The organism is Tenacibaculum ascidiaceicola (assembly GCF_047470925.1).
Classification (GTDB): domain Bacteria; phylum Bacteroidota; class Bacteroidia; order Flavobacteriales; family Flavobacteriaceae; genus Polaribacter; species Polaribacter discolor.
Genome location: NZ_JAZKJP010000008.1, coordinates 1 through 57,671 on the forward strand (window position 1 = coordinate 1; position 57,671 = coordinate 57,671).

Here is a 57,671-nt window from a genome sequence, read left to right on the forward strand (position 1 = left end):
ATCGCAATGGGGCTCACCTCTTACCATTCCGAACAGAGAAGTTAAGCCCATTAGCGCCGATGGTACTGCCACTGGTGGGAGAGTAGGTCGTTGCCTTTCTTTTAAACCTCAATCTTTTATTAGATTGAGGTTTTTTTTTGATCTTATTTTAAATTCAATATTCTATATACATATACCGTAGGTTTTAATTCTTTTCTCGTTATTTTTATAATGTTAAAAGAAGTAATTTTGCTTTAAAAGCAAGAATATGAATAAATCAATTTATATAGCTGCAAGTGATGCTAACTCAGGAAAGTCTATGTTGAGTTTAGGTTTAATGCAACTGTTACTTCGAAAAAAACCTAAAGTTGGATATTTTAGGCCTATAATTGACAACCCAGTAGGTAATAAGAGAGATAACCATATAAACACTGTTCTTAATTACTTCAACTTAAAAAGTAGCTATGAAGATTGTTATGCTTTTACAAGGTCAGAATTAATTACAATGTTGAATAATGACCAAGAAGATGAAATCATTAGTAAAATTATTGAAAAGTATAAGAGATTAGAAGAAGAGAATGATTTTATCATTATTGAAGGAACTGATTTTTCTGATCATGGAGCTGTGATTGAAATGGACTTGAATGTTCTTATAGCTAAAAATATTGGAACACCAGTAATCATAGTATCAGGGGGGATGAATAAATCTCTTGAAGATTTTACTCAAAGCTTACGATTAACTTATGACTCTTTTGTTAATAAAGATGTACAAGTTATTGCAGTTGTTGCAAATAAAGTTCAAGAAAATAACATTCCAATTATTGTTAAAGAGGTTGGAGGTAACCTACCTAAGTCAGTTTCTATAAATGCCATCCCAATAGATCAAAAATTAAATAACCCAACAATTAAGGAGTTTTTAATGGAGATTGAAGGAAAAGTTTTATTTGGAGAAGAGTTCTTAAATAACACTACAGGAGATATTAAAGTAGGAGCAATGCAATTATCTCATTTTTTACATCATTTAGGAGATGATAGTGTTGTGGTGACACCAGCAGATAGATCAGATATACTATTAGGGACTTTACAGGCGAATATTTCTAGTAATTATCCTTCTATAGCAGGTATTATTCTTACAGGGGGGATGGAATTAAATTCTTCTATAATAAAACTAATAGAAGGGTTAGAAAAAATTGTGCCTATTCTTTGGGTAAAAGACGGGACATTTAGCGTTGCTTCAAGATTAGGAGCTGTTCGTTCTCATATTTATGCTGAGAATGTTGACAAAATAAAAATGTCTATCAGTATGTTTGAAAAACATGTTGATGTTGCAAGCTTGAACGAAAAGCTTGTTAGTTATAAAGGGTCGGAAGTATTAACGCCTAGAATGTTTCAATATAATTTATTAAAAAAGGCAAAAGAAGTACGTAAACATATTGTATTACCAGAAGGAAACGATGATCGAATATTAACAGCAGCATCTTTATTACAAAAAATAGATGTTGTTAAATTAACGATATTAGGAAAAAGAGTAAATATAGAAGCTTCAGTTAAACGATTAAATATTCCTTTTGATTTTGATAAAACAGAAATTATCAACCCTATAGAATCTGAATATTTTACAGATTTTTCTAATACATTATATGAGCTAAGAAAGCATAAAGGTTTAAGTCTAACAATGGCGGAAGATTTGATGGGTGATGTTTCTTATTTTGGAACGATGATGGTATATAAAGGAATTGCTGATGGAATGGTTTCAGGAGCAGCACATACCACACAGCACACTATAAAACCTGCGTTACAATTTGTAAAAACAAAGCCAGGTTTTTCAGTAGTTTCTTCAATTTTCTTTATGTGTTTAGAAGATAGAGTTTCTGTGTTTGGTGATTGTGCCATTAACCCAAACCCTACGGCAGAAGAACTGGCTGAGATCGCAATTTCTTCGGCAGATTCAAGCATTGCTTTTGGTATAGATCCTAAAATAGCCATGTTATCTTACTCGTCAGGTACTTCAGGAAAAGGAGAAGATGTAGATATTGTTAGAAGAGCTACTGAAATAGTAAAAGAAAAACGACCTGATTTAAAAGTTGAAGGACCTATTCAATACGACGCAGCGGTTGATCCATCTGTTGGTAAAAAGAAATTACCAGATTCAGAAGTTGCAGGTCAAGCAAATGTGTTAATTTTCCCTGATTTAAATACAGGAAATAATACCTATAAAGCTGTACAACGTGAAACAGGAGCTTTGGCTATTGGACCTATGTTGCAAGGATTAAATAAACCAGTAAATGATTTAAGTAGAGGTTGTACTGTAGATGATATTTTTAACACTGTAATTTTAACTGCAATTCAAGCGCAAGAATAGCTTATTAATATAAAATCATGAAAGTTTTAGTAATAAACTCAGGAAGTTCTTCAATAAAATATCAGTTGTTTGAAATGCCTCAACAAGAAGTGCTTTGTTCAGGAATGATAGAAAGAATTGGTTTAGAAAAAGGAAAAGTTCACTATAAATCAAGTAAAGATAAAATAGAAGAAGTAGTAGTAATTAAAGATCATAAATCTGGCTTAGAAAAAGTAGTTAATTTATTGTTGGATGATAAAACAGGGGTAATTTCTTCCAGAAACGATATTAAAGTTGTTAGTCACCGAGTAGTTCACGGTGGTAGTACATTTACAAAAACAACTATAGTTACAAAAGAAGTTAAAAAGAAGATTAAGTCGTTATTTTCATTAGCTCCTTTACATAATCCAGCAAATCTAGAGGGAATTATAGTATCTGAATCTATTTTTAAAAATGCACAACAAGTAGCCGTTTTTGACACTGCATTTCATCAAACCATACCTGTTGAAGCTTATAAGTATGCTATTCCTAATAAATTTTTAGATGAACATAGAATTCGTTTGTATGGATTTCATGGAACTAGCCATAAATATGTATCAGAAAAAGCAAATAAATATCTTCAAACGGAGCATTCAAAAATTATAACAATTCATTTGGGTAATGGGTGCAGTATTACTGCGATTAAGAACGGAAAAAGTATTGATCATAGTTTAGGTTTTAGTCCCGTTACAGGTTTAATTATGGGATCACGCTCTGGGGATATTGATCATTCTTTAATTTTTTATCTAATAAATAATTTAGGGTATGACGTTGATTATGTAAATAACATGTTACAAAAAGAAAGTGGAATGTTAGGTTTAACAGGTTTTAGTGATTTACGAGATATTGAAGCAGCAGCTGCAAAAGGAGATAAAAACTGCCAGTTAGCACTAGACATGAATGCGTATAGAATTAAAAAATATATAGGTTCATATGTTGCAGCGATGAATGGTTTGGATGCAATTGTATTTACTGCAGGTATTGGTGAAAATTCTGATGTGATTAGAAAACTAGTTTGCACAGATATGGAATATTTGGGTATTGAATTGGATACAGAAAAGAATGCTATTCGTGCGAAAGAATTAACTGAAATACATAGTGATGCTTCCAAAGTAAAAGTGTTGGTAATTCCAACAAATGAAGAGTTAGAAATAGCAAAACAATCATACGAGTTATTATAGTATGAATTATAACTACGCGTATTTAGTTCGGTTTCAATATTTGGGGTTTCGTTTACATGGTTGGCAGAAACAACCCAATTTAAAAACGGTTCATTTTTTTGTAGATAAAACATTAAAGTTTGTTTGTAAAGGTATCCGCTGTAAATCGGTAGGTGTAGGAAGAACAGATGCTAAAGTATCATCGACTGATTATTACTTTCAATTATTTATTGATGAAAAACTAGAAGAGTCTTTTTTTATTGAAGATTTTAATCGCAATTCGCCTTCTGATATTCGTGTGGTATCTGTTGAACAATTACACGATGAATCATTTAATATTATTCAGCATCCAAAAATTAAAGAGTACCGTTATTATTTTTCTTTTGGAGAGAAAAATCATCCGTATTGCGCTCCTTTTTTAACAGGGTATTTAGATGAATTGGATGTAAGGCTAATGAAAGAAGGTGCAAAACTTTTTGAAGGTTTTCATAATTTCAGACATTATTGTACAAAACCTTCACCAGAAACGAAAGTTGAACGTACTATTGATTTATGTAGAATTGAAGAGAATACTGACTTATCGGCTTCTTTTTTTCCAAAGAAAAGCCATGTGCTAATCATTAGAGGAAGTGGTTTTTTACGTAATCAAATCCGTTTAATTATGGGAGCTTTAGCTGAATTAGGTAAAGGTAACTACGACTTGGAGTTCATCAAGAAAAGTTTAAGTCCTGAAAATAGCGATATAGACTTTATGAAAACTATAGCACCAGCTTCTGGTTTGCATTTACATGGGATTGAATTTAAAAATGAAGAGTAAATTTCACTAAGATTTTTTTGAAGCTATTTTTAATAAGTACGCATCACCTAACTTAGAATCTCTCGTTTTAGGATTTAGAAATTTTAAGCTAAGTCTAGTTACTCTAAAATGATCAACTCTGTGTTTTTCTTTAATGATAAAACCATCTTCTTCAACTTTTTCAAGAGGAATATTTCGAATAACAATCCAAACGTCTTTATTAATGTTTTTTAGTTCTTCCTTTGTAATATGCGGAGTATTTCTTCCTGTATAAAAATCTAAAGGCCAAGAATAATCATTTTCATAAAAATATACGTCTTTAATGTTTATGGAATCGTTTTGGTTAACAATGGTAGCTAGTTTTATTCCTCCTTGATATTGTAGCAATTCAGGATAGAAGTAAGTATTAAGTACTACATTGATAAATACCATTAAAAGAACAGAATTAATAACTATTTTTTTACTGAAATCCTTTTTCTGAATCAAAGAGAATAGTAATACTAAAAATAAAACACAACTAATTATAAAAGTTAAAATAGAAGGAGTATTAAAAGTAAAACATAAAATTAAAATAACAGCAATTGTTAATACAGTTATCATAAAATAAATGAAGCCCAAAAATACTTTTAATGTTTTTTGCTGATTGTCTTTTTGAAGATTATATAAAACTCCAGCAGTAAACACAGAAAGTAGAGCTAATAACGGATTTAAATAATGAGGCAATTTAAATTTTGAAAAGCTAATAATTAAGAGTGTAATTAAAACACCTCCAATAGTTAATAGTTCAACACCTTTTATAGATTTGAATTTGTTTTTTATTAACTTTTTGATTTGATAAAATAAACCGTAGTACATTAAAAAAGCCCAAGGTAAAAAAGTCCAAAGTAGAGAATGAAAAAAGAAAAAGTAATCAGGACTGTTTTTGGTAAAACCTTTAGCTGTAATTCTTTCCACATTTTGATTCCATAATATAAAGTTAACTCCATCTATACCAAACTGAACATAGTAAGCATACAAAACAGGTGTAATGGAAAGGAAGAACATGGCTAAACCTATAAGAACTTTGTAGGAAAATATTACATTAAACTTTTTAGTGTAAATTATATGAGAAAATATAGCAAAACAAATAATCCCTACTCCATAAAATCCTTTAGTAGAAAATGATATCCCCATACCAATGGCTCCTAGAATAATTGAAACTAGTTTTCTTGTTGAGACATATTCAAACAATTGCCAAATGGCAAAGATTGTAGCTCCAGTTAATACAGCATCTGTACGAACATCGTGATTAGCTAAAATGATAGATTGGCTAGTTAAAAAGATAAGTGAACCAAAATGAGCTACACTTTCACTATATAGTTTTTTTGTTAATTGATAAACAGAATAAGCTCCTAAAGCAGTAAATAATAAGGCAGGAATTCGGTAAGCCCATTCATGTAAACCAAAAATTTTAAATGAAATAGCTGATAACCAAAAATGCATATGTGGTTTATCTAAATAAGGGTTAGGACCTTTCAATAGCTCAAAAAAATTATCACTCAAATACATACGCATTGCCATGGTAGCATGTTGCGCAGAATCATTGGCCATTAAAGGAATAAACAATCCTATAATATAAACCACTGCAACTAAAAAATAGAGATATTTAATGTTTTTTTGTTGGTAAAAAAAGTCCATAAATTATTTATTGTATGAAACAGTTGTTAGCTGTACTTTGTTTATAATAAAAACTAATCCAATTAATGAAATTAAAGCAGTAATAATATTAAATGAAAGTCCAATACTTGTGGCAATAGTGTCTTGTGTGTTTAAAAAAGTGGATGCTTTTAAAAAGGTATATTCTCTAGCTCCAAATCCAGCAAAAGATACTACAGAAAGTACTGAAGATATTAGAAAAACAAAACAGTAACTAATAATTGCAGTTACTTTTAACTGAAAGGCTTTAATAATACAAACAATAACACCAACTTGTAATAATTGAATAACTATTGAATAACCAAAGCTATAAGTATAGTAAGTATCATTATTTTTAAAAATTCTCGCTAATACAAATTTTGCTACAAAAAAAGTAAAAAATGCAATAATAATACTTATCAAAAGTAATATTGAGCTAGAAAAAAATAAATAACCTCCCATTAAAATTAGTAGGGAGAAAATAGCTAATAAGCCAATAAGTCTATCTATAAACACACATTTAGTTAGTTGCTTTGGCTTCCATCCAAATTGCTTATTTAATATATATACTTTATAAGCGTCTCCTCCAACGCCACCTGGTATAAAGAAGTTATAAAACATTCCAATAAAATACAACTTTAGATTACTTACTTGATTTAGTGGAAATTGATTTTTATGAAAAATATAATTTAATCGTAAGGATGAAACAAACTGTGAAATAATAAATAGAACAATAGCCAATACTAAGTAAAAAGGATTGGAGGTCTCATATAATTTAATGACTTGGTTAAAGTCAATTTTTGTAAAAACAAGGTATAAGAGTAAGATACTTACACCTATTTTGGCGAGTGTTTTAACAATTTTATTATTCACTTACATGAATTTTTCTAATAGTATAAGGACGTTTTTTTTGTGACTCGTAATAAGTTCTCATCAATAAATCTGTAATAATCCCAACAGTAAAGAATTGTAAACTAATAATAACTAGCATTACACCTACAATTAATAAAGGTCTGCCCCAAATATCTTGTCCTAATAATTTTAAAATTAGTAGATAAAAATTGATAGCTAATCCGAAGAACATAAAAAATAACCCGAAGTTACCAAAAAGATGAACTGGACGCTGCATATACTTTCTTTGGAAGATTATTAAAATAATATCATTAATAACCTTTACAGTTCTACCTAAACCATATTTTGATTGCCCATGTATTCTAGGGTGGTGTTTTACTGGTATTTGCGTAATTCTAGCACCATTTAAATGCGCCAAAAGATTAATAAATCGGTGCATTTCACCATATAAATTTAAATCTTTAGCTATATCTTTTTTAAATACTTTTATAGCACACCCTTGATCTTTTAAATCTAAACGAGTAGCTCTTCTAATTAAAAAATTGGCAATTTTAGAAGGAATAGTACGAATAAAAGAGTCTTTTCTTTTAGCTCTAATTCCAGTAACAACATCCCAATCTTCTGTTTCTGCTTTTTCAATCATGTGTGGGATATCTGACGGGTCATTCTGCATGTCTCCATCAAGCGTAACTATATAATCACCTTTTGCCTGATCAAACCCAGCAGCTAATGCTAAACTCTGACCATAATTTTTACGTAGCTCAACCAAAATAACTCTAGGGTTATTCATATTAACAACATTTTTCTTTGTGTTATCGGTTGAAAAATCATCAACATAAATGATTTCGTAATCAAATCCTTCTAAACTATCATCAATTTGTTGAGTTAACGGAACTACATTGTCTTCTTCATTATAAACAGGAACAATTACAGATATAAATCCGTAGGATTTTTTATTTGACATAAGTGATTATTTATTGGGCAAAGTTACTATAAAGAATTTAAAAAAGTAAAAGCTCATTTTTAAAATGAGCTTTTACTTATATATAGATATGAAAGAGAAATAATTAATCTCTTAATACACTTCTTGAAATTACAATTTTTTGAATTTCAGAAGTTCCTTCGTAAATTTGAGTAATTTTTGCATCACGCATTAAACGTTCAACGTGGTATTCTTTAACGAAACCATTACCTCCATGAATTTGAACTGCTTCAACAGTTTGTTCCATCGCTACTTTAGAAGCATATAACTTAGCCATAGCACCTTCACGATCGTAGTTTTCACCAGCATCTTTCTTGCATGCAGCAGCCATTACTAAATGACGAGCAGCAGCAATCTCAGTATACATATCAGCTAATTTGAAAGCAATTGCTTGGTGGTTACAGATTTCTGTACCAAAAGCTTTACGTTCTTTAGAGTATTTTAAAGCTAATTCGTAAGCTCCAGCAGCAATACCTAAAGCTTGAGCAGCAATACCAATACGACCACCAGATAAAGTTTTCATAGCAAACTTAAATCCGAAACCATCTTCACCAATGCGGTTTTCTTTAGGAACTTTTACGTCGTTAAACTGTAATGTATGTGTGTCAGAACCACGGATTCCTAATTTATCTTCTTTAGGTCCAACGTGGAAACCTTCCATACCTTTTTCAACAATAAAAGCATTGATTCCTCTATGTCCCTTACTTCTGTCAGTTTGTGCAATTACTAAATAAGTATCTGCACGACCACCATTAGTAATCCAGTTTTTAGTACCATTTAATAAGTAGTAATCACCTTTGTCTTCTGCAGTAGTTGCCTGTGAGGTAGCATCAGATCCCGCTTCTGGTTCACTTAAACAAAAAGCTCCTATTTGTTCACCAGTAGCTAATTTTGTTAAATATTTTTGTTTTTGTTCCTCAGTACCATAAGCTTCTAAACCATAACATACTAATGAATTGTTTACAGAAACCATTACTGAAGCAGAAGCATCAATTTTAGATAATTCTTCCATAATTAATACGTAAGAAACAGCATCCATTCCACTTCCTCCATATTTAGGATCTACCATTACTCCCATAAACCCTAATTCACCCATTTTGCGAACCAGTTCATTAGGAAACTCTTGTTTTTCATCTCTTTCTATAACTCCAGGTAATAATTCGGTTTTAGCAAAATCACGTGCAGCATCACGAATCATTAAATGCTCTTCTGTAAGGTTAAAATCCATTATCTATTTTTATATTTTGTTAAATTCGTAAAAAATGTGCTCAAAGATACTTTTTTAATAGCAATTTTTCAATAGACTTACTATTTTTACTTTATGCAAGACAACTATATTTATTGTATTGGGTTAATGTCTGGAACTTCTTTAGATGGAATAGATTTAGCATACATTAAAATACACAAAAAATTATACAAGGATTTTAAAATTTTAAAAGCAGATACAATATCATACTCTAATGAATGGAAAAGTAAACTGCAAGAGGCAATTAATTATGATGAGAAAGATTTACAGGTTTTAGACGTTGAATATGGTAAACTTCTAGGAAAGGTATTAAGTAATTTTATAGTTGAACATCACATTTTAAAATTAGATTTTATAGCTTCTCATGGACATACTATTTTACATAAACCAGAAGTAGGAATAACTTTACAAATAGGTAATGGCCAAGAAATAGCAAATATTACTAAAAAAGAAGTTATTTGTGACTTCAGGACTCAAGATGTAGAACTTGGAGGACAAGGAGCTCCTTTGGTGCCTATAGGAGATAAGTTATTATTTGTAGATTATGACTATTGTCTAAACCTAGGTGGGTTTGCAAATATTTCCTATGAAAAAAATAAAGAAAGAATAGCTTTTGATATTTGCCCTGTAAATATTGTATTGAATCATTATACTAGAAAATTGGGATTTGATTTTGACGATAAAGGAATTGTAGCTTCAAAAGGAGAAATAAATATAAAATTATTAGAAAATCTAAATAGTCTTCCTTTTTATACTCAATTACCACCAAAATCTTTAGGTTTAGAATGGGTACAATCAACTATTTTTCCTTTAATAGATGAAGAAGAAACAGAAATACCTACTATTTTAAGAACTTTTGTAGAACATTCAGCAATACAAATAGGTAAAGTAATAGGGGATAAAAATGAAGCAACGGTTTTAGTAACTGGAGGAGGAACTTTCAATAGTTTTCTTATAAATAGAATAGAGTTTTATATAAAAAAAACAGTACCAATGGTTGATGATGGATTAATCAACTACAAAGAAGCATTAGTTTTTGCGTTTTTAGGGTTGTTGAAAAAACAAGAAAAAGTAAATTGTTTACAATCAGTAACTGGAGCAAAAAAAGACCATTCTTCAGGTAATTTTTTTTATCCACAGAAATAATTTAAACTATTTGAGTAATGTTGTTTTTTATAATAAATTTGTTCGGTAACAACTACACACTAAAACCTATATTATAATGAATCAACTTTAGCTCCCCTTAGGGGAATAATTACAACGAATTTTTGAATATGAAAAAGAAACAGGTAAAGTTGAAAATCATCTATTATAACATTAAACAATGAAAGAATTATTAAAGCAATACGAAGAAAAACAACCAGAAATAGTATTTAATTGGAAAGATTCTGAAACAGAAGCTGAAGGTTGGACTGTAATAAACTCATTAAGAGGAGGTGCTGCCGGAGGTGGTACTCGTATGCGTAAGGGATTAGATAAATATGAAGTAATGTCACTTGCTAAAACGATGGAAGTGAAGTTTACAGTATCTGGACCTGCAATTGGAGGAGCAAAATCAGGAATTAATTTTGATCCACATGACCCCCGTAAAAAAGGAGTTTTAGAACGTTGGTATAAAGCTGTTGCTCCATTATTAAAAAACTATTATGGAACAGGAGGAGACTTAAATGTTGATGAAATACATGAAGTAATTCCAATCACAGAAGATAGTGGTGTTTGGCACCCGCAAGAAGGGGTTTTTAATGGACATTTTAAGCCTACTGAAGCAGACAAAATTAATCGTATTGGTCAGTTACGTCATGGAGTTATCAAGGTATTAGAAGATGAAAACCTATCACCAGATATTTCCAGAAAATATACAGTAGCTGATATGATTACAGGGTATGGTGTTGCTGAAGCAGTTCGTCATTACTATGATATTTATGGAGGAACAGTAGAAGGAAAGCGAGCAGTAGTACAAGGTTTTGGAAACGTAGGTTCAGCAGCAGCTTATTATTTAGCGCAAATGGGAGCTAAAGTTGTGGGTATAATTGATCGTGCTGGGGGAGTCATTAAAGAAGAAGGATTCTCTTTTGAAGAAATTCAAGAAATGTTCTTAAACAAAGACGGTAATACTTTAGTTTCTGAAAACATGATTCCTTTTGAAGAAATTAACGAACGTATTTGGGACTTGCCATGTGAAATTTTTGCACCATGTGCAGCTTCAAGACTAGTTACTCAAGACCAAATTAACAGCATGATAAGCTCAGGGTTAGAAGTTATTTCATGTGGAGCAAATGTTCCGTTTGCAGATAAAGAAATTTTCTTCGGTTCTATTATGGAGGACACAGATAAGAAAGTAAGTTTAATTCCAGACTTTATTTCAAACTGTGGTATGGCAAGAGTGTTTGCATATTTTATGGAGCGTAGAGTAGAAATGACAGATCAAGCAATTTTTGAAGACACTTCAAATACTATTAAAAAAGCATTACAAAGAACACACGCTAAAAGTGCAGCAAAAACTAAAATAAGTGAAACAGCTTTTGAAATTGCATTAAAAGAACTAGTATAAAATTATTAGTTTTTATGATTGCAAAAGTGCTATTTTTGATTAATCAAGTATAATAAAAGTAAAAGTCTTCCTTCATTGTTAAAAGTAAGGAAGACTTTTTATATCAAACAATTTTAAATAAAAGAAATCGTTAGTTAAATAGCGAAAACATAATATAAATCCTAATTTAGTATTCATGCTATTATTTCAAGAAACTCAGGAGTTGGTAGAGGAAGTACCTCAAGAAAAAACTTTATCAATATATAATTTAATTATAGATGGAGGTGTAGGTGGTCAAATCATTATTGCTTTGTTATTCGTTTTATTAGCCGTAGCTCTATATATTTATTTTGAACGTTTTTTTGCTATTAAAGAAGCATCAAAAGTTGATGTTAATTTTATGGACCAAATTAGAGATCATGTAACTAACGGAAGAATAGATAGTGCTCAATCACTTTGTGATAATACAGTAACACCAACGGCAAGGTTAATTGGAAAAGGGATTTCTAGAATAGGAAAACCTTTAGAAGATATTAATACAGCAATAGAAAATGCAGGGAAACTTGAAGTGTATAAGTTAGAAAGAAATGTTTCAGTTTTAGCAACAATTGCAGGTGCTGCTCCAATGATAGGGTTTTTAGGAACAGTAATTGGAATGATTGTTGCGATTCATGAAATAGCAAATTCAGGAGGGCAAATTGATATTAAGATGTTATCAGACGGTTTGTATACAGCTATGACAACTACTGTTGCAGGGTTAATAGTAGGAATTATCGCATATATTGCTTACAACCATTTAGTAGTACGTACAGATAAGATTGTTTATCAAATGGAAGCAAAGTCTGTTGAGTTTTTAGACTTATTAAATGAGCCAGTATAATGAATTTACGAGGAAGAAATAAAGTCAATCCAAATTTCAATATGTCATCAATGACTGATATTGTTTTTTTGTTATTGATATTTTTTATGTTAACATCTACACTTGTTACAGTAAGTGCAATTGATGTGTTGTTGCCAAAAGCTGGAGGTAAAACAGAAAACAATACATCAGTAGCAGTAACTATTACAAAAGAAGCATCATTTTACATAGATAAAACAAAAGTAAGCAACGTAAATTTAGAAAGGGAGTTGTTAACTAAAGTAGGTGTTGATAAAAAGAAAACAGTGGTTATTCGTGGTGATCAAAATGTGCAATATAAAAATGTAATGCAGGTAATTGATATTGCGAATAGAAACAAGTTAAAAATGATTTTGGCTGTTAAAGGTAAATAAATGACAGTTTTAGATACACAACATAAACGCAAATCAGCTGTAATAACAGCAATTATTCTGATATTATTAATAATCGGGATATTCAATTACGGAATGAAATATCTCGATCCGCCTATTGAATATGGTTTAGCGATTAATTTTGGTACTTCTGAAGTAGGAAGTGGTGAGCCTGTTGAAAAAACAAAATCGAAAGCTACTCCAAAGCAAGAAGAAATTGTTGAAGAGTTGGTAGAAGAAACTCCAGAGGAAACCATCAAAGAAGAAATTATTACAGATGATACAGCGGAAGAGGTTCCAGTGGTTGAAAAAGAAGTAGAAAAGAAAGAAGCTGTAAAAGAAACTCCAAAAGAAGTAAAGCCTAAAGAGAAGCCAAAGCCAAAACCATCAAAAGAAACGACTGATGCTTTAAATAGTTTGTTAAATGGAACATCAAAAGATGGAGCAAACTCTGGTGAAGGAGATGATAAACAATCGGGAGTTAAAGGAAATGAAAATGGAGACCCAAATTCAGATAAATATTACGGGAATTCAGGAAGTGGTTCAGGAGGTAATTATAACCTTGCAGGAAGAAAAGCTTTATCAAAACCTATTCAAAAACCAGATTGTCAAGAAGAAGGTACAGTTGTGGTAAGTATTGAAGTAAATCAAAGTGGACAAGTAACTAAAGCAACTCCAGGAGCTCGAGGAACTACAAATTCAGCATCATGTTTATACGATGCGGCAAAAAAGGCAGCATTGAAAACAAAATGGAATGCAGATGGAAATGCACCATCAAAACAACGAGGAACAATTATCTACAAGTTTTCTCTTTCAAAGTAAATATACCTATTTTTTAGACTAAGATATAAAAATGACCTATCAAGAAGTATTAGACTGGATGTTTGCTCAGTTGCCAATGTATCAGCGTCAGGGACAAGCAGCATTTAAAAAAGATCTAACTAATATCACAGCACTTTGTGATGAACTTGGTGATCCACAAAAAAAGTTTAAAACCATTCATGTGGGCGGAACTAACGGAAAAGGTTCTACGAGTCATATGATAGCTTCTATATTGCAAGAAGCGGGGTGTAAAGTAGGTTTGTATACGTCACCACATTTAAAAAACTTTACAGAGCGTATTCGAATTAATGGAGAAGAAATTTCAAGAGAAGCTGTAATTGAGTTTATAGAAAAAAATAAAAACTTTCTAGAAAAACAAGGATTGTCTTTTTTTGAAATGACTGTTGGTATGGCGTTTGAAGAATTTGCAAATCAAAAAGTAGATGTTGCCGTTATAGAAGTTGGTTTGGGAGGAAGATTAGATTCGACAAATATTATTATACCAGAAGTTTCGGTAATAACCAATATAGGATTAGATCATACACAGTTTTTAGGAGAGACTTTACCAGAAATAGCTTTTGAAAAAGCAGGGATTATTAAAAAAGGTGTTCCTGTGGTTATTGGTGAACGTCAAAAAGAAATAGAAAACGTTTTTATTGCTAAAGCGGAAGAATGTAGCTCTTCAATTATTTTCGCTTCGGATGAAGAGCAATATTATACAACTGATTTATTGGGTGATTATCAAAAAAATAATGTAAAAACAGCAGTAAAAGCCATTCAGCAACTAAAAGGAGTTACTATCTCTGAAGAAAATATAAAAAACGGATTATCGAAGGTGGTAAAAAACACTAATTTGAAAGGGCGTTGGCAGGTGTTACAAGAACATCCGAAAGTAATTTGTGATACTGCACATAATAAAGAAGGATTGTTTTATACATTACAACAGTTAAAAAAGGAAAAATATAAGCGGTTGCATATTGTTTTAGGAGTTGTTTCAGATAAGAATTTGAGTGAAATTTTACCAATGTTTCCTCAAAAAGCAAAATATTATTTCTGTAAACCAAATATTCCTCGCGGATTATCTGCAAGCGAATTACTAGAGGAAGCAAGTGTGTTTAGTTTAAAAGGAGAGGTATTTAGTTCTGTAAATCAAGCTTTTGAAAAATCAAAGGTAAACGCTTCAAAAGAAGATGTGATTTATGTAGGTGGAAGTACATTTGTGGTTGCAGAAATTTTATAGAAAAAAATAAAAAAAAGTTATTGTTAATTTATAAAACTGTTATATATTTGCACCCGCAATTAACAAGTAAGGGCGCGTAGCTCAGTTGGTTCAGAGCACTTGGTTTACACCCAAGGGGTCAGGGGTTCGAATCCCTTCGCGCCCACAACTCTTACAAAGGTTTAATTGCAAACGGGCGCGTAGCTCAGTTGGTTCAGAGCACTTGGTTTACACCCAAGGGGTCAGGGGTTCGAATCCCTTCGCGCCCACTAAAAGTCTCATCTTTTTAGATGAGACTTTTTTGTTTTATAAGCTTTTGTTCATACTATTTTTTGTAGTTTTGTGAACTTGAAAAATCTTTAAAGGACTACGTATTGGATAAGAAAATAGCAATAATAGGGTTAGGGTATGTAGGGTTACCATTAGCGAGGTTGTTTGCTACAAAATATTCTGTAGTTGGATTTGATATAAATAAAAAAAGAGTACAAGAACTTAATAAAAGCATAGATGTTACCAAGGAGATAGATTCCGAAATGTTGTTGTCTGTAATGCGAAGCAAAAAAGCTAAAGAGAAAGGTTTGTTTTGTACTTCAGAGATAGGTGATATTAAAGATTGTAATGTCTTTATAGTAACTGTCCCAACCCCTGTAGATAAAAATAATAGAGCAGTACTAACACCTTTGATAAATGCTAGTAAAACAGTAGGTGAAGTATTGAAGAAGAAAGATGTTGTTGTTTATGAATCAACAGTATATCCTGGGGTAACAGAAGAAGTTTGTGTTCCAGTATTGACGAAAACTTCTGGGTTAGAATTTAATAAAGACTTTTTTGCAGGGTATTCTCCTGAAAGGATTAACCCCGGAGATAAAAAAAACACCATTGAAAATATTTTAAAAGTAACTTCTGGTTCAACTCCTGAGGTAGCTAAGTTTGTTGATGAATTATATAGTTCAGTTGTTGCAGCAGGAACTCATTTGGTTTCTAGTATAAAAGTAGCAGAAGCTTCAAAAGTAATTGAAAATTCGCAACGAGATATTAATATAGCTTTTGTGAATGAATTAGCGAAGATTTTTGGGTTTATGAATATCAATACTCAAGAAGTATTAGAGGCGGCAGGAACCAAATGGAACTTTTTACCTTTCAAACCAGGTTTAGTAGGAGGGCATTGTATAGGAGTAGATCCATATTATTTAGTGCAGAGGGCGGAAGAATTAGGCTACCACCCTGGGATTATCCTTGCTGGTAGAAGAATGAATGATGGAATGGGAGAGTATGTGGCTTCTCAAGTAATCAAGTTAATGATAAGTCGTGATATCAAAATAAAAAATGCTGATGTCTTAGTTTTAGGTATTACGTTTAAAGAGAATTGCCCAGATGTTCGTAATACCAAAGTGGTGGATGTCATTCGTTCATTAAAAGAGTATGGAGCAAATGTGATAATTTATGATCCATGGGCAAATGTTGATGAGGTTGAAAAAGAATATGGATTGCAATCAACAAAGGAATTACCAGCAGAAAAGTATGATGCTATTGTATTAACAGTAGCACATAATGAATATAAAGAGTTAGATATTATTTCTTTAAAAAAGGAAGAGTCTGTGGTGTATGATGTGAAAGGAGTATTGTCAAAAAAAATAGTAGATAAAAGTTTATAGTGAAAAATTTTGCACTCATAGGGGCAGCGGGTTATATAGCTCCCCGTCATTTAAAAGCGATTAAGGATACAAATAATGTTCTAATAGCTGCTTTGGATAAAAATGATAGCGTCGGTATTATGGATAGTTACTTTCCTAAAGCTGATTTTTTTGTGGAATTTGAACGTTTCGATCGTCATATAGAGAAACTAAAAAGACAACAAAATATTCAACTAGATTATGTGAGTATATGTACTCCAAATTACCTGCATGATTCTCATATTCGAATGGCACTCCGTAGAGGAGCTGATGCGATTTGCGAAAAACCGTTGGTTTTAAACCCATGGAATGTAGACGCTTTAGAAGCGATAGAGAAAGAATCAGGAAATCAAATTCATACAATACTTCAGTTACGATTACACCCAAGTATTATTGCGCTTAAAAATAAAATAGATAAAGAAAATAAGAAGGAGAAATATGAGGTGGATTTAACCTATATTACTTCACGAGGAAATTGGTATGATATTTCTTGGAAAGGAGACGAAAGTAAATCAGGAGGGATTGCAACAAACATTGGAGTACATTTTTTTGATATGCTTTCCTGGATTTTTGGAAGAGTTCAAGAGAATATAGTACATCTCAGAGAAAAACATAAAGCGTCAGGCTATTTAGAGTTTGAAAATGCACGTGTACGTTGGTTTTTGTCAATTGATGAAGCTACCTTACCAAAACAAATTAAAGAAAAAGGGCAACGTACCTACCGTTCTATAACTGTAAATGGAGAAGAAATTGAATTTAGTTCAGGTTTTACAGATCTTCATACTATAAGTTATCAAGAGATATTAAAAGGAAATGGTTTTGGTTTGCGAGAGGCAAGGCAATCAATAGAAATAGTGCATGATATTCGTAATTCTAAATTAATAAATACAGGAGAGAAGCATTATCTTTTGTAATATATATATTTGTATAAAAAATAGAAAGAAATGAAAGTAACTGTTATTGGGACAGGATATGTAGGATTAGTATCGGGGACCTGTTTTTCAGAGATGGGGAACAAGGTGGTTTGTGTTGATATTGATCAAGAAAAAATAAATAAACTTCATCAAGGAATTATTCCTATTTATGAACCGGGCTTAGAAAAAATGGTATTGAAGAATGTAGAGAAGCAGAATTTATTCTTTACTACTAAATTAGAAGAAGCTATCAACGAATCTGAAATTGTTTTTATAGCAGTTGGAACTCCAATGGGGGAAGACGGATCTGCAGATTTACAATATGTATTAGCTGTAGCTAAAGAGATTGGTCAGAAGATGAATGACAGATTGATTGTTGTTGATAAATCTACTGTGCCAGTAGGAACAGCAGATAAAGTAAAAGCAACAATACAAGCAGAATTAGATAAAAGAAACGCAACAATTAAATTCGATGTAGTGTCAAATCCTGAGTTTTTAAAAGAGGGAGATGCTATCAACGATTTTATGAAGCCTGATAGAGTGGTAATAGGAGCAGAATCTGATTACGCTTTTGATAAAATGCGTCAATTATATACGCCTTTTACTATGTCGCATGAACGTTTTATAGCTATGGATGTTCGCTCAGCGGAAATGACTAAGTATGCAGCAAATGCAATGCTAGCAACAAAAATATCTTTCATGAATGAAATGGCAAATATTTGTGAGCGAGTAGGAGCTGATGTAAATAATGTTAGAGCAGGAATTGGCTCAGATTCAAGGATTGGTTATAGTTTTATTTACCCTGGAGCAGGGTATGGAGGGTCTTGTTTCCCTAAGGATGTAAAAGCACTGAAGAAAATAGCGGAAGAAAACGGATATGATGCACAGTTAATTAAGTCGGTAGAAGACGTGAACAACCGTCAGAAGTTTGTGATAGCTAATAAAATTATCAATAAATTTGGAGAAGATTTATCAGGAAAAACTTTTGGCCTTTGGGGGTTAGCATTTAAGCCAGGAACGGATGATATGCGTGAAGCACCAGCAATTTATGTGGTAAAAGAACTAGTAAAAAGAGGGGCTAAAGTACAAGCATATGATCCTAAGGCTATGGAAGAAGCACAACACTTTTATTTAAAAGATGTAGAGAACATCAATTATAAAAACACAAAGTACGAGGTACTAGATAATGCAGATGCGTTGATTTTATTGACAGAATGGAAGGAGTTCCGCTCTCCTGATTTCTCTGAGATTGAAAAACAACTGAAAGCACCAGTTATTTTTGATGGAAGAAATCAATATACTACTTACGGCTTGGAAGAAAAAGGATTTGAATATTATCAAATAGGAAAAAACTAATGAAAATTTTAGTTACAGGGGCAGCAGGCTTTATTGGATTTCATTTAAGTCAAAAACTATTAGAGCTAGGACACACAATTGTAGGAATAGATAATATCAACGATTATTACGATGTCAATTTAAAGTATGCTCGATTAAAAGAGTTAGGTATTGATAGAGAAAACGCTGAAGTATTTTATCAAGAAATAACTAGTAATACTAATGCGAATTTTAAGTTTATTAGGCTGAACTTAGAAGATAAAAAAGAATTGTTTCAGCTATTTACAACTGAAAGTTTTGAAGTTGTCTGTAATCTAGCTGCTCAAGCTGGAGTTCGTTATAGTATTGAAAAACCTGATGTTTACATTCAAAGTAATATTGTTGGTTTTCTGAATATTTTAGAATGCTGTAGACATCATGAGATTAAGCATTTGGTATATGCAAGTAGCTCAAGTGTATACGGAGCAAATAAAAAAGTACCCTTTTCAGAAGAGGATAATGTAGATACACCAGTTAGTTTATATGCTGCGACCAAAAAGAGCAATGAACTAATGGCACATACGTATAGTCATTTGTATAAGATTCCAACAACAGGACTGCGATTTTTTACAGTGTACGGACCATGGGGAAGACCCGATATGGCACCAATACTATTTGCCGATGCCATTTCAAATGATCGTCCAATCAAAGTGTTTAATAATGGAGATATGGAACGTGATTTCACTTATATAGATGATATTGTAGAAGGAGTAAAAAGAGTAATTGAAAAGTCTATTGAAGAAAGAGACTTGTATAAAGTCTATAATATAGGAAATAATGATTCTGTAAAATTGCTGGATTTTATCACCCAGATAGAAAAGAGTTTAGGAAAAGAAGCAACAAAAGAAATGTTACCCATGCAGATGGGAGATGTGAAAAAAACTTGGGCAAATGTTGATGGATTAATTAAAGATTATAATTACAGTCCTAATACAAGTTTAAGTACAGGAATAAAAGAGTTTATTAATTGGTTTAAAGATTTTTACATTGAAAGTTAAAATGTTATTTAAAAGAGTTTTACTGCAAATATTTCTAACCACTTTTTTGGTGTTAGCCAGTACTGAGGGACAAGCCCAAAATATTCAGAATCAAATGAGTCAAATTGAAGTTGATGATTTATCTGATGAGCAAGTAGCTAAATATTGGGAAAAAATAAAACAAGAAGGATACACTTTAGATCAAGCTTTAGCAATAGCAAAAACTAGAGGAATGTCCGAATTACAAGCTCTAAAGCTTAAAGAAAGAATTGAGACGCTTAAAAGTAAACCATTAAATAAAGAGGAAGAGAGTGAAGAGGATAGTCTAGAAGAAGGTGATAGTACCCAATTACTTTTTGGATTGACAGGAGAAGAAAAAAAGGAAGAAAAAAAGGAAGAACTCTTCGGATATGGATTTTTTAATAACCCAAATATTTCGTTTACACCAAATTTAAATATAGCTACACCAGAGAATTACATAATAGGAGCGGGAGATGTAATTTCAATTGATCTTTGGGGAGCAGCAGAGGTAAATTATGAGAAAAAAGTAAACAAACAAGGAGCTATAAATGTAGAAGGTGTTGGCTATATTCAATTAATAGGGTTGCCTGTTAGTGCTGCAAAATCTAAAATAAAGAATTATTTGAAAAGAATTTATGCAGGAATAGGAGCGTCTTCTAATAGTTACAATAAAGTTAATATAGCTGTTTCTATAAAGGAAGTGAGAAATGTTCAAGTAAATATTGTAGGAGAAGTAAAGGTGCCAGGTTCATATTCAGTTAGTGCTTTGTCTACTGTATTAAATGCCTTGTATGCGGCAGGAGGACCAACAAAGAATGGTACTTTTAGAAGAATTCAACTTTTTAGGAGAGGAGTGAAGGAAGCTGATTTTGACTTTTATCAGTTTCTAGTTAATGGTTCAGAAGAAGGAAATATAACGGTTCAAGATCAGGATGTAATAATAGTAAGACCTTATGAAAGTAAAATTACTATTGAAGGTGCTATTAAAAGACCAGGTATTTTTGAGATGAAATCCGAAGAAAGTGTAAAAGACTTATTAAATTATTGTAGTGGCTTCACCTCAAATGCATATAGACAAAAAATTGTTATAGAGAGAATTAAAGGGGTTCAAAAAGAGATTGTGGAGGTCTCACAAGATAATTTTGATTCAGAGAAAATAAAAGATGGAGATTATATCAAAGTAAATGAAATAGTAGATGAGTTCTTGAATAGAGTAAGTGTTGGAGGAGCTGTTTTTCAGCCTGGTAACTACGAATATAAAGAAGGAATGACAGCCTCTAACTTGTTGCTAAAAGCTGAAGGGGTAACCAAAGAAGCCTTTTTAGATAGAGGGATTATTGTAAGAACATATGATAAGAGTGATAAGGAAACATTATCTTTCTCTCCGAGAAAAGCAATGGAAAATAGAGAGCATATACTATTAAAAGAAAGTGATAGTATTTATATTTTTACAAAAGAAGAATTAAAAGAGAAAGAGTTTATTACTATTAATGGAGCAGTGAATAAAGAAGGAGAGTTTGATTTTATGAAAGGAATGCGTGTTGAGGATTTAATAGTGTTGGCAGGAGGATTGAAAGATGGAGCGGATGCAAGTATGATTGATGTATCTAGAAGATTGAAAGACGGAAGTTTTGAAACTGTTAGTGAAAACTTTGATTTAAGTACAAGTAAGAATTTAGGTACTGATCATTTAAATGACTTTGTGTTAAAACCATTTGATATTGTTTCTGTAAGGTATTTAAAAGGTTATACAGAACAAAAAACAGTAACTATTACTGGAGAAGTTAATTTTGAAGGAGAATATTCAATTGGTCAAAAAAATCAAAGAATTTCTGATTTAATTGAGCAGGCTGGAGGTTTAACAAAATATGCTTATGAAGAAGGTGCCTTTTTAACTAGAAAGAATAACGAAGAAGAAGATGAAAAGCAATCAAATTTTATAGCTGACTTTGCCCAAAGAGATTCTTTATCTGGGAATGTTGAAGAACGTATAAAAAAGAAGAAAGATTTTAAGATTGGAATAGAATTACAAAAAATATTAGCTTCAGGAGGAAAAAAATCAAAGTATGATATAATTTTAGAAGAAGGAGATGAATTGTTTATTCCTTCTGAGAGACAAACGGTGAAGGTTGAAGGAGAAGTGTTGTCACCATCATTGGTAAGGTATGAAAAAGGGAAATCATTTAAACATTATATTGAAAATTCTGGAGGTTTTTCAGAAAGTGCAAAAAAGAGCAGAGCATATATAGTGTATGCAAATGGAGATATTAGAACAACAAAAAAGTTTTTGTTCTTTAAATCATATCCAGATGTAAAACCTGGAGCGGTTATTTTAGTACCCAAAAAACCAGAGATAACAAATAAAGTTACGACGCAACAAGTGATAGCTATAACTACTGGCTTAGCAACTTTAGGGGTACTGGTTAAAACGTTAACAGAAAAATAACTTTAACAAACTATGGAAAGTAAAACTAAATATACTTCTAATGATGAAATAAATTTATTTGAGATATTTAAAACTATCTGGGAGGGAAGAAAAACAGTTGTCAAATTTCTTATAGTTTTTGCGGTAATAGGTTTGTTTATAGCCATTTTTTCAGCTAAGGAATATACAGCTTCTAGCACTTTAGTACCACAAACTAGTGACTCAAAAGTTGGGGGGAATTTAGGGGGATTAGCTGCCATGGCAGGAATTAATTTAGGTGGAGGAGCTACTGAAAGTATCCCTCCTACTTTATATCCAAAAATAGCGCAAAGTGTACCTTTTCAAAAAGAACTTTTACAGACACCCTTAAAATTTTCGAATGTAGAAAAGGAAGTAACCTATCAAGAATACTACGACAAACACACAAAGTTTAATTTACTTGCCTTTATTAAAGAGTATACCATAGGTTTACCAGGGAAAATTATCGCATCTATAAAAAGTGATAGTGAAGTCATCTCAGAAGTTAACAACGATTCAATTTATCGAATTACTAAAAAAGAAAGTAAATTATTTAAGAAGATACAAGAACAATTAGTAATTGAAAATAATAAAAAGGATGGGTTTGTTAAAATATCGTTTTCTATGCCAGAAGCATTAGCAGCTGCTCAAATGACTAAAAAAGCTCAAATGATTTTGCAAGAAGCCATTACAAGTTTTAAAATAGAAAAAGCAGAGCAAGAGCTTTATTTTATACAGCAACGGTATAATGAGGTTAAGTTAGACTTTGAAAAAAAGCAAGCTACATTAGCTAGTTATAAAGATAGGAACCAAGGGTTAATTACTTCACGTTCTCAATCGTATCTTAGAAGGATAGAATCGGAGTATAATTTAGCGTTTAACTTGTATTCGGAATTAGCAAAACAACTAGAAACGCAGAAAATTAAAGTAAAAGAAAACACCCCAGTATTTACGGTGATAGAGCCTGTGAGTGTACCTGTTGAAAAGTCAAAACCAAAAAGAGGATTGATAATTGTACTGTTTACATTTCTTGGTGGATTTATGGGGATAATTTATGTATTACGAAAAAGTTTATTGAATTTTTTAAAAAAATAATAAGCATGGTATTTTTAGAAAGACTCATTTTAAAGTTCCATAGAATTAGATTTAAACTAATTTATTTCAAAATTCATAAGAAAGGAGCCGTTCATGGGCTTTTTCAATAATACATCCGAATAAATTACATTTTGGTGAAAGATTTTCTTTAAATCAACACAATTACTTTAAGTAAAGAAATTAAAGAGTTTCTTGATTGGTTTAAGAAGTTTTATAAAATTAATAGGAACTAAAGTAATAATTATTTTGAATATACCTAGTTTTAAAAATATTTTAAAAAATCAAAAAGTTTTAATAGCTAATTATTCTTACTTAGGTCTTTTACAAATTATTAATTTGTTAATTCCCTTAGCAACCTATCCATACTTAATTCAAACTTTAGGAAAGCAACTCTACGGTAAAGTAATATATTCACAAGCTATTATAGGGTATTTAGTTATCCTTGTTAATTTTGGGTTTAATATTTCAGCAACAAAAGAAGTTAGTATACACAGAGAAAATAAGCACAAAATAACCGAAATAGTAAGTAGTGTTTTTCAGATTAAATTTGCTTTTTTAATACTAACTATTATAATACTAACACTTGCATTATTTTTTTTGAATTTAGATAAAGAATTCCATCTTTTATTGTATTTAACCATGTGGTTATGTTTATATGAGTTTATTTTTCCTGTATGGTATTTTCAAGGGCTAGAAGAAATGAAATATATAACCCTTATTACCTTAAGTACTAGGTTGCTGTTTTTGGGGTTAATATTTGTTTTTATCAATTCAAAAGAAGATTATTTGTTATTACCTATAATTAGTGGAATAGGTGCAGTTTTGGCAGGATTAATATCTATTTATATTGTTTTTATAAAACATAAAGTGGGGTTTAAAATTCAAAAATTAGATGTATTATTATATCACATTAAAGAAGCATTGCCTATTTTTATATCTAATGTTTCAATAAGGCTTTATGTAAGTTCAAATAAAGTGATATTAGGTTCTTTTTTAGGAATGACAGAAGTAGCATATTATGATTTAGCTGAAAAAATTGTATCAATATTAAAAATGCCTCAAAGTATTTTGAGTCGAGTTTTGTTTCCTAAGATTAGTAGAGAAAAAAATATGTCTTTTGTCAAAAAAGTATTTAAATTCTCTATAGGATTAAATTTGTTTTTATACTTGTGTTTGTTTTTTTTAGCTGAATTTTTAATTTTACTTTTAGGGGGGGAAGAGATGTCACCTTCTTTACATATTCTTTTAATTTTAGGGATAACAATTCCTTTGGTAGGAATTGGGAATACACTAGGTGTACAAGTGTTAATACCGTTAGGGTATAGCAAAATTTTTTCTAAAGTAATTGTTTCATCAGGAGTGTTATATTCGGTTCTTGTTACTACACTAATAATTTCAAACAATATAACGATCTTAAACCTTACAATATTAACTGTACTAATAGAAGTTTTTGTTGTTTTTTATATGTTTTTATTCAGTATAAGAAAAAAGCTATGGACTTTGTAAAATGATATTAAATAAAAAATTTATAAGTATGTCGCAACCCAAAATAAGTGTTATTGTACCTGTATATAACACACCAGATTATTTAGAAAAATGTTTTGATAGCATTTTAAATCAATCTCTAAAAGAAATAGAATTAATTATTGTTAATGATGCATCACCCAACATACTAGACCATGAAATTTGTGAAAAGTATAAGCATAAAGATACAAGGGTAAAATATATAAAGCACGTTAAAAATAAAAGGCAGGGTGGAGCAAGAAACACTGCTTTAAATGAAGCTTCAGGAGAATATATTGCTTACGTAGATAGTGATGATTTTTTAGATGAAAATATGTACGAAGTAATGTACAAAAAAATAACTGAAGAAGGGGTAGATGTTTTACAGTGTAACACCAAATATATAGATAAAGATTACAACCTAAAAAGAACGTTGGTTTCTAGTGATGTTGATATAATTTTAGATGGTAAAATTAATATAATAAAAGAATTTTATAAAGGAAAAAGAATTAATGCAGCTCCAACAAATAAGTTATTTAATAGAAAGTTTTTATTAGATAATAAGGTAAACTTTCCTGAAAATATTTTTCATGAGGATTATTACTTTCAGTTAAAGTGTTTAGTTAAAGTAGATAAATATATTATTTTGAAAGATGGATTTTATAATCAATATGATAGAGAAGGCTCTTCTTCTAGAGTTTTTAATAGTTTTTCAATAAAAAGCTGGTTTGAGTTAATTGATTTAATGTATAATGAAGTTAAATTAGATAACTCACTTAAAGTATACAATGAAGTCTTTTCTTCTAAACATCTTTTGCTAATAGCTTATAAAGCTTGTGAAAATAATTTAATACCTAACTTTAAAAAAGCGATGTTAACTAGTCAATTTTTAAAGAATCACAAAAAAACAACTAATTATATAAATATTTTAATTTTTTTTAAAAAAACAGGAATGTTTCCGTTGATTAATTTATTGATTATAGTTAGGAGAAGAGTGAGGGTGTTAATTACTAAAAAATAAAAATTTAAATAAAGTTTTAATAATTTAAAAAAACAATAATGGTTAAAGTTTCAGTTATTATGTCGGTTTATGCTGAACCTATTGAATGGATAAAAGAAGCTATAAACTCTATTTTAAACCAAACATTTAAAGATTTTGAGTTTATTATAGTTAATGACAACCCCATAAGAAAAGAAAATATCATGTTGTTAAATAACTTTAAATCACTAGATTATAGAGTTGTTATATTGAAAAATGATAAAAATATAGGTTTAACAAAATCATTAAACAAAGCAATTGAAATATCAAAAGGGAAGTATATAGCAAGAATGGATGCAGATGATATTTCGTTGCCTACAAGATTTGAAAAACAAGTTGATTTTTTAGAAATGAATGAAGATCATATAGTATGTGGTACTAATATCAAATGTTTTGAGTATAAAGATACAACTGTAGTTTATCCAGAAGATAAATTTATGTTTCTTTTCTTAAAATCTCCTTTTGCACATCCTACAGTCATGTTTAGAAATCTTCAAAAAGAAAAAGGAGGAAAAATTAAATATAATGAGGACTTTAAATATGCACAAGATTATGAATTATGGAGCAGGCTTTATAAATTAGGTAGGTTTTATAATCTTCAAGAAGTATTATTAAAATATAGGGTAAGTGAACAACAAATAAGTAAAGAAAAATTATCAGAACAGCAATTTTATGCAGGAAAAACAAGAAGAAAAGCATTTAATAATTTTTGCAAAAAAGAGAAGCTAAATTTTGTTTTATCAAAAAGAATAAATACCCAAGAACTTAAACGTTATGAGTTAAATATTTTGTCTTTAGAGAGATGGAGTAAGATTGAAAAAGATACACTTTTAAATTATAAATATTACCTTTATAGATCAATAACAGAAGATTACTTATCTGCATTACTTTACTTTATTAAATCGCTAGATTTTTTAAAAATGACAGGTAAAAACTCTCTAAAAATATTGTTTTTTTTGTTAACAAGAAAACCTAATAGATTAATAAATTAAAAAATGTTTTTTTATCAAAAAATAGTATTAATTTTATTATTCTTCTTAATTATTTTTTCTCCATCAATACCAGTAGTTTATAATGGAGCAATTTTAGCAGGATTAATATCATTTTTTTTACTACTTTCAAAAAAAAGAATAAAAGGTTTGTCAACATGTTGGTCTAAAAACCAATTTATTATTGGTATATTCATTTTTTTGTACTTAATAGTTTCAGTATCTCTTTTTGTTTGTGTTTTACATGGAACTTATGATTACTCTATTATAAAACCATTTATAAATCAGGGAGTATCAATTTTTTGCCTTATCATAGTAATTAGATATGCATTTTCTGTAACTACAAAAAAAGAGGAATTATTAAAAATACTTTTTTACACTTTTGCTTTACAAAGTATAAGTATTTTATGTGCTATGTTTTTTCCTTCATACCATGAATTTGTCATAAGTGTAAGTAGGTTCAGCGAAGAGATGCTTAATTTTAGAGGAGGTATTAGAACTTATTCATTAGCAAGTTCTAACTTTTTTGGTTTGGGAGCAGTATATGGATTGGTTTATATTTTATTTCTAGATAGTGTTTTTCGTTATAAATGGTTTAATATTAAGGCATTTTTTGTTTTTGTATTATTAGTTATAGGTACTTTCTTTATTGCTAGAACAGGTTTTATTGGATTAGGGATCGGGATTTTTGGAGTTTTAATTAACCATTTTAGAATAGTCTTAAATCCTAAATTATTAATTAAGTTTTTATTATTAATATCTTTATTAGGTTTTAGTGTGTATTCAACATTGTCTGATGATGTAATATTACTAATTAATAACAGGGTTTTACCGTTTGCTTTTGAAATATTTATGCAAGAAGAAGGGGTGTCAAGTTCATCAACTAATGCACTAATTAGTATGTGGAATATACCAATGGATGGAAAGAGATTGTTGTTTGGAGATGGAGAATATACAACTGTAAGTGGGGGGTATTATATGGCAACTGATGTGGGGTATTTAAGGAACTTATTGTTTGGTGGTTTAGGCTATTTTATTCTATTATTATTATATCAACTGTACTTAATGAAGTTTTTGTTTAAAAGATATAAGGTTTTATTCTTTATAACTTTAGTATATATATTAATTTTACATATGAAAGGAGAGGTAGTAGGATTTTTAATAATGTTTCAAATTGTTCTATTATCATATATAGGAATTTTAAATGAGGGAATACCCCGTAGATAAGAAAAATGAATAATAATATTTTAGTATTTGGCTATTTTGGGTATTATAAAAATAAATTAGATGGACAGACAGTTAAAACAAGAGCTATTTATGAATTAATAAAAGAGGAAGATAAAGAAGTGATGTTTATTGATTCACCTGAAATAAGGAAATCTTTAACCTATTGTTTGAGTTCTTTTCTTAAAATTATTAAGTCCAAAAAACTTGTTTATATACCTGCACATAATAGTTTAAAATACCTACTACCTTTGCTTTTTATGTTGAGTTTGCTATTTAATTTCAGAATTTATTATTTTGTTGTTGGAGGTTGGCTTGTTGACTTTTTAAAAAACAAAAAACTTCATAGGATTATACTTAGACGGATTGAATTGGTTTTACCAGAAACACAAATAGTTTGTCAGGAGTTAAAAATGAAGTATGATATTAATAATGTTGTCAAATTTTCAAATTTTAGAAAAAGGACGGATTATGCACCAATTTTTAAGGAGAACAATGGTTTAATAAAGTTGGTTTATTTAGGAAGGGTGCAAAAACCTAAAGGAATTGAAACATTATTTAAGTTAGCAGAAACTATTAAAAGGTATAACATTAATTCTAATATTGATATATACGGACAAGTAGAAGAAGCTTATAAAGAAGAATTTTTCACAAAAGAAAAAAAATATACGAACCTAAATTATCGAGGAGTGGTTTTGCCTCAAAATATATATAAAGTATTAGGTAAATACGATTTAATGCTTTTTGCAACCAATTATTATACAGAAGGTTTACCTGGAACTGTATTAGATGCATATATGTCTGGAGTTCCCGTTGTAGTAACAAACTGGAAGCATGCAAAAGAGTTTATTGTTGAAGGAATGACAGGGAGTATATCAAGATTTGGAGATGAAGAAGATTTTATTAATTCGGTTATTAAGCTTTTAAATAACAAAGAAGATATATTGAAAATGAAAATAAAAGCTTATGAAAAGTCTTTTGAATTTTCTGACATTAAATCTAAGGTATTAATTAATAATATTTTATTAAATGAGAACTAATAAAGTTTCAATTATCACCCCAACATACAATTCAGAAAAATTTATTTCTGAAACAATAGAAGCAATTCAAAAACAAACGTATAACAATTGGGAGCTTTTAATTACAGATGACTGCTCTACAGATAATACATTAAAAGTTATTAAAAAATATACTGATAAGGATAGTAGAGTTAAAGTTTTTCAACTAGAAGCTAATTCGGGGGCGGGTGTAGCAAGAAACAATTCCATAAAGTTAGCCTCAGGTCGTTTCATTGCCTTTTGTGATAGTGATGATGTTTGGAGAGAAGATAAATTAGAAAGGCAAGTTACTTTTATGTTAAAAAATGATTTGTCTTTTACATATTCAGCTTATCAAAAAATGAATGAAAAAGGAGATAAAGGATCTGTTATTTACCCACCTAAAAAAACAACTTTTAAAAGTTTATTAAAAACATGTACCATAGGGTGTTTAACAGCAGTTTATGATACAGAAAAGCTAGGTAAAAGATATATGCCTATTATAAGAAAAAGACAAGATTATGGTTTGTGGCTTACTATATTTAAAGATATAAAGTACACTGAAGGTATTCATGATGAGGCTTTAGCTTATTATAGAGTAAGAGCTAACTCTGTATCTAGTAATAAACTTAAAGCAGCAAAGTATCATTATAGAGTTTTGAGAGAGTGTGGAGAGGTAAGTTTTATTAAGTCAATGTATTATTTTTTTTATTATTCTGTTAAGGGTGTTGTTAAATACTTAAAGTAATAGATTGTTAAAGTTAAAATATAGTAGTTTCTTAAAAAATTCTTAATATTGCGTAGTGAATTGAAAAGGTGATTATATATTAGAGGTTTAATACCTCTCTTCTTAGGAGTTCACTTGTTAAGATGAAATAATGATAAAAAGAAAAAAGGAAAAATGTCTGTTTGTTAATGTTAGCAAGTCACTAGATAAGCTGTTGTCTAGCAGTAAAATTGCAGATAAATATGATATTGTTTTTTATAAAGAGTTAGAGCCATCTGAAATAACATTCACAAGCTATATAAAAGAAAATAATATAAAAGTTGTAGTTTTTGAAAATTCACAATTAAATGAACTTTCTAAGAAACAAGTTAATGAATTAATTAAATTGAGGTTATCAGGTGTTGAAATTCACGATTCAGAAGACTTTTATGAATGTATAAATAAAAGAGTACCAATTATAAAAACACAGGATAATCAATATTTTTCTGACGAGATTTTTAGTTTAAAACGTAAACGTAGATTATTGTTTTTTAAAAGAGGTTTTGATATTTTATTTTTCCTATTGCTCTTTCCTATTGCCTTACCATTAACAATAATTGGTTGTTTTTTTACTAAGTTTACCTCAAGAGGAACGATGTTTTACTCTCAAATACGAGTAGGTAGAGGGGGTAAGCCTTTCAAAATTTATAAAATACGAACCATGAAGACAAACAATGGAGGGTATACGGTGGCTAACGATAATAGAATTACTCCAGTGGGTAAGTTTTTACGATTCTCTAAAATAGATGAGTTACCTCAATTATATAATATTTTAAAAGGTGACATGAGTTTGATAGGGCCAAGACCAGAACAACCTAAATATGTTGAAGAATATAGTGAAGAAAATCCTTTTTTTAACTTAAGGCATATGATACGACCTGGTGTTTCGGGTTGGGCTCAAATACATTTACCTAAAGCAACACCCGAAGAAAACCTTAAAAAATTAGAGTATGACTTGTATTATATAAAGAAGTATTCTTGGAGGTTGGATATTCAAATTTTAATAAAAACAATAAAGATTGTTTTAACTATGAATAGTCATTAGTAATATTATATAATTAAAAATTTGTGTTTGTTTAGGTATGTAGTTAAACAAACGGCAAAAATGTAAAATAAGTAAACAAAACTATATAGTAGTTTAAATAATATTAATGAAAAAAATACTAGTCACAGGAGGTTTAGGGTTTATCGGTTCACATGTAGTGGTAGAACTGCAAAATGCAGGTTTAGAGGTGGTAATTATTGATGATTTATCTAATTCTAAAATAGAAGTATTAGAGCAAATTACCGAGATTACTGAAATTAAACCTGAATTCCATCAAATAGATCTACGAGATAAGAAAAAAGTACATAATTTTTTCAATGAAAATGTAATTGAAGGAGTGATACACTTTGCGGCTTTTAAAGCGGTTGGGGAAAGTGTTCAAAAACCTCTAGACTATTACGAGAACAACATTAATGCCTTAGTGTACTTGTTACAAGAAATGAAAGGTCGAAACATCGACCATTTTATATTTAGTTCGTCATGTACGGTGTATGGTCAAGCAGATGAACTGCCTATCACAGAAGATGCACCAGTAAAGATTGCTGAATCTCCTTATGGGAATACCAAACAAATTGGAGAAGAAATTATAAAAGATAGTTGTAAAGCGTACGACATGAATGCTATAGCTTTACGATACTTCAACCCAATAGGAGCACATAAATCTGTAAAAATTGGAGAGTTACCATTAGGTGTTCCGCAAAATTTAATTCCGTTTATTACACAAACAGCTGCTGGTATCCGAGAAGAACTAGCTGTTTTTGGAGATGATTACCCAACACCAGATGGTACCGCCATTCGTGATTATATTCATGTAGTAGACCTTGCAAAAGCACATGTGAAAGCTTTACAACGTTTGCTAGACAAACAAAATAAAGAAAATTTTGAATTTTTCAATGTAGGAACAGGTAAAGGAAGTTCTGTAATGGAGATTATAAAGGCTTTTGAAGAAGTTACTCAACAATCGTTAAATTCCAAAATAGTAGCAAGAAGAGAAGGAGATATCACAGCAGCTTACGCTGATACTACAAAGGCTAATGAAGTTTTAGGTTGGAAACCTCAAGAAACATTAGAAGAAGCATTGCTTTCCGCTTGGAAGTGGCAACAAAAACAAGAATAAAATAGAAATCAAAGCTCAGGTTTTTCCTGAGCTTTATTTTTTCTATAAATTAGCATACTCATAAATAATAGTTAATAAATGAAAGGAATCATACTAGCAGGTGGATCAGGAACACGTTTATATCCGATTACCAAAGGAGTATCAAAACAGTTACTTCCGGTATATGATAAGCCTATGATTTATTATCCGTTATCGGTATTGATGTTGGCTGGCATTCGAGAGATTTTGATTATTTCTACTCCTGATGATTTACCTAGTTTTCAAAAGTTATTAGGAGATGGAAGTGACCTAGGAATTTATCTTAGTTATGCAGAGCAGCCATCTCCAGATGGGTTAGCACAAGCATTTATTATTGGTGAGGAGTTCATAGGAAATGATAATGTTTGCTTGATTTTAGGGGATAATATTTTTTATGGCCATGGATTGCCTGAAATGTTACAATCTGCAATTCAAAATATAAAGAAAAACAATAAAGCAACTGTTTTTGGTTACAATGTAAAAGATCCTCAACGTTATGGAGTAGTAGATTTTGATACTAACGGAAATGCAATTTCTATCATAGAAAAACCCAAAGAACCAAACTCTAATTATGCAGTGGTTGGTTTGTATTTTTATCCGAACGATGTGATTCAAGTTGCTAAAAATGTACAACCATCTCAAAGAGGAGAATTAGAAATTACCTCGGTAAATCAGCATTATTTAGAAAATGGACAGTTAAAAGTTGAGCTAATGGGGCGTGGTTATGCGTGGTTAGATACTGGAACACATGATTCTTTACTAGAAGCAAGTCAGTTTATAGAAACGATAGAGAAACGTCAAGGGTTAAAGGTGGCTTGTATAGAAGAAATAGCGCTGTATATGGGTTATATTAATAAAGAGCAAGTTAAAAAGTTAGCGGAACCTTTACGAAAAAATAGTTACGGACAATATTTACTTAATTTAGCAAAAGAATAGTAATGGTTTTTACAGAAACGGAGATTCCAGGTGTTGTAATTATTGAACCGAAAGTTTTTGGAGATCAAAGAGGTTATTTCTTTGAATCTTTCAATCAAAAAGAGTTTGAAAAACATATTGGACAAATAAGTTTTGTTCAGGATAACGAATCGAAATCCACTTTTGGAGCTTTACGAGGACTGCATTTTCAAAAACCACCTTTTGCTCAAGCTAAACTAGTGCGTTGTATTCAAGGAAAAGTATTAGATGTAGTTGTGGATGTCCGAAAAGGTTCACCAAGTTATGGTAAGCATATCACCGTAGAATTATCCGAAGAAAATAAAAAGCAACTATTTATACCGAGAGGGTTTGCACATGGGTTTGTTACTTTATCTAAAGAAGCCATTTTTGCATATAAAGTAGATAATTGGTATGCACCAGAATACGATTCTGGAATTATTTGGAATGATACTACTTTGAATATTGATTGGAAAATTAATTCAGAAGAGGCAATACTTTCTCCAAAAGACCAACAACTTTCAACTCTTAAAGAGCTAGAAACTCCATTTATTTATTAGTAACTTTGAAAAGTTTATATAGTAAACTTTTATGAGGAACATATTAATTACTGGAGGAGCGGGGTTTATTGGCTCGCATGTGGTACGTTTGTTTATAAACAACTATCCTGATTATAATATCATCAATTTAGACCTTCTAACATATGCTGGAAATTTAGAAAATTTAAAAGATATTGAAGGTAAATCTAATTACACCTTTGTAAAGGCGAATATTTGTGATTATGATGCTGTAACTGATATTTTTTCAAAATATAAGATAGATGGAGTAATTCACTTAGCAGCTGAATCGCATGTAGATCGCTCTATAAAAGATCCTTTTTCTTTTGCCAGAACTAATGTGATGGGAACGTTGAGTTTATTACAGGCAGCTAAAAGCTATTGGGAAGACAATTTTGAAAACAAGTTGTTTTACCATGTGTCTACCGATGAGGTTTATGGTTCTTTGAATAAGGAAGGGTATTTTACTGAAAAAACAGCTTACGACCCACATTCTCCTTATTCAGCATCGAAAGCATCTTCTGATCATTTTGTAAGAGCTTTTTTTGATACCTATGGTTTACCAATAGTAATTTCTAACTGCTCTAACAACTATGGAGCTAATCAGTTTCCAGAGAAATTGATTCCATTATTTATAAATAACATCTGTAATAACAAACCTTTACCGGTGTATGGTAGAGGAGAAAACGTGAGAGATTGGTTGTATGTGGAAGACCATGCTAAGGCAATTGATATTATTTTTCACAAAGGAAAATTAGGAGATACATATAACATTGGAGGCTTCAATGAATGGAAGAATATTGATTTAATTAAGGTAGTTGTAAAAACAGTAGATAAGCTCTTAGGAAGAGAGGAAGGAACTTCAGAGAAACTAATTACTTATGTAAAAGACAGAGCTGGACATGATTATAGGTATGCTATAGATTCATCAAAACTCAAAAATGAATTAGGCTGGGAACCGTCTTTACAATTTGAGGAAGGCATAGAAAAAACAGTAAAATGGTATTTGGAAAATAATGAATGGATTGACCGTGTAACAAGTGGAGAGTACCAAAAATATTATAAAGAAATGTATGAATAATAAAAAAGCCAAAACTTTTAGTTTCGGCTTTTTTATTTATGAGATAGAGATTTATCTAAGTCTACTTAAGCTTAAATCTCGATTGTATTTAACAATAAATAATCCTTGATTTCCAGAACTACCAAATATTTTTTTATGATAATCAAATTTGTTTTCGACACGTAAAGAGACTCCTTTTTTAAAAGTATCTGAAAGTTCATATCCAGAAGCTAAACGCATTAAAATATCATACGTAATATCAAAGCCTTTGATAGCATAATCTGAAGGAATGGTATTGTTTTTTTGTAAGTATTTGTTATTAAAATCTTTCGTTTCTATAGCATCTTCATCAGAATAAGTGTTAGAAACATAAGTGAAGTTAATGTTGGCAAGCTTATTATTGTCAATTTTATCATAAGCACTACCTTTATTAGTTGCGAATACTTGAACTATAGTTTCATCAGGCAGGCTAATCATACTATTTAGGGCGTCAGCAACTACTACATTATCTTCAGAAGCAAAAATTACCCAATTATGTCTTTTAGAAGACATTTTGCTAGTAAAACGGTCTCTTTTTATGTAGCCTTTTTCTGGTTTTAAAACATGTATGTTATTAATACTATCATGTTTTTTTAGCTCAGAAATAATTTTAGAAACTCTCGTATTAGTTTCTTTTTGATCATCACTTACAATAAAAATTTCTTGGTCTTTATAGCTGTCTTTTAAATAAGAAGCTAAATAACTCACATAATTATCTTTCTCAGGAGAAGTTTTAACTAATTTAGAAGAAGAAAACTTACTTTGTTTACTAGAGTAATGAGGAAAAACTACAGGAGCGTTTACATCGCGAGCAACAACTTCTGCTTTATCAGAGTAAAAAGGACCAATAACTACATCGGTATTTTCTAGTTTTTTGTCTTTCAATATAGTAGTTATATTTTTCCCTCTGTTTCCTGTATCAAAAACATTAACATTTACTTGTACTCCTTGCTTTTTAATAGAGTCAATAGCTATCTCTGCCCCAAGATAAAAGTCAGTAACCATATTTGCTAATTGGTTTCCTTCAAAAATATCTTTACTGGATTGAGAGTTATACTCGTCAGCTTTAAATGGAAGTAAAATAGCAAGGTTTATAGAAGTGTCAGTTTCAATAGAATCTTTATAAAAAGTATAATTTTCTTTTTTGCTTACTTCTTCAATGGGTTTAATTTTTAATAATTGACCTATAGATAATTTATTGTCAGCTAAATCTGGATATTCAGGATTCAAACGTAATAAATCTTCTTTGGATACATTGTAGAAACGAGTTAAACTATACATAGTTTCTTTACTCTTTACAGTATGCGTTAAGAACTTTTCTAAAACTTTTTCTTTATCAATAGTAATAGTTTTCTTGATTTCCTTAACCTTTAATACCTGACCTATACTTAAATTATTACTTTGAATATTAGTGTATTCAGGATTAAATTTAATTAAGTCATCTTTGGTAATATCGTACTGTTTTGTAATACGATATACAGTTTCTCCTTTTTGAACTTCGTGAGTCTCATATTCAACAATTGTTTGTTTAAAAACAGTATCATCTTCATTAGTTTCAGGAGTTGTATCCTCAACATCATTAGTATCAGTAGTATCTACAGTTTCTTCTTCAGGAGAAGGAGTAGTAGATGAAGAAGTATTCTTTTTAATTTTAGGATTAGGTATTACAATTACCGTGTTTGCATCTGGACGTCTTCCAACATCTGGATTTAAACGTAATAAATCTTTTGTTTTCATGTCTAAGCGATCCGCAACGTCTCGCATCGTTTCTCCTTCTTGGATTTTGTAAGATACGTAACGTTTTTGCTGACCACAAGAAACGGTAAAAGTTAAAATACAAACTAATAGTAAAAACTGTAATTTCTTCATCTACTCTTTTTTTATATTAATAATGGATTTTTATTCCCATTCAATTGTTGCTGGTGGTTTAGAGCTAATATCATATACAACTCTATTCACACCTTTTACATTATTTATTATTTTATTTGATGTTTTTTGTAAAAACTCATATGGTAAATTAACCCAATCTGCTGTCATACCATCGGTACTTTCTACTGCCCTTAGAGCAACTACCTTTTCGTAGGTCCTTTCATCTCCCATAACTCCAACAGAATTTACTGGTAATAAAATAGCACCTGCTTGCCATACTTTGTCATACAATCCGCTCTCTTTTAACCCGTTGATGAATACAGCATCTACTTCTTGCAAAATACGAACTTTTTCTGCTGTGATATCACCTAAAATCCTGATAGCTAAACCAGGACCTGGAAATGGGTGACGACCTAATAATTCTTTATCAATTCCCATAGAAGCACCAACTCGACGTACTTCATCTTTAAAAATCATACGTAAAGGCTCAACAACTTTCAATTTCATGAAATCAGGTAAACCACCTACATTGTGATGACTTTTAATAGTAGCTGAAGGACCTCCGTTAACTGAAACTGATTCTATTACATCAGGATATATTGTTCCTTGTGCTAACCATTTAGCATCTTCTATTTGGTGTGCTTCATCATCAAAAACATCAATAAAAACCTTACCAATAGCTTTACGTTTTGCTTCTGGGTCACTTAATCCAGCTAGTTCGTCCAAAAAACGTGCCGAAGCATCCACTCCTTTAACGTTTAACCCCATACCTTCGTATTGTTTTAATACATCGGTAAATTCATTTTTACGTAACAATCCGTTGTTTACGAAAATACAGTGTAAATTACTTCCAATTGCTTTGTGTAATAAAACTGCAGCTACGGTAGAATCTACTCCTCCAGATAAACCTAAAACAACTTTGTCATTACCGATCTTAGCTTTTAATTCAGCTACAGTTTCGTCAACAAATGAATCTGGTGTCCATGTTTGAGCTACCCCAGCTATATTAACTAAAAAGTTTTGTAATAATTGTTTACCATCTGTAGAATGATATACTTCTGGGTGAAATTGGATCGCATAAGTAGTCTCTCCATCAATCTTGTATGCTGCATTTTGTACATCATGAGTACTTGCTAATAATGTTCCTCCAGTAGGTAACTCTTTAATTGTGTCTGAATGACTCATCCAAACTTGACTTCCTTCAGAAATATCTTTAAAGAATTCTTCTCCTTCTTTAATAAAAGATAAGTTAGCTCTACCGTACTCACGAGTATTAGAAGGAGCTACTAAACCACCTGAAAAATGAGCTAAATATTGAGCTCCATAGCATACAGCTAATAAAGGTTTTTTACCTCTAATCTCAGATAAATCAGGATGTGGAGCTTCTTCTGAACGAACTGAAGATGGGCTTCCTGAAAGGATTACAGCTTTAAAATCGTTTAAATTTTGTGGTATTTTGTTGTAAGGGTGAATTTCACAATAAATATTTAATTCTCTTACACGGCGCGCAATTAACTGTGTGTATTGCGATCCGAAATCTAATATAAGTACGTTGTGTTGTTGCATGCGCAAAAATAGTACTTAGATTTTATATTTGCGAGAATATTTAGTAAGAAATTAAAGAGTTTTTTAAACTATTAAATCTTATAAACTATGGCATTAATATTCATGCCAGCACCTACTGATGCTAAAATAATAACATCTCCTTTTTTTACTTCTTGGTTTTCAATATTTCCTTTTAAAACTAAATCGAGTAGGGTAGGTACGGTTGCTACTGAACTATTTCCTAATTTGTGAATACTCATGGGCATTATACCTTCAGGAATTGGTTTTTTGTACAAACGATAAAAACGTTTAATAATAGCTTCATCCATTTTTTCATTGGCCTGATGGATAAATATTTTTTTTACGTCATCAATGCTTACACCACTTTTATCTAAAGCAGTTTGCATTGCTTTAGGTACATTAGTTAAAGCGAACTCATATATTTTTCGTCCATGCATTTTAATATAACGTACATCTTTGTCTTTATTTTTATCATTTGAGTTTCCAAAGAATAAATAATAAGCTTCCTCTTTAGTAAAGGTTTGTGAAGCATGACTAAGAATACCACTGTCGTTTTTGTCTGTAGCTTCCACGATACAAGCACCAGCGCCATCACTGTAAATCATAGAATCACGATCGTTCATGTCTACAACTCTTGATAGTGTTTCGCCTCCAATAACTAAACATTTTTTTGCTATACCAGCTTTTATAAAGGCTTGTGCCTGAATAACACCTTCGATCCAACCAGGACAACCAAACAAAATATCATACGCTACACAATTCGGATTCTCAATCTGTAATAAATGCTTTACACGAGTAGCTAAGCTGGGAAGAATATCACTTTGAATAGCATTTATTTTAACGTCTCCAAAATTATGAGCAAAAATGATGTAGTCTAATTCTTCTGGATTAATCTTAGCATCTTCAATTGCTTTTTTTGCAGCAAAAAAACCAAGGTCTGAAGCTTTATATTCAGGTTTAGCATAACGACGCTCTTCGATACCAGTTATTGATTTAAATTTATCAATAATTACAGAGTTAGAATTATCAAAGGAAGTTCCATCAGCATTTAAAAAGAAACTGTCATTAAACTTACTATTTTCTTTTTTGATTGAAGGAATAAAGGCTCCTGTTCCTGTAATTACTGATGATTTCATTCGAGATACTAATTTTTAAATGTTGGATAGTTACAAATAAAGCATTTTTATTGACGATAATTACTTTATAGACAGTCATTTTTTTAGAATTATGATATTCTTAAAAAATAAACTATGTTTTGTTTTATTATAAAAAACAAATAGGTTTTTTTATGATTTTAATGTTGTAAATGTTACAAATAGGAGCTATCAAAAGAAAAAGGCAGTAAAGATAGTAAGGACTCAGTTTTCACAATTTTACCAACTTCTCCCATAAAAATAATTTCAATAGGTTGTTGTTGGTTTATTTCATATTCTGATAATGTTTGACGGCATGCTCCACAAGGTCCAACAGGTTTATCCACTGTAGAGTTTTCAGAGGCTGCTGTTATTGCTATTTTTTTGACCTTCATATCAGGGAATTCAGAACCAGCTTTCCAAATAGCAACTCGCTCTGCACACATACCAGAAGGGTATGCAGCGCTCTCTTGATTATTACCTAAAACAATTTCCCCATTATCAAGCAATATAGCAGCACCAACATTAAATTTTGAGTAAGGGGCGTAAGCTTTCTGTCTTGCTTCAACAGCTTTTTCCATTAAAAAGGCATCTTCGGTTGATAATTGTGAAATATCATCAAATAAAGTAGCAATAGTGGTTACATCAATTTTCTTCATCGTAAATAAATTAGTCAAAAAAAGCAGTCGGTTAGACTGCTTTTGTATTCTGATACGAATTTATGAAAAAAATACTGGTTTTTAATAAACTTCATAAAGTTCTCCTAAATCAAATGATAAAGAAAAACGTAATGTATTCTCTAAAGGATTATTTACTGCTGCTGTATTTACTAAATAAGATAAATCTAAAGTAAAAGCTCTTGCAGTAAACCCAGTACCTAGAGTAAAGTACTGACGTTGTCCTTTTTCCTCACTTTCATGAAAATAACCAGCTCTAAGAGCAAAGGCATTGTTGTATAAGTATTCGGCTCCTAAAGCCCAAGTTGTTTCTTGTAATTCTTCACTAAAGCTTCTATCTCCTAAAGAAGTGAACATTCCTTCAAACCAACCTCTTTCAGAGTTAGGACTAGATGGAACTAATAATTTTGTGAATTCCAAGTTAAGTCCTAAAATATTCTTATCATCAAAAATAAAATCAAAACCACCACCAACTTTAGCGTTTGTTGGAATAAAGTTAGGAACACCAGGACTGTATTCAACTTTTGGACCTATGTTAGATATGTTAAAACCTAATCTGTAGCGTCCGTTAAAGCTTCCATAGTTATCTTCTTTAGATTGATAATAACCAGAAACATCAACAGCAAAAGAGTTAACGGCATCTAAATTAGAGTCGTTACTTCTTATTTTGTAGTTTGAATGGATGTACTTTAAACCAATTCCCATAGAAAAAGTTTCACTTAGTTTTAATGAATAAATTCCTGTGATAGCTAATTCATTAGGATTTTCTGTTCCATTAGAAGTACCACTGTCACTTGTTAAAGCTACTTCTCCAAGAGAAAAATACTTTAAATCAACTCCCCAAGCTGATTTTTCACTATACCTATTAACGTAAGAACCTCCACCAACAAAAATATCGTCAGTTAAGTTTCTAAGCCAAGGAGTATAGTTAAGTCCTATGCTTATTTTGTTTTGATTAAATGCAGTTTTTGCAGGGTTATGAAAGATAGAAAAGGCATCTGAAGATGTAGCAACTCCAATATCCCCCATACCACCAGCACGAGCATCAGGTGTAATCAATAAAAAAGGCATTGCCGTTGTATTTATTGATGTTTGGGCTTGCGCTTTATTTTGAAGGGTAAAGCACACAAAAAATAATACGATTGATAATTTTTTCATGTAAAATTTGATTAATTGTTTAGCAAATATATAATTTTTCTTGGGGGAGTATACAACTAATAACTTTTTTTGGACTTCTTGTAATACTAAACTTAAAAGTTTATTTATTAGTTTAATAAGGTAACGGTATTACTAAGATATTATTATGTACACTATTAGATTTAGGAAGAAATTTATTTTTTACCACTAAAAATATTAAACTTTAACAGCCTATATTTTAATCTTTTTCTTAGATTCGTAATACTAAAGTATAAAAACTGTCGTTTGTAATCTTGCATAGACAAGGTTACTAAATGTGAATTTATAGATAAATTAGTTGTAAGAAATTAGAAATATTGTAAATTGCGACACCCTTAAAAAACAGTTAAAAATACATGAAAAGTACGTTGAAATTATTTAGTTTATTAGCGATCACTGGTTTATTAATTACTTCTTGTAAGAGTAATGGAGCTAGATCGGGTAAGTCTTCATTAACTGGTTGGAACTTTAATGATCCTAATTATGGAGGTTATTTGAAGGGAGAGTACAAAGAAGGTAAAAATGTGCCGCCAGGAATGGTTCATATAGAAGGAGGTACCTTTACTATGGGATTAGTACAAGATGATGTTATGTTTGATTGGAATACAACTCCTCAAAAAATGCATGTTCGTACTTTTTACATGGATGAAACAGAGGTTACTAATGCAGAATATGGGTTATTTATGCAGTATACTAAAGATGTATTCCCTCCAGAAGATCCGCAATTTAAAAATATATATCCATCAGTATTACCAGATACATTAGTATGGAGAAAAGGTTTAGGTAATACAAACTTATTATCTGAAAGTTATTTAAGACATCCTTCGTATGCGGAATATCCTGTTGTTGGGGTTAGCTGGATACAAGCCAATAAATATTGTAAGTGGCGTACTAATGCTGTTAACTTAAAGATATTAATGGATAAAGGAGTTATAAAAAACATCTTTAAGGAAGATTCAATAAGCTTTAAAGGTGAAAATAACTTTGATACTGATACATATTTAACAGATCCTTATGCCATTTTTGATGGAGATTCTACAATCTATAAAAAAGGTATCCCAGTACCAAGATCTAAAGGAGAACCTAAACCAGAAAAAGGAGCTTTTACAGGAAGACAAGTAACTTCTTCTGATGGTATATTATCTCAGAAATTTAGATTACCAACAGAGGTAGAGTGGGAATATGCAGCAAAGTCTATTTTTGAAAACCGTGAGTATAATAATATTAGAGGTAGAAAGAAGTATGCTTGGAGTGGAAAATATACTCGTGATAGAGATAAAAGAAGAAGAGGAGATCAGTTAGCTAACTTTAAGCAAGGTAAAGGAGACTATAGTGGTATTGCTGGTTGGAGTAGTGATGGATCAGATATTCCTAACGCTGTTAAAAGTTATCCTCCTAATGCCTTTGGATTATATGATATGTCTGGTAACGTATCTGAATGGGTACAAGATGTATATCGACCAATTATTGATTCAGAAGCAAATGATTTTAACTATTTTAGAGGTAATATTTTTACAAAAAAGCTAATTAATGAAGATGGTAAAGTTGTTATAGTTGGTGATGGTGAAGTACAATATGATACTCTAGAAAACGGTAGAATTGTACCTAAAGATTTACCAGGAAGTGTTAAGTATATTCCAATTACTAAAGAAGATACTTACATGAGAAGAAACTATAACTTAGCTAATAACTCTAGTTTAGGTGATGGAGACCAAGCTTCTTCTAAGTTCTACGGATTAGATAAAGATCAATTAGATCGTACTACAAGAATGTATAATTCTCCACAAAAACCAGAAGCAGAAGTAGATACTTTAGGAAACGTTGTAAACAACTATAAGTATGACGATAAGAGAAGAACTACACTAATAAGTGATAAATCTAGAGTTTATAAAGGTGGTTCTTGGGCTGATAGAGAATATTGGTTAGATCCAGCACAAAGAAGATATTTCCCAGAATATATGGCAACGAACTATATAGGGTTTAGATGTGCTACTGATAAAATGGGACCAATGGTTTTAAACAAAAGAAAAACCGCTACACCAGATAAAGTGAAATAATAATTGAACCTAAAATTATATAAGAACCTCATTGAATCTCAATGAGGTTTTTTATTTTTACAATATGAAGATAGAAGATTTATACAAACTGTATATCACTCATGGTTTAGTAGATACAGATACTAGAAGTATTAGAAAAAACACACTTTTTTTTGCTTTAAAAGGAGAAAACTTTAATGGAAATAAGTTTGCAGAAGAAGCTATTAACAAAGGTGCTAGTTATGCAGTAATTGATGAAGTTGAGTATAAAACTTCAGAAAAACTAATTTTGGTTAAAGATGTTCTAGAAACACTTCAAGAACTAGCAAATTATCATAGAAATCAATTGAGTATTTCTATAATTGCTTTAACAGGGAGTAATGGAAAAACAACTACAAAAGAACTAATAAATGCAGTTCTTTCAACAAAGTATAAAACAACAGCTACTTTAGGTAACTTAAACAATCATATTGGTGTACCATTAACCTTATTGTCAATGAATAAAAATACAGAGATAGGTATAGTTGAAATGGGAGCCAATCATGCAAAAGAAATTGATTTTTTATCAAGAATAGCGAATCCTGATTATGGTTATATAACAAACTTCGGGAGTGCGCATTTAGAAGGTTTTGGTTCTTTAGAAGGTGTGGTAAAAGCTAAATCTGAATTGTATGATTTTTTAAGAGCTCATAATAAAAAAGTTTTTGTCAATCCTACAGATGAAAAGCAAGTAGAAAGAACAGAAGGTATAGAGACAATTACTTTTGAAGAAAGTATAAAGTTTATAGAAGCGAATCCATTTGTAAAACTTTCTTATAAAAATATAGATGTTTTAAGTAACTTAATAGGAGCTTACAATTTTGCTAATATATCAGCAGCAATAACTATTGGAAACTACTTTAACGTGTCATTAGAGCAAATAAAAAATGCTATTGAGAATTATGTTCCTTCTAATAATAGATCTCAGGTAATAAATACTGAAACTAATAAAGTAATTTTAGATGCATACAATGCTAACCCTACAAGTATGAAAGCTGCTTTAGAAAGTTTTAGTAAACTACATGGTAATAATAAAATAATAATTTTAGGAGATATGTTTGAGCTTGGAGAATATAGTTCAAAAGAGCATCAAAACATAGTAGATATGATTGAAAAACTAGACTTGAATAAAGCTTTTCTTATAGGGGATAATTTTTATAAGACGATTACTGAGTGTAAAAAGTTTAAGAACTTTTATGAGTTTGAAGATTATATAAAGAATAACCCAATAGAAAATAGTACAATTTTAGTTAAGGGTTCAAGAGGGATGGCTCTTGAAAGAATTGTAGAGTCTTTTTAAAATGAATGATTTCGATGAAAGTCAACTAAATTATCAATTGGGCGTTGAATAACATCTGTAACGATTAAGTTGTTTTTTAAAGCAACTTTTTCTAATATATCCTGAAAGTAATAAGCTATTGATCCGATAAAATAAATTGGGGTATGTTTGTCATTTTCAAACGGAAGAATACGATACTTAAAAAATTCTTGAACCCCTTTTTTAATCATTTTTCTGATATACTTTTCACCTTTATACTCTAGCATAAATTTAGCAAATGAAGCCAAGTACATATTTGGGTAAGGCTTTCTATACAGATTCATTTTTACGGTATCTGTATCAAGTTCGAATGAAGTTTTGAAAGCCGAAGCAATTCTTTTAGGCATTTTATCGTAGTAAAAATCACGTAATAATTGTTTACCAAAATAATTTCCACTAGCTTCATCCATAATAGTATAACCTAATGAAGGAGCTGTAGTAGTTATGTTTTTGCCATCGTAATAACAACTATTTGATCCAGTTCCTAAAATGCAGACAATCCCAGGTTTGTTACCTGTACTAGCATAAACAGCAGCTAAAGTATCTTCTGAAACAAATACTGTAGCTTTTTTAAAGATAGATTTTAGAACATTTTGTAAACTTTCAGCAGCTTTAGGGCTTCCACAACCAGCTCCATAAAAATGAATCTGTAAAGTGTTATTTTGTACTTTTAACAGGTCATCAGCACTATTGATTGTGCTAAGCATTTCGTGTTCTGTAAGAACTGATGGATTTAAGCCTAGAGTAGTTGTTCTAAAAACTTCTTTTTTAGTATCGTCAAGAGCAATCCAATCAGCTTTAGTAGAGCCACCATCGGCAATTAAAATCATTTCTTATGTTTTTATAAGCTAAATATATGATTAAATGAGATTAGAAAAACTCAAAAACACGAAGAGATGTTAAATCTTCTTCATTTGTTGCTTCATCATTTGCATCTGCTCTTTAAGCATTCCATGCTTATCTAGCTTTTTAGCCTCTGCCATTAAGTTCGTTGCTTCTCTCTTTCTGCGTTTAGTCATTGCTATCCCAGCTAATTGTAATTTAGCCATAGCTAAATCATGATCCATAGCTAAACCTAATTTAACAGCTTTCTTTAAATACTTTTCAGCTTGAGTTATGTTCGTTTGAGATAACATAATTCCGTGTAAGTAGTTATAGTAACCTTCTTGCTTTTTTGTTAAAGAAGCAGAAGGATTTTTAATATATTCTAACCATTTTTGAGCTCCAGCAAAGTTTTGTTTACGTAGCTGTAAAAAGGCCAAAAGAATAAATTCGTTTTTAAAATAAAATAAAATAAACAGCCCAGCAAGTAGAAGTATAGATATACCGTTCATGATGTGTCCTTGTGTAAATTCATACACTGACCATACAGTTATTAAGACAGCTAAAACTAATTTTATATTTTTATTGAACATAATTGTTTTTTCTTTTTATCGGTTTGCAAAAATACATTTTTTTAACAGAAAAACTGCCAAGTTACTTCTTGTAATACTTTTTATTCTTTACCCAAGCTAGAACTCCTAAGATACTAACAAAAGCTATAGAGTAATATACTGAAGTAGGGGTGATTACTTTATCACCACTAGCATACGAATGTAGTCCTGATAAATAGAAATTTACCCCAAAGTAAGTCATCATAATAGAAGCAAAAGCTATAACTGACCATAAGTTGAAGGTATATCTTCCTCGTAAACCTGGAATTAACCTCATGTGTAAAACAAAGGCATATACCATAATTGAAATTAAAGCCCAAGTTTCCTTAGGATCCCAACCCCAGTAGCGTCCCCAACTTTCGTTAGCCCACATACCTCCTAAAAAGTTACCAATAGTAAGCATTACTAAACCTACGGTTAATGCCATTTCATTAATAACAGTTAGTTCTTTAATATGTAGATCCATTTTCTTTTTATTCTTTTCATTAGTGAAAATGATTAAGAATAAAGAAAAGATTCCTAAAATCATTCCCATAGCAAATGGACCATAACTAGCTACAATTACAGAAACGTGAACATATAACCACCAAGAATTTAATACAGGTTGAAGGTTCGCAATTTCAGGATCTAACCAGTTTTGATGTGCAAACATTAATATAACAGAAACTAAAAATGTTGTTGCAGCAATAGTTAAAGACGATTTCTTTCCAAGAATTAACCCAAACAACATGGTTGCTAAGCCAACAAAAATAATGGACTCATAAGCATTACTCCAAGGAGCATTTCCACTTATATACCAACGAGCAGTTAACCCTAAAACGTGAAAGACAAATAAGAAAATTACAATACCTATTAATACTTTTACTACACTGTTAACCCATGATTTATTGTTGAAAATTTGTAAGAAAACAAATACAATTAAAACTAAACTTACATATCCGTAAGATTTAGAAAGTTTAACAAAAATGTTTAGTTTGTTGTAAGCTATTTCTAAATCGATTTTATCTTTTGCAGGGATAACTTCTGAACCAAACTTTTGTTGAAACTTCTTAATTCCGTTTAGAACTTTGTTAGTTTCAGTATAGTTTCCTGACTTTTTTGAGGCTTGTAATAATTGTAAATAAACAGGTAATGATTGACGTACAAAAACAGAGTCTGTTCCTTTAAAGTTAGCTTGTAGCGTTTCAGGTTGAGAAACCCATTTATTGTTTTCATCATTTGGAATAGGGTAGATGCGTAACATACCACCTCCTAAAGCTTGAGATAGTAACCAAACTCTTCGTTCAATCTTTATAATATCTTTTTCAAACTTATTTTGAATTTTTTTCTTTTCAGCTTCAACTACTAGTTTGCTAATTTTAGAAGAGCCATCTTTATTATAGAAATCAATAAAACGAGCATATTCAGCATCTTCAGGTACACCTAAAATTTCTCTAATTTGTGTGTTTCCTTTTTCTAGATATACAAAAGGAACATTGAGCCAAAGCATTGGGTTTTCAGTAATAGAAAGTAAAATTTGGCTTGGATCTAAATCTTTGAATTTATCAACATGCGCTACTTTCCTCACTAATTCAGAAGCAAAAGTATGAGCAGGTTTCATACGTCCGCCAGCATCTTGAATAACTAAAGAACTAAATAAAGCAGCGTGTTTATTATCTACTTTGTTAGCTGTTAAAATAGAATCTATTTGAGCTTCAGTAATTTGTTTAGGTTCATGTTGTTTGTGTTGACTAAAACCAGCTAAAGAAATAAATAAAGCGATTACTGATAATTTGGCTTTTTTATTACGGATTTTAACTAGCGATTGTTTTAAATCATCAAAGCGAGTATTTTTAACAAACAACGAAGCTATTAACCCAAAGAATAATAAAAAGTAACCGATATAAGTAATCCAAGTTCCCCAAAAATCGTGGTTTACTGATAGGTGTGTTTGTTCGTGTTCACCTTCTATTTTATAACTTGATTGGAAGAATTTATAACCTCCGTAATCTAAAATATGATTCATAAAAATTCTATAATCAAAAGTTTCATTAGGTGCAATTACGGTAATCTCACTAGCATAAGCAGCTGCACTTTCTGAACCAGGGTACTTTTCTAACTGAAAGTCATTTAGTTTTATACTAAAAGGAGTTTGTAATAATTTAGAACCATACCATGCTCTAAAGTTTAATTCACCAATGCTAAATTGTTGTTGGTTATCAACATTAAACTTTCCACCGTAAAACTCAACACGCTTAGTTTCTCCGTTAGCAGTAACATCAAAAATTACAGTGTCATATTTTTTATCGTCTTTTTTGCCTCTTACAGTTTTTATTTCTCCTTTTTCTGGAGATTTAGGAACTACAAATTGTAGACCATTTACGTTATGAAGTGTTAGCAGTTGAAAGTGTTGTGCACTATCTTTAACTATTAAACCTTTTTTCTGGTCAGCCATTCTAAACCAATCACCATCATTTTTAGAAATCATTTTTAAGCTACCATCTTCATAAAAGAAGTTAATTGAAGCTGCTTCTTTATTAGGAGTTTCAAAACCTACTAAAATGTTATGAATGTTCTCTATAGTTCCTTTTTTAATGTAGTGTTCATGTCTACTTCCGTCAGAACTTTCTACAAAAAACAAGTGTTCAGTTCCGTTTTCATCTAAAACCATTTTTGTTTCAGACCAAGGAATATAGTCCACTAAATTAAAAGTTACTTCATGGTTTTTACCTCCTTTTTTAGGTTGGAAGTTTTCTTTAAAGTTTATCGAGTTATCGCCCCATGCAGATAAAAGTAATTTGTTAGCAGTGGTTTTTTGAAACTCGCTATTATCAATAATTACATTTAAATATGTGTGTTCTGAATAAAATTGGTTGGTTGTTTCTCCTTCGTCAATAACCATTAAACCTTCATAACTAATGTAGCGAGTAATACCAGCTCCAATTAAGATTAAAAGAAAAGAAACGTGAAATAACAATACTGACCATTTTTCTTTTTTATATAACCTGTACCTAAAAATGTTTCCGAAAAAATTGATAACAAAAAACACCATTATTAACTCAAACCACCAAGTGTTATATATTAGTGCTTTAGAAGTTTGTGTTCCGTAATCGTTTTCAATAAAAGTTGCAACTCCCATGGCAATGGCAAAAGCAAAAAATAAAACGGCCATTAAACGGGTAGAGTAGAGGGTATCTAAGATTTTTTTCATCAGTAAATCTGCTAAGTATAAAACGACGCAAATTTACGGATTAAAGCTTTAATCGCCTTATGAAATCAATCATTTTTAAAAGGTAAAATGTTAAATTTATGAAGGTTAATTTCCAATTCGTTCTCCCATTTTAACAAAGGTTTCCATCCTGTTTTTAGTGTTAGCTAAAATATCTTCATCAATAGTGATTTTTGAGCTATCAACCAATAACACAATAGTAGACCCTCCAAAAGCAAAATATCCCATCTCATCGCCTTTTTTAACCTCTGTATTTGGGGTGTAAGTTTCTATGATACTCCCAACCATGGTAGCACCTACAGGGGAAATGATAACATCTCCTTTGTCGTGTGTTTTTAAAGTGCAGAATTCTCTTTTGTTTTCACAGAACACTCTTGTGAAGTTAGCAGCCAGGGCATAAGGTGATACTGAAAAATAACGTCCTTTAATTTTTGTTACCTCAGAAGGAATTCCGTCGTAAGGGAAGTGGTAACGATGATAATCGTTAGGTGCTAATCGAAGTATAATTAAAGAATCGTCTTTATGCTTTGTGGCTAGTTCTTTGTTGCCTAAAAATTCTTCTAAGGTGAATTTCCTTCCTTTAACAAAGAAGTTTTGAATATCTGAAATATTTTTAAAGGCTAACATTTTTCCATCACCAGGAGAAACAAAACCTTTTTCAATAGGACGAGCGTCAGGTTTTAATTTTCGATAGAAAAAATCATTAAAAGAAATATAATCTTCTGAAGGTCTTTCAGCTTCGTTCATGTCAATTTGAAGCTCTCTAACAAAACTGTTTATTTTGTTAATAGAGTTAGGTTTGTTCATGAGTTTACCATACCATGATGATAAAAATTTACGCTTAACCAATGGCAATAAAGCCATTTTACCAAACGGATTGTTGTATAGCAATTTTAAGTACCCTTCTCCAGGAGGGGTTTCGGTAATTATTTTACCTGTTTTTCTATCAATGAATTTTATTTTCATAACCGTTATTCTTCGGTACTATCAATTAAAATAGCTAACATGTCAATAGCAGCTTGTGCAATTTTAGTTCCAGGGCCAAAAACACCTACAGCACCAGCATCAAACAAGAATTGGTAGTCTTGTGTAGGAATTACACCACCAACAATAACCATAATATCTTCACGACCATATTTTTTAAGTTCAGCAATAACTTGAGGAACTAAGGTTTTGTGTCCTGCAGCTAATGATGAGATACCTAAAATATGTACATCATTTTCTATAGCTTGTTTGGTAGCTTCTTGCGGAGTTTGGAATAAAGGGCCTATATCTACATCAAAACCTAAGTCAGCATATCCTGTTGCTACTACTTTAGCACCACGATCGTGGCCATCTTGTCCTAATTTAGCAATCATAATACGTGGACGACGTCCTTCTAACTCAGCAAATCTATCAGCTAGTTCAGTAGCCTTTTTAAATAACTCGTCATCTTTTATTTCTTTACTATACACGCCAGATATGGTTTTATGCACTGCTTTATGACGTCCGAAAATAGTTTCAAGGGCGTCAGAAATTTCACCTAATGTGGCTCTATTTCTTGCAGCTTTTACCGCTAAATCTAATAAATTTCCTTTACCTGTTTTAGCAGATTCAGTTAAATCGCTCAATGTTTTGTCAACTTCAGCTTGATTTCTTTTCGATTTTAAATCGTTTAGTCTATCAATTTGAGATTGACGAACGGCTTCGTTATCAACTTCTAAAATATGTAAAGGGTCTTCTTGTTCTAGCTGATATTTATTAACACCAACAATTATATCTTGACTACTGTCAATTTTGGCTTGTTTTATGGCAGCAGCTTCTTCGATACGCATTTTAGGAATCCCTTTTTCAATAGCTTTGGTCATTCCTCCTAATTCTTCAACTTCTTGAATTAATTCCCAAGCTTTGTTGGCAATTTCTTCGGTAAGTTTTTCAACATGATAACTACCAGCCCAAGGATCAACCGTTTTTGTAATATGGGTTTCTTGTTGTAGATATATTTGTGTGTTACGAGCAATACGGGCTGAAAAATCGGTAGGTAAGGCAATTGCTTCGTCTAAAGCGTTGGTATGTAAACTTTGTGTACCTCCGAATGCAGCAGCCATAGCTTCAATTGCGGTACGGGCCACATTGTTAAAAGGATCTTGCTCAGTTAAACTCCATCCACTAGTTTGACAGTGAGTTCTTAATGCTAGCGATTTTGGGTTTTTAGGGTTGAATTGCTTTACCAATTTAGCCCATAACATTCTACCTGCACGCATTTTGGCAATTTCCATAAAATGATTCATTCCGATAGCCCAGAAAAAAGATAGGCGAGGAGCAAAGGTGTCGATATCCATTCCTGCTTCCAATCCTTTTTTTATGTATTCTAATCCGTCAGCTAAAGTGTATGCTAATTCAATTTCTGCTGTAGCACCAGCTTCCTGCATGTGGTACCCAGAAATAGAAATTGAATTAAACCTAGGCATATTTTCAGAAGTATATCTAAAAATATCAGCAATAATTTTCATTGATGGAGTAGGTGGGTAAATGTAAGTGTTACGCACCATAAACTCTTTTAATATATCATTTTGAATAGTTCCGGATAATAATTCAGGAGCTACTCCTTGTTCTTCGGCTGCTACAATATAAAATGCCAAAATTGGTAAAACGGCTCCGTTCATGGTCATGGAAACCGACATTTTATCTAGCGGAATCTGATCGAACAAGACCTTCATGTCTTCAACAGAATCAATAGCAACCCCAGCTTTTCCAACATCACCTTGTACACGTTCATGGTCTGAGTCGTACCCTCGGTGTGTAGCTAAATCAAAAGCAACTGATAATCCTTTTTGCCCCGCAGCTAAATTTCTACGGTAAAAAGCATTACTTTCTTCTGCGGTAGAAAAACCTGCATATTGACGAATTGTCCAAGGTCTACGAACATACATAGTAGAGTAAGGTCCACGTAAGTTAGGTGCTATACCTGCAACAAAATCCTCGTGTTTAAAGCTTTTGTTTTGCTGTTCTTGGCTTTTATCTATTTGTATGTTTGATATATCTTTTCTACTCATTTTCTAAACGTTCTTTTTCTAGATTTTCGGCTAATCGTTTTTGGATAATAGGTTGAATTAGAGTTTTTTCATTACGAATTTTCAAGAAAGGAGAAACTTCTAAATCGTTTTTCATTTTGTCTTCTTCGTTTTGAATTTTGTTTGTGCCAAGTAATACTAACTCTCCTGAATCGAATAATTGTTGTTCTTTATCTGCAGTTTCTTTTATTTTTCTTTGGATAACTCCTTCTTTTAGTTGTTTAAGAAAACCGCCACCTTTTTCTATTAGCTTAAAAACTTCTAGTACTTTTTGAGCAAGTTGTTGAGTAATTGTTTCGATGTAATAAGCACCGTCAGCAATATTTTGAGCTTCTGCTAACTCACTTTCTTGTTGTAAAATTAATAGCTGGTTTCTTGAAATACGTTCTCCAAATTCATTTGAGTGATGAAAAACTTTATCATAAGAACTATTGGCTACGGTATTTGCTCCTCCTAAAATAGCACTCATACACTCTGAAGTTGTACGAAGCATGTTTACGTTATAATCATATAAAGTTTTGTTACGTAAACTAGGTTGAGCAAAAATGTGAGCATTTGCTTCAGTGTTATATTCTTTTAAAAGAGAGTCCCATAAAGTTCTAAAAGCTCTTAGTTTGGCGATTTCAAAAAAATAATTGCTGCCTACTGAAAAATTAAAATGAATATTATTAGCAATTGAACCTCCAAAATGATTCAAGTATTCATTTGCGTGTGCAAGTGTGTATGCTAATTGTTGAACAATCGAAGCCCCTGCATTTTGATAAATAGAAGCATTAATACAAATAGTATTTTGACTTACTTTTGCTATTTCTTCTAATTGGGTATGGTCATTTTTAAGGTTAGAATACCAATTTCCTGAGCTGGCTAAGTGTCCTATAATATCAATGTTAAAAAAGCAATTTTCGGAGTTTGTATAATCAGCTAGTTTTTTAACGAATTCTGATGATAAAAACTCAAAAGTAAAGTAAAGTATAGTTTTTTGAGTGTCAATTCCTTTTAGCAAGATATTGTAGTTAAACTCTTTTTTAGCATTGAATTCAATAGCGCTAGCTCCTCTTTGAAGAGAGTCGATAGCAAACACATTTGCTTTTTCTTCATCTTCAATATTGATAGATTGGCAAATAGTAAAACCTTTCTTAGGAGTGTTTACTCTAATATTAGTTCTATCTTCTTTAGTGTAAAAAGGTTTTACAGTAATACTCTCTTCAGTTTTCCATAAAAGAGTGTCGTTATAATCGGCACCTTTAAGGTCTACTTGTATTTTTTGTTTCCATTCTGCAGGGGTAACACCTTGAAATTCGTCAAATAAATAGTTACTCATTACTTTTTTATGGTATCAAATTCAATAATATAAATATCTTCATCTTCTTTCTTCATTAAATATTTTTCTCTAGCATAGCGTTCTAGTTGAAGAGAGTCTTGTAGTTGTTGTATGGTTTTTTTGTCTTTCTTGATTTTTTTTTCATGATAATCAATCCAGCTTTTTAACTCATTAATTTCTTTATTAAACTCTCTATGTGTAAGGTAAGAATTTTCATCAAAAAAAAGCATCCATACCACAAATACAGTAAGTATAATCACATAAATATTAGTGGCTATTTTAAAGGAAGGTTTGTTTTTTATTGATTTAAAACTCATGTTATAAACGGTCGTTAATTACAGTTCTTACAATGTCTATAGCAACAGTATTATATCTATCGTTAGGTATAATAATATCAGCGTAATTTTTAGTAGGCTCAATAAATTGTTGGTGCATAGGTTTTAAAGTGCTTTGGTAGCGGTTTAAAACTTCATCAACATCTCTACCTCGTTCTTTAATATCTCTTCTTACACGTCTAATTAAACGTTCGTCAGCATCGGCATGAACAAAAACTTTAATGTCACACAAGTTACGAAGTTCTTTGCTATTAAAAATCAAAATACCTTCAATAATAATAACTTTTCTAGGGTGTGTTTTTATAGTGTCTTTGGTTCTGTTGTGAGCAACGAATGAATATACTGGTTGTTCAATGATGCATCCGTTTTTTAATTCAGATAGGTGATCCACCATTAAATCAAAGTCGATTGCTCTAGGGTGATCAAAGTTTATCTTAGTACGTTCTTCGTAAGTTAGGTTATCTGTTTGTTTGTAGTAAGAGTCTTGAGAGATAACGCATACTTCATCGGCAGGAAGTTCGTTAATAATTTGGTTTACTACAGTGGTTTTTCCACTCCCTGTACCTCCAGCAATACCAATAACAAATATATTTTTCATTAAGTTTTTGTAAAAATAGAGTTATGACAAATTTAGCAAATTAAGCGCATAAAAAAAGCGCTAACTTTTTGTTAGCGCTTTTAGTTTTTGAGCCGATGGAGGGACTCGAACCCACGACCTGCTGATTACAAATCAGCTGCTCTAGCCAGCTGAGCTACATCGGCGTTTGCTTTAAAAGCGTGGCAAATATATAATGTTTTTTGAAACTGAAAAAACTTTTTTTAAAAATTTTTAATGCTTGTTTTTTGTAATCGTTCAGAGTGTTTTTTAAGTTGTTGAATTAGAGTTTGTTTTGACTTTTTTTAGTGAAGTTATTTTTTTTTGAAAAAAATAAAAGAAGTCGGGATGAGTGGATTCGAACCACCGATCTCTGGTCCCCCAGACCAGCACTTTAACCGGGCTAAGCTACATCCCGATTCCACAAATATATTTAAAAAAGAAAAAGTTCTAAGTAAATTACTTAGAACTTTATCAAGAATAAATATTATAATGAGAGTGGTAGTTGATGAAACTACTATTCTTATGTATATATGATAAACGAGCTTAAAGGTTGTTTATTGTTTAAGCTGTTAAAGGTTTTCCTTTTAAACGTTTTTCAATGCGTTGTTTAACAGCTGTTAAACGCTTCATTAAGTCCATTAACGTACTATCTTTTGTTTGTTTATATACCTCATTAATCTCTAGAATCAGAGCTTTTGCTTCTCTAGAGGCTAGTATTCTATCACTAGTAGTAACAAATTTGAATTTTCTGTTTTCAAATTCTTCTGCCTTATTGATTAATTCTGATTTCATAAAATTTACCAATTTAATTTAAAATTTCTTTATTAGGTTTTTTCTGATAAAAGATATATGCCTAAATAACTGGGGCGGCAAATATATAGGAAACTTTCTGTTTACAAAGAAACAAGCTCATCAATTTGTTTTATTAGTTAATAAGTTTTTCTTATAAGATAAAAAAATCTTTTTTTCCGGTATCTTATATCAGTTATAAGTTTAATCTATAAATATAAATGTAACAATTTTATTTTGTTATTTCAAATTATTAATAGAAAATTAACAGTTTTGATCTTCTTATTTAATGATTTTTTAAGGATTAGAGGTGTTTTGGTTGTAATAAAGTATTTTTGTATTTATAGAAATATAATGAGTTAATATGAGAAAACTACTATTGTTAATTTTTGCTGTTTCAATACTGTCTTGTAACAGTCAAGGAAAAAGAGCTGTTTTGGGGGAGTCTGATTTTCAAAAAGAGATGAATACTAAGTTTAAAGATGCTTCTAGGTCACCACTTACTAAAAAGGGATTAAAGAAGTTTAAAGGGTTAGATTTTTTTCCTATTGATAAAAAGTATACTGTAAAAGCAGAATTAGAAAAAACACCAGATGCGCCTATTTTTGATTTTCCAACGACGACCGATAGGGTAGCGATGTATAAAAAATATGGGGTTTTGTCTTTTTCTATTGATGGAGAGGATTTTAAACTAGCTCTTTATCAAGATGTAAACCCTAAGCCTGAATATGCAAACCATTTGTTTTTGCCTTTTTTAGATAATACAAATGGTAAAACGTCTTATAAAGGTGGTCGTTTTATAGATGTTTATACAACAGATATCCAGAAGGATGGAACTGTAGATGTTGATTTTAATAAAGCGTACAATCCATATTGTGCTTATAGTGATAGGTATTCTTGTCCAATTACACCAAGTGATAATTATTTAGATACAGAAATTAAAGCAGGGGTAATGGCTTATAAGAAACCTAAATAAATAAAAAGTCCTGCAATTTGCAGGACTTTTTATTTATTTAGAAGGAGGTGTTAGACCTTCTTCGCTGTCTTGTTTGATGGCTTTTGCTAATGAGTCTAAATATGATTCTCTTACTTTTAACTTGGTCTCTTTATGTGCTTTCTTATTTAGTTTAGAAAACATTCCAGCAACCTTTATAGCTGTTGCTAGTAAGTGTTCTTGAGGAACAACTTTATCTAAAAAACCAGCAGTAATAGCATCTTTAGGGTTGTATATTTCTGAGCAACTAACGCTTCTTTCAAAATAAATAGGAGATAAGCGTGCTTTTGCTATTTCAATTCCAGCGTTGTGCATGGTCATACCTATTAAAACTTCATTTAGTCCAATTTTAAAATCACCTTCAATACCCAGTCTGTAATCAGTAGAAAGAAGTAGGAAAGCACCCTTAGCTACTGCATGCCCTGAACAAGCTGCAATTATTGGGTAAGGAAAAGAAAGCATTCTATGTGATAATTGCGATCCTTTAGTTACTAGTTCTAAGGCTGATTCAGGAGACTGTGTCATGCTTTTTAAATCATAACCTGCTGAGAATATTCCTGGTTGTCCTGTTAATATTACAGGTTTTTCTTCTTTTTCAGCTTTGTCAAAAGAGATGTTTAAAGCATCAATCACTTCATGAGAAATAGCGTTAGCTTTTCCGTTAGTAATAGTTATAATTACGTGATTTTCTTCTGAATTGTATTGTATAAGTTCACTCATTTGTTATATAAATTTACTCACAAAGTGAGGTTTGTTTTAAGGGTAAAGTATTATTTAAATTGATTGTGCGTTCGTCCAAAAGTAATTAACAATGTAGATTCCTGCGAAAACAGCTAAAAATCCGATAATAAAGCTCGCTATAGTGTATAGAGCAAAAGAGGTAAAATCTCCAGACTTTAAAAAGACATGGTTTTCATAAGCAAAGGTAGAAAAAGTTGTAAATCCACCACAGAATCCAGTAGCTAATAATAAAGTGTGATTTTGAGTTATTGTTTCGTTTTTAGCAGCAAGTCCTAAAATAATTCCAATAAGTAAACTTCCAAGAATATTAGCTGCAAAAGTTCCATAAGGAATTCCTGTTTGCGAACTGTTTAAAGCTTTTCCAATAATATATCGTAATACGCTTCCTGCTCCGCCACCTATAAAAACTAATAATAATTGTTTCACAAAAATATTTCTAAGTTAATAGCTTGGTTTTACTCTCTTATTGAAAGAAATGTTGTAAGAATCTCTACAAGAGCTTTTCATGTTATTGCGAAAATAAGAAAACCTCACAAATTTGTGAGGTTTTCTTTGTATATAAATGGTATAACTGTTTATAGTTCTACATCATCAGCATCGGTCCAGTTCCACTTCCCAACAATGACTCCGTTTTTTACGGTAACAATACCAG

Annotated in this window: 50 protein-coding genes, 4 tRNA genes and 1 rRNA gene (1 of these 55 running past the window's edge); 32 read left to right on the forward strand and 23 right to left on the reverse strand. The window is 31.0% G+C overall.

All coding sequences use genetic code 11. From position 1 onward, the window contains the following. The 4 genes from rrf to VBY68_RS08315 all read left to right on the forward strand — a co-directional run. A 5S ribosomal RNA gene (rrf, locus tag VBY68_RS08300) occupies nt 1–99 on the forward strand; the annotation flags it as partial. 148 nt (nt 100–247) lie between these two features. Continuing rightward, entirely contained in the window at nt 248–2,341 is a 2,094-nt protein-coding gene (gene pta / locus VBY68_RS08305; RefSeq protein WP_124591045.1) for a phosphate acetyltransferase, read from the forward strand. A gap of 17 nt (nt 2,342–2,358) precedes the next feature. Further along, nucleotides 2,359–3,540, forward strand: coding sequence for an acetate/propionate family kinase (locus tag VBY68_RS08310; RefSeq protein ID WP_273693621.1), 1,182 nt, complete (start codon nt 2,359–2,361; stop codon nt 3,538–3,540). Between the two features lies 1 nt (nt 3,541). Further along, nucleotides 3,542–4,336, forward strand: a complete 795-nt coding sequence (locus VBY68_RS08315; RefSeq protein WP_415269442.1) for a tRNA pseudouridine synthase A — start codon at nt 3,542–3,544, stop codon at nt 4,334–4,336. A 6-nt stretch (nt 4,337–4,342) separates the two neighbouring features. Here the strand turns inward: VBY68_RS08315 and VBY68_RS08320 are convergent, their stop codons facing one another. The 4 genes from VBY68_RS08320 to VBY68_RS08335 form a co-directional block, all read right to left on the reverse strand. Then, on the reverse strand, nt 4,343–5,992 hold the full coding sequence (locus VBY68_RS08320; RefSeq protein ID WP_415269443.1) for an ArnT family glycosyltransferase: 1,650 nt from the start codon (nt 5,990–5,992) through the stop codon (nt 4,343–4,345). A 3-nt stretch (nt 5,993–5,995) separates the two neighbouring features. Next, nucleotides 5,996–6,862: a lysylphosphatidylglycerol synthase transmembrane domain-containing protein gene (locus VBY68_RS08325; RefSeq protein WP_099213907.1), complete on the reverse strand. Its 867-nt coding sequence runs from the start codon at nt 6,860–6,862 to the stop codon at nt 5,996–5,998. Continuing rightward, nucleotides 6,855–7,805, reverse strand: a complete 951-nt coding sequence (locus VBY68_RS08330; protein WP_099213908.1) for a glycosyltransferase family 2 protein — start codon at nt 7,803–7,805, stop codon at nt 6,855–6,857. The genes VBY68_RS08325 and VBY68_RS08330 overlap by 8 nt, the downstream gene beginning before the upstream one ends. Before the next feature lie 103 nt (nt 7,806–7,908). Beyond that, nucleotides 7,909–9,051, reverse strand: coding sequence for an acyl-CoA dehydrogenase (locus tag VBY68_RS08335; RefSeq protein ID WP_099213909.1), 1,143 nt, complete (start codon nt 9,049–9,051; stop codon nt 7,909–7,911). Nucleotides 9,052–9,144: 93 nt separating this feature from the next. Between VBY68_RS08335 and VBY68_RS08340 the strand changes: the two genes are divergently transcribed. From VBY68_RS08340 to rfbB, 25 genes are all read left to right on the forward strand, one after another. Continuing rightward, nucleotides 9,145–10,215, forward strand: coding sequence for an anhydro-N-acetylmuramic acid kinase (locus VBY68_RS08340; protein ID WP_415269444.1), 1,071 nt, complete (start codon nt 9,145–9,147; stop codon nt 10,213–10,215). Between the two features lie 178 nt (nt 10,216–10,393). Further along, nucleotides 10,394–11,620 carry a Glu/Leu/Phe/Val dehydrogenase dimerization domain-containing protein gene (locus VBY68_RS08345; RefSeq protein ID WP_415269445.1) on the forward strand — a complete coding sequence of 409 codons (1,227 nt, stop codon included), beginning with the start codon at nt 10,394–10,396 and terminating at the stop codon, nt 11,618–11,620. A gap of 175 nt (nt 11,621–11,795) precedes the next feature. Next, a complete protein-coding gene (locus tag VBY68_RS08350) occupies nt 11,796–12,479 on the forward strand; it encodes a MotA/TolQ/ExbB proton channel family protein (protein ID WP_415269446.1) in 684 nt (227 codons plus the stop codon). Continuing rightward, nucleotides 12,479–12,871: an ExbD/TolR family protein gene (locus tag VBY68_RS08355; protein WP_124591041.1), complete on the forward strand. Its 393-nt coding sequence runs from the start codon at nt 12,479–12,481 to the stop codon at nt 12,869–12,871. The genes VBY68_RS08350 and VBY68_RS08355 overlap by 1 nt, the downstream gene beginning before the upstream one ends. Further along, the gene (locus tag VBY68_RS08360; RefSeq protein ID WP_415269447.1) at nt 12,872–13,690 is read left to right on the forward strand and encodes an energy transducer TonB; all 819 of its coding nucleotides are present in this window, start codon (nt 12,872–12,874) and stop codon (nt 13,688–13,690) included. 31 nt (nt 13,691–13,721) lie between these two features. Next, a complete protein-coding gene (locus VBY68_RS08365) occupies nt 13,722–14,930 on the forward strand; it encodes a bifunctional folylpolyglutamate synthase/dihydrofolate synthase (RefSeq protein ID WP_415269448.1) in 1,209 nt (402 codons plus the stop codon). Nucleotides 14,931–15,000: 70 nt separating this feature from the next. Further along, nucleotides 15,001–15,075: transfer RNA gene (locus VBY68_RS08370), tRNA-Val, on the forward strand. A gap of 28 nt (nt 15,076–15,103) precedes the next feature. Next, a tRNA-Val gene (locus VBY68_RS08375) sits at nt 15,104–15,178 on the forward strand. 105 nt (nt 15,179–15,283) lie between these two features. Continuing rightward, nucleotides 15,284–16,564 carry a nucleotide sugar dehydrogenase gene (locus VBY68_RS08380; RefSeq protein ID WP_415269449.1) on the forward strand — a complete coding sequence of 427 codons (1,281 nt, stop codon included), beginning with the start codon at nt 15,284–15,286 and terminating at the stop codon, nt 16,562–16,564. Further along, nucleotides 16,564–17,496 carry a Gfo/Idh/MocA family protein gene (locus VBY68_RS08385; protein ID WP_415269450.1) on the forward strand — a complete coding sequence of 311 codons (933 nt, stop codon included), beginning with the start codon at nt 16,564–16,566 and terminating at the stop codon, nt 17,494–17,496. The genes VBY68_RS08380 and VBY68_RS08385 overlap by 1 nt, the downstream gene beginning before the upstream one ends. A 30-nt stretch (nt 17,497–17,526) precedes the next feature. Beyond that, nucleotides 17,527–18,852, forward strand: a complete 1,326-nt coding sequence (locus VBY68_RS08390; RefSeq protein ID WP_415269451.1) for a UDP-glucose dehydrogenase family protein — start codon at nt 17,527–17,529, stop codon at nt 18,850–18,852. Then, complete coding sequence (locus tag VBY68_RS08395) at nt 18,852–19,868, forward strand: NAD-dependent epimerase (protein ID WP_415269452.1); 1,017 nt, start codon at nt 18,852–18,854, stop codon at nt 19,866–19,868. The genes VBY68_RS08390 and VBY68_RS08395 overlap by 1 nt, the downstream gene beginning before the upstream one ends. A gap of 1 nt (nt 19,869) precedes the next feature. Next, a complete protein-coding gene (locus VBY68_RS08400) occupies nt 19,870–22,314 on the forward strand; it encodes an SLBB domain-containing protein (RefSeq protein ID WP_415269453.1) in 2,445 nt (814 codons plus the stop codon). Between the two features lie 12 nt (nt 22,315–22,326). Then, on the forward strand, nt 22,327–23,406 hold the full coding sequence (locus VBY68_RS08405) for a Wzz/FepE/Etk N-terminal domain-containing protein (RefSeq protein ID WP_415269454.1): 1,080 nt from the start codon (nt 22,327–22,329) through the stop codon (nt 23,404–23,406). A gap of 246 nt (nt 23,407–23,652) precedes the next feature. After that, the gene (locus VBY68_RS08410; protein WP_415269455.1) at nt 23,653–24,912 is read left to right on the forward strand and encodes an oligosaccharide flippase family protein; all 1,260 of its coding nucleotides are present in this window, start codon (nt 23,653–23,655) and stop codon (nt 24,910–24,912) included. Nucleotides 24,913–24,940: 28 nt separating this feature from the next. Next, nucleotides 24,941–25,930, forward strand: a complete 990-nt coding sequence (locus tag VBY68_RS08415; RefSeq protein ID WP_415269456.1) for a glycosyltransferase family 2 protein — start codon at nt 24,941–24,943, stop codon at nt 25,928–25,930. Between the two features lie 38 nt (nt 25,931–25,968). Then, nucleotides 25,969–26,940 (forward strand): glycosyltransferase, encoded by a 972-nt coding sequence (locus tag VBY68_RS08420; RefSeq protein WP_415269457.1) that lies wholly within the window; start codon nt 25,969–25,971, stop codon nt 26,938–26,940. A gap of 3 nt (nt 26,941–26,943) precedes the next feature. After that, nucleotides 26,944–28,164 (forward strand): hypothetical protein, encoded by a 1,221-nt coding sequence (locus VBY68_RS08425; RefSeq protein WP_415269458.1) that lies wholly within the window; start codon nt 26,944–26,946, stop codon nt 28,162–28,164. 5 nt (nt 28,165–28,169) lie between these two features. After that, nucleotides 28,170–29,201, forward strand: coding sequence for a glycosyltransferase family 4 protein (locus VBY68_RS08430; protein WP_415269459.1), 1,032 nt, complete (start codon nt 28,170–28,172; stop codon nt 29,199–29,201). Beyond that, entirely contained in the window at nt 29,191–29,946 is a 756-nt protein-coding gene (locus tag VBY68_RS08435) for a glycosyltransferase family 2 protein (protein WP_415269460.1), read from the forward strand. The genes VBY68_RS08430 and VBY68_RS08435 overlap by 11 nt, the downstream gene beginning before the upstream one ends. 130 nt (nt 29,947–30,076) lie before the next feature. Further along, a complete protein-coding gene (locus tag VBY68_RS08440; protein ID WP_415269461.1) occupies nt 30,077–31,009 on the forward strand; it encodes a sugar transferase in 933 nt (310 codons plus the stop codon). A gap of 106 nt (nt 31,010–31,115) precedes the next feature. Next, nucleotides 31,116–32,126: a UDP-glucose 4-epimerase GalE gene (gene galE / locus VBY68_RS08445; RefSeq protein WP_124591023.1), complete on the forward strand. Its 1,011-nt coding sequence runs from the start codon at nt 31,116–31,118 to the stop codon at nt 32,124–32,126. A 78-nt stretch (nt 32,127–32,204) separates the two neighbouring features. After that, the gene (rfbA, locus tag VBY68_RS08450) at nt 32,205–33,080 is read left to right on the forward strand and encodes a glucose-1-phosphate thymidylyltransferase RfbA (protein ID WP_415269462.1); all 876 of its coding nucleotides are present in this window, start codon (nt 32,205–32,207) and stop codon (nt 33,078–33,080) included. A 2-nt stretch (nt 33,081–33,082) separates the two neighbouring features. Continuing rightward, nucleotides 33,083–33,637 (forward strand): dTDP-4-dehydrorhamnose 3,5-epimerase, encoded by a 555-nt coding sequence (gene rfbC / locus VBY68_RS08455; RefSeq protein ID WP_415269463.1) that lies wholly within the window; start codon nt 33,083–33,085, stop codon nt 33,635–33,637. 31 nt (nt 33,638–33,668) lie between these two features. Continuing rightward, the gene (gene rfbB / locus VBY68_RS08460) at nt 33,669–34,715 is read left to right on the forward strand and encodes a dTDP-glucose 4,6-dehydratase (protein ID WP_415269464.1); all 1,047 of its coding nucleotides are present in this window, start codon (nt 33,669–33,671) and stop codon (nt 34,713–34,715) included. A 51-nt stretch (nt 34,716–34,766) separates the two neighbouring features. On the opposite strand, the gene VBY68_RS08465 is transcribed toward rfbB, so the two are convergent. The 5 genes from VBY68_RS08465 to porV all read right to left on the reverse strand — a co-directional run bounded on the left by VBY68_RS08465 (nt 34,767) and on the right by porV (nt 41,136). After that, nucleotides 34,767–36,602, reverse strand: a complete 1,836-nt coding sequence (locus tag VBY68_RS08465) for an amino acid ABC transporter substrate-binding protein (RefSeq protein ID WP_415269465.1) — start codon at nt 36,600–36,602, stop codon at nt 34,767–34,769. 30 nt (nt 36,603–36,632) lie between these two features. Beyond that, nucleotides 36,633–38,168, reverse strand: coding sequence for a glutamine-hydrolyzing GMP synthase (gene guaA, locus VBY68_RS08470; protein WP_121148125.1), 1,536 nt, complete (start codon nt 38,166–38,168; stop codon nt 36,633–36,635). A 71-nt stretch (nt 38,169–38,239) separates the two neighbouring features. Further along, nucleotides 38,240–39,304 carry a 3-oxoacyl-ACP synthase III family protein gene (locus tag VBY68_RS08475; protein WP_124591017.1) on the reverse strand — a complete coding sequence of 355 codons (1,065 nt, stop codon included), beginning with the start codon at nt 39,302–39,304 and terminating at the stop codon, nt 38,240–38,242. A 173-nt stretch (nt 39,305–39,477) separates the two neighbouring features. Then, a complete protein-coding gene (cdd, locus tag VBY68_RS08480; RefSeq protein ID WP_121148130.1) occupies nt 39,478–39,960 on the reverse strand; it encodes a cytidine deaminase in 483 nt (160 codons plus the stop codon). 81 nt (nt 39,961–40,041) lie between these two features. Then, nucleotides 40,042–41,136 (reverse strand): type IX secretion system outer membrane channel protein PorV, encoded by a 1,095-nt coding sequence (porV, locus tag VBY68_RS08485; protein WP_124591016.1) that lies wholly within the window; start codon nt 41,134–41,136, stop codon nt 40,042–40,044. 374 nt (nt 41,137–41,510) lie between these two features. Between porV and gldJ the strand changes: the two genes are divergently transcribed. Both gldJ and VBY68_RS08495 read left to right on the forward strand, forming a co-directional pair. After that, complete coding sequence (gene gldJ, locus VBY68_RS08490) at nt 41,511–43,211, forward strand: gliding motility lipoprotein GldJ (protein ID WP_415269466.1); 1,701 nt, start codon at nt 41,511–41,513, stop codon at nt 43,209–43,211. 64 nt (nt 43,212–43,275) lie between these two features. Beyond that, nucleotides 43,276–44,529, forward strand: a complete 1,254-nt coding sequence (locus tag VBY68_RS08495; RefSeq protein WP_415269467.1) for a UDP-N-acetylmuramoyl-tripeptide--D-alanyl-D-alanine ligase — start codon at nt 43,276–43,278, stop codon at nt 44,527–44,529. On the opposite strand, the gene VBY68_RS08500 is transcribed toward VBY68_RS08495, so the two are convergent. The 11 genes from VBY68_RS08500 to VBY68_RS08550 form a co-directional block, all read right to left on the reverse strand. Then, nucleotides 44,526–45,377: an N-acetylglucosamine kinase gene (locus VBY68_RS08500; protein WP_415269468.1), complete on the reverse strand. Its 852-nt coding sequence runs from the start codon at nt 45,375–45,377 to the stop codon at nt 44,526–44,528. The genes VBY68_RS08495 and VBY68_RS08500 overlap by 4 nt on opposite strands. A 69-nt stretch (nt 45,378–45,446) precedes the next feature. Further along, nucleotides 45,447–45,962, reverse strand: a complete 516-nt coding sequence (locus tag VBY68_RS08505; protein WP_415269469.1) for a DUF2892 domain-containing protein — start codon at nt 45,960–45,962, stop codon at nt 45,447–45,449. A 61-nt stretch (nt 45,963–46,023) separates the two neighbouring features. After that, nucleotides 46,024–49,170: a cytochrome c biogenesis protein CcsA gene (locus tag VBY68_RS08510; protein WP_415269470.1), complete on the reverse strand. Its 3,147-nt coding sequence runs from the start codon at nt 49,168–49,170 to the stop codon at nt 46,024–46,026. Nucleotides 49,171–49,275: 105 nt separating this feature from the next. Next, the gene (locus tag VBY68_RS08515) at nt 49,276–50,154 is read right to left on the reverse strand and encodes a phosphatidylserine decarboxylase (RefSeq protein ID WP_415269471.1); all 879 of its coding nucleotides are present in this window, start codon (nt 50,152–50,154) and stop codon (nt 49,276–49,278) included. A gap of 5 nt (nt 50,155–50,159) precedes the next feature. Then, nucleotides 50,160–52,223: a methylmalonyl-CoA mutase gene (gene scpA / locus VBY68_RS08520; RefSeq protein ID WP_415269472.1), complete on the reverse strand. Its 2,064-nt coding sequence runs from the start codon at nt 52,221–52,223 to the stop codon at nt 50,160–50,162. After that, nucleotides 52,216–53,562 carry a methylmalonyl-CoA mutase subunit beta gene (locus tag VBY68_RS08525; RefSeq protein ID WP_415269473.1) on the reverse strand — a complete coding sequence of 449 codons (1,347 nt, stop codon included), beginning with the start codon at nt 53,560–53,562 and terminating at the stop codon, nt 52,216–52,218. Before VBY68_RS08525 ends, scpA begins: the two co-directional genes overlap by 8 nt. Continuing rightward, a complete protein-coding gene (locus VBY68_RS08530) occupies nt 53,562–53,879 on the reverse strand; it encodes an FtsB family cell division protein (RefSeq protein WP_121148165.1) in 318 nt (105 codons plus the stop codon). The genes VBY68_RS08525 and VBY68_RS08530 overlap by 1 nt, the downstream gene beginning before the upstream one ends. Before the next feature lies 1 nt (nt 53,880). Further along, the gene (udk, locus tag VBY68_RS08535; RefSeq protein ID WP_047790269.1) at nt 53,881–54,486 is read right to left on the reverse strand and encodes a uridine kinase; all 606 of its coding nucleotides are present in this window, start codon (nt 54,484–54,486) and stop codon (nt 53,881–53,883) included. Between the two features lie 99 nt (nt 54,487–54,585). Continuing rightward, nucleotides 54,586–54,659, reverse strand: a tRNA-Thr gene (locus tag VBY68_RS08540). Between the two features lie 176 nt (nt 54,660–54,835). Then, nucleotides 54,836–54,910: transfer RNA gene (locus tag VBY68_RS08545), tRNA-Pro, on the reverse strand. A gap of 146 nt (nt 54,911–55,056) precedes the next feature. Further along, nucleotides 55,057–55,287, reverse strand: coding sequence for a hypothetical protein (locus VBY68_RS08550; protein ID WP_099213964.1), 231 nt, complete (start codon nt 55,285–55,287; stop codon nt 55,057–55,059). A 361-nt stretch (nt 55,288–55,648) separates the two neighbouring features. Between VBY68_RS08550 and VBY68_RS08555 the strand changes: the two genes are divergently transcribed. Next, nucleotides 55,649–56,260: a DUF1684 domain-containing protein gene (locus tag VBY68_RS08555; RefSeq protein WP_415269474.1), complete on the forward strand. Its 612-nt coding sequence runs from the start codon at nt 55,649–55,651 to the stop codon at nt 56,258–56,260. Between the two features lie 33 nt (nt 56,261–56,293). On the opposite strand, the gene VBY68_RS08560 is transcribed toward VBY68_RS08555, so the two are convergent. The 3 genes from VBY68_RS08560 to VBY68_RS08570 all read right to left on the reverse strand — a co-directional run. Beyond that, nucleotides 56,294–56,998 (reverse strand): crotonase/enoyl-CoA hydratase family protein, encoded by a 705-nt coding sequence (locus tag VBY68_RS08560; protein ID WP_099213968.1) that lies wholly within the window; start codon nt 56,996–56,998, stop codon nt 56,294–56,296. A gap of 54 nt (nt 56,999–57,052) precedes the next feature. After that, nucleotides 57,053–57,445 (reverse strand): fluoride efflux transporter CrcB, encoded by a 393-nt coding sequence (crcB, locus tag VBY68_RS08565; RefSeq protein WP_099213969.1) that lies wholly within the window; start codon nt 57,443–57,445, stop codon nt 57,053–57,055. A gap of 149 nt (nt 57,446–57,594) precedes the next feature. Next, nucleotides 57,595–57,671, reverse strand: partial view of a BT_3928 family protein gene (locus VBY68_RS08570; RefSeq protein ID WP_099213971.1) — the 3' end only. 895 nt of this gene lie beyond the right edge of the window; the window shows 77 of its 972 coding nt (coding positions 896–972); the start codon falls outside the window, past its right edge — the gene reads right to left on this strand; it ends in the stop codon at nt 57,595–57,597.

Coding starts and splice junctions, on each gene's coding strand:
- VBY68_RS08435 (WP_415269460.1), top strand. CDS start 29,191: ATGAGAACTAATAAAGTTTCAATTATCACCCCAACATACAATTCAGAA.
- porV (WP_124591016.1), bottom strand. CDS start 41,136: ATGAAAAAATTATCAATCGTATTATTTTTTGTGTGCTTTACCCTTCAA.
- VBY68_RS08335 (WP_099213909.1), bottom strand. CDS start 9,051: ATGGATTTTAACCTTACAGAAGAGCATTTAATGATTCGTGATGCTGCA.
- VBY68_RS08560 (WP_099213968.1), bottom strand. CDS start 56,998: ATGAGTGAACTTATACAATACAATTCAGAAGAAAATCACGTAATTATA.
- guaA (WP_121148125.1), bottom strand. CDS start 38,168: ATGCAACAACACAACGTACTTATATTAGATTTCGGATCGCAATACACA.
- VBY68_RS08430 (WP_415269459.1), top strand. CDS start 28,170: ATGAATAATAATATTTTAGTATTTGGCTATTTTGGGTATTATAAAAAT.
- VBY68_RS08400 (WP_415269453.1), top strand. CDS start 19,870: ATGTTATTTAAAAGAGTTTTACTGCAAATATTTCTAACCACTTTTTTG.
- VBY68_RS08360 (WP_415269447.1), top strand. CDS start 12,872: ATGACAGTTTTAGATACACAACATAAACGCAAATCAGCTGTAATAACA.
- VBY68_RS08355 (WP_124591041.1), top strand. CDS start 12,479: ATGAATTTACGAGGAAGAAATAAAGTCAATCCAAATTTCAATATGTCA.
- VBY68_RS08440 (WP_415269461.1), top strand. CDS start 30,077: ATGATAAAAAGAAAAAAGGAAAAATGTCTGTTTGTTAATGTTAGCAAG.
- VBY68_RS08310 (WP_273693621.1), top strand. CDS start 2,359: ATGAAAGTTTTAGTAATAAACTCAGGAAGTTCTTCAATAAAATATCAG.
- VBY68_RS08500 (WP_415269468.1), bottom strand. CDS start 45,377: ATGATTTTAATTGCCGATGGTGGCTCTACTAAAGCTGATTGGATTGCT.
- VBY68_RS08465 (WP_415269465.1), bottom strand. CDS start 36,602: ATGAAGAAATTACAGTTTTTACTATTAGTTTGTATTTTAACTTTTACC.
- rfbA (WP_415269462.1), top strand. CDS start 32,205: ATGAAAGGAATCATACTAGCAGGTGGATCAGGAACACGTTTATATCCG.
- galE (WP_124591023.1), top strand. CDS start 31,116: ATGAAAAAAATACTAGTCACAGGAGGTTTAGGGTTTATCGGTTCACAT.
- VBY68_RS08395 (WP_415269452.1), top strand. CDS start 18,852: ATGAAAATTTTAGTTACAGGGGCAGCAGGCTTTATTGGATTTCATTTA.
- VBY68_RS08405 (WP_415269454.1), top strand. CDS start 22,327: ATGGAAAGTAAAACTAAATATACTTCTAATGATGAAATAAATTTATTT.
- VBY68_RS08365 (WP_415269448.1), top strand. CDS start 13,722: ATGACCTATCAAGAAGTATTAGACTGGATGTTTGCTCAGTTGCCAATG.
- VBY68_RS08515 (WP_415269471.1), bottom strand. CDS start 50,154: ATGAAAATAAAATTCATTGATAGAAAAACAGGTAAAATAATTACCGAA.
- rfbB (WP_415269464.1), top strand. CDS start 33,669: ATGAGGAACATATTAATTACTGGAGGAGCGGGGTTTATTGGCTCGCAT.
- VBY68_RS08510 (WP_415269470.1), bottom strand. CDS start 49,170: ATGAAAAAAATCTTAGATACCCTCTACTCTACCCGTTTAATGGCCGTT.
- VBY68_RS08550 (WP_099213964.1), bottom strand. CDS start 55,287: ATGAAATCAGAATTAATCAATAAGGCAGAAGAATTTGAAAACAGAAAA.
- pta (WP_124591045.1), top strand. CDS start 248: ATGAATAAATCAATTTATATAGCTGCAAGTGATGCTAACTCAGGAAAG.
- cdd (WP_121148130.1), bottom strand. CDS start 39,960: ATGAAGAAAATTGATGTAACCACTATTGCTACTTTATTTGATGATATT.
- VBY68_RS08390 (WP_415269451.1), top strand. CDS start 17,527: ATGAAAGTAACTGTTATTGGGACAGGATATGTAGGATTAGTATCGGGG.
- scpA (WP_415269472.1), bottom strand. CDS start 52,223: ATGAGTAGAAAAGATATATCAAACATACAAATAGATAAAAGCCAAGAA.
- VBY68_RS08350 (WP_415269446.1), top strand. CDS start 11,796: ATGCTATTATTTCAAGAAACTCAGGAGTTGGTAGAGGAAGTACCTCAA.
- VBY68_RS08475 (WP_124591017.1), bottom strand. CDS start 39,304: ATGAAATCATCAGTAATTACAGGAACAGGAGCCTTTATTCCTTCAATC.
- VBY68_RS08320 (WP_415269443.1), bottom strand. CDS start 5,992: ATGGACTTTTTTTACCAACAAAAAAACATTAAATATCTCTATTTTTTA.
- VBY68_RS08525 (WP_415269473.1), bottom strand. CDS start 53,562: ATGAGTAACTATTTATTTGACGAATTTCAAGGTGTTACCCCTGCAGAA.
- VBY68_RS08505 (WP_415269469.1), bottom strand. CDS start 45,962: ATGTTCAATAAAAATATAAAATTAGTTTTAGCTGTCTTAATAACTGTA.
- gldJ (WP_415269466.1), top strand. CDS start 41,511: ATGAAAAGTACGTTGAAATTATTTAGTTTATTAGCGATCACTGGTTTA.
- VBY68_RS08340 (WP_415269444.1), top strand. CDS start 9,145: ATGCAAGACAACTATATTTATTGTATTGGGTTAATGTCTGGAACTTCT.
- VBY68_RS08315 (WP_415269442.1), top strand. CDS start 3,542: ATGAATTATAACTACGCGTATTTAGTTCGGTTTCAATATTTGGGGTTT.
- VBY68_RS08425 (WP_415269458.1), top strand. CDS start 26,944: ATGTTTTTTTATCAAAAAATAGTATTAATTTTATTATTCTTCTTAATT.
- VBY68_RS08495 (WP_415269467.1), top strand. CDS start 43,276: ATGAAGATAGAAGATTTATACAAACTGTATATCACTCATGGTTTAGTA.
- rfbC (WP_415269463.1), top strand. CDS start 33,083: ATGGTTTTTACAGAAACGGAGATTCCAGGTGTTGTAATTATTGAACCG.
- VBY68_RS08345 (WP_415269445.1), top strand. CDS start 10,394: ATGAAAGAATTATTAAAGCAATACGAAGAAAAACAACCAGAAATAGTA.
- VBY68_RS08530 (WP_121148165.1), bottom strand. CDS start 53,879: ATGAGTTTTAAATCAATAAAAAACAAACCTTCCTTTAAAATAGCCACT.
- VBY68_RS08415 (WP_415269456.1), top strand. CDS start 24,941: ATGTCGCAACCCAAAATAAGTGTTATTGTACCTGTATATAACACACCA.
- VBY68_RS08330 (WP_099213908.1), bottom strand. CDS start 7,805: ATGTCAAATAAAAAATCCTACGGATTTATATCTGTAATTGTTCCTGTT.
- VBY68_RS08555 (WP_415269474.1), top strand. CDS start 55,649: ATGAGAAAACTACTATTGTTAATTTTTGCTGTTTCAATACTGTCTTGT.
- VBY68_RS08420 (WP_415269457.1), top strand. CDS start 25,969: ATGGTTAAAGTTTCAGTTATTATGTCGGTTTATGCTGAACCTATTGAA.